General features: G+C 68.8%; 37 protein-coding genes and 4 pseudogenes (1 of these 41 running past the window's edge). 21 read left to right on the forward strand and 20 right to left on the reverse strand.

Going from position 1 to position 57671, the window contains the following annotated elements:
- A partial coding sequence (locus D187_RS22640; protein WP_043431276.1) for a CHAT domain-containing protein occupies positions 1 to 2069 on the forward strand: 2069 nt, incomplete at its 5' end.
- Positions 2070 to 2164: 95 nt separating this feature from the next.
- Entirely contained in the window at positions 2165 to 3229 is a 1065-nt protein-coding gene (locus D187_RS22645; protein ID WP_002625821.1) for an ADYC domain-containing protein, read from the forward strand.
- A 22-nt stretch (positions 3230 to 3251) separates the two neighbouring features.
- Here D187_RS22645 and D187_RS22650 read toward each other — a convergent pair whose 3' ends face one another.
- Positions 3252 to 4187, reverse strand: a complete 936-nt coding sequence (locus D187_RS22650) for a sigma-70 family RNA polymerase sigma factor (protein ID WP_002625820.1) — start codon at positions 4185 to 4187, stop codon at positions 3252 to 3254.
- 90 nt (positions 4188 to 4277) lie between these two features.
- Between D187_RS22650 and D187_RS22655 the strand changes: the two genes are divergently transcribed.
- The 7 genes and pseudogenes from D187_RS22655 (at position 4278) to D187_RS58830 (ending at position 16309) form a co-directional block, all read left to right on the forward strand.
- On the forward strand, positions 4278 to 8204 hold the full coding sequence (locus D187_RS22655; protein WP_002625818.1) for a bifunctional serine/threonine-protein kinase/formylglycine-generating enzyme family protein: 3927 nt from the start codon (positions 4278 to 4280) through the stop codon (positions 8202 to 8204).
- Between the two features lie 112 nt (positions 8205 to 8316).
- Entirely contained in the window at positions 8317 to 8874 is a 558-nt protein-coding gene (locus D187_RS22660) for a hypothetical protein (RefSeq protein ID WP_155893517.1), read from the forward strand.
- A gap of 35 nt (positions 8875 to 8909) precedes the next feature.
- Positions 8910 to 9650 (forward strand): hypothetical protein, encoded by a 741-nt coding sequence (locus D187_RS22665; RefSeq protein ID WP_002625814.1) that lies wholly within the window; start codon positions 8910 to 8912, stop codon positions 9648 to 9650.
- 153 nt (positions 9651 to 9803) lie between these two features.
- Positions 9804 to 10195: pseudogene (locus D187_RS52540) on the forward strand (transposase); the annotation flags it as partial.
- A gap of 306 nt (positions 10196 to 10501) precedes the next feature.
- Positions 10502 to 11733, forward strand: a pseudogene (locus tag D187_RS52545) (IS701 family transposase).
- Positions 11734 to 12021: 288 nt separating this feature from the next.
- Positions 12022 to 13512, forward strand: coding sequence for a DUF6531 domain-containing protein (locus D187_RS52550; protein ID WP_211241559.1), 1491 nt, complete (start codon positions 12022 to 12024; stop codon positions 13510 to 13512).
- Positions 13513 to 13531: 19 nt separating this feature from the next.
- Entirely contained in the window at positions 13532 to 16309 is a 2778-nt protein-coding gene (locus D187_RS58830) for an RHS repeat-associated core domain-containing protein (RefSeq protein WP_043431232.1), read from the forward strand.
- A 127-nt stretch (positions 16310 to 16436) separates the two neighbouring features.
- Here D187_RS58830 and D187_RS22685 read toward each other — a convergent pair.
- From D187_RS22685 to D187_RS22705, 5 genes and pseudogenes are all read right to left on the reverse strand, one after another.
- Positions 16437 to 16643, reverse strand: a pseudogene (locus D187_RS22685) (IS66 family transposase); the annotation flags it as partial.
- Positions 16644 to 16928: 285 nt separating this feature from the next.
- Complete coding sequence (locus tag D187_RS22690) at positions 16929 to 18080, reverse strand: alkaline phosphatase PhoX (RefSeq protein ID WP_002625804.1); 1152 nt, start codon at positions 18078 to 18080, stop codon at positions 16929 to 16931.
- Entirely contained in the window at positions 18077 to 18835 is a 759-nt protein-coding gene (locus D187_RS22695; protein ID WP_155893519.1) for a PDZ domain-containing protein, read from the reverse strand. The genes D187_RS22690 and D187_RS22695 overlap by 4 nt, the downstream gene beginning before the upstream one ends.
- Before the next feature lie 27 nt (positions 18836 to 18862).
- A complete protein-coding gene (locus tag D187_RS22700) occupies positions 18863 to 19678 on the reverse strand; it encodes an SGNH/GDSL hydrolase family protein (protein WP_002625802.1) in 816 nt (271 codons plus the stop codon).
- Between the two features lie 391 nt (positions 19679 to 20069).
- On the reverse strand, positions 20070 to 21086 hold the full coding sequence (locus D187_RS22705) for a pyridoxamine 5'-phosphate oxidase family protein (protein ID WP_002625800.1): 1017 nt from the start codon (positions 21084 to 21086) through the stop codon (positions 20070 to 20072).
- A gap of 91 nt (positions 21087 to 21177) precedes the next feature.
- Between D187_RS22705 and D187_RS22710 the strand changes: the two genes are divergently transcribed.
- The 4 genes from D187_RS22710 (at position 21178) to D187_RS22725 (ending at position 25297) form a co-directional block, all read left to right on the forward strand.
- The gene (locus D187_RS22710) at positions 21178 to 21993 is read left to right on the forward strand and encodes an AraC family transcriptional regulator (protein WP_002625799.1); all 816 of its coding nucleotides are present in this window, start codon (positions 21178 to 21180) and stop codon (positions 21991 to 21993) included.
- 251 nt (positions 21994 to 22244) lie between these two features.
- On the forward strand, positions 22245 to 22952 hold the full coding sequence (locus D187_RS22715) for a polysaccharide lyase family 20 protein (protein ID WP_245591800.1): 708 nt from the start codon (positions 22245 to 22247) through the stop codon (positions 22950 to 22952).
- A gap of 44 nt (positions 22953 to 22996) precedes the next feature.
- Entirely contained in the window at positions 22997 to 24016 is a 1020-nt protein-coding gene (locus D187_RS22720) for a fascin domain-containing protein (protein WP_002625797.1), read from the forward strand.
- A 117-nt stretch (positions 24017 to 24133) separates the two neighbouring features.
- Complete coding sequence (locus tag D187_RS22725) at positions 24134 to 25297, forward strand: polysaccharide lyase family 7 protein (protein WP_002625796.1); 1164 nt, start codon at positions 24134 to 24136, stop codon at positions 25295 to 25297.
- 242 nt (positions 25298 to 25539) lie between these two features.
- On the opposite strand, the pseudogene D187_RS57150 reads toward D187_RS22725, so the two are convergent.
- The 5 genes and pseudogenes from D187_RS57150 to zwf form a co-directional block, all read right to left on the reverse strand.
- A pseudogene (locus D187_RS57150) lies at positions 25540 to 25647 on the reverse strand (hypothetical protein); the annotation flags it as partial.
- Between the two features lie 26 nt (positions 25648 to 25673).
- Positions 25674 to 26462 carry a hypothetical protein gene (locus tag D187_RS57155; protein ID WP_051256481.1) on the reverse strand — a complete coding sequence of 263 codons (789 nt, stop codon included), beginning with the start codon at positions 26460 to 26462 and terminating at the stop codon, positions 25674 to 25676.
- A complete protein-coding gene (locus tag D187_RS55390; protein WP_155893520.1) occupies positions 26459 to 27145 on the reverse strand; it encodes a hypothetical protein in 687 nt (228 codons plus the stop codon). The genes D187_RS57155 and D187_RS55390 overlap by 4 nt, the downstream gene beginning before the upstream one ends.
- A gap of 47 nt (positions 27146 to 27192) precedes the next feature.
- A complete protein-coding gene (gene gnd, locus D187_RS22740; RefSeq protein ID WP_002625792.1) occupies positions 27193 to 29322 on the reverse strand; it encodes an NADP-dependent phosphogluconate dehydrogenase in 2130 nt (709 codons plus the stop codon).
- Positions 29319 to 30863: a glucose-6-phosphate dehydrogenase gene (gene zwf, locus D187_RS22745; protein ID WP_002625791.1), complete on the reverse strand. Its 1545-nt coding sequence runs from the start codon at positions 30861 to 30863 to the stop codon at positions 29319 to 29321. The genes gnd and zwf overlap by 4 nt, the downstream gene beginning before the upstream one ends.
- Positions 30864 to 31041: 178 nt before the next feature.
- Here zwf and D187_RS22750 point away from each other — a divergent pair, with 178 nt between their 5' ends.
- Positions 31042 to 31644, forward strand: a complete 603-nt coding sequence (locus D187_RS22750; protein ID WP_002625790.1) for a GNAT family N-acetyltransferase — start codon at positions 31042 to 31044, stop codon at positions 31642 to 31644.
- Between the two features lie 21 nt (positions 31645 to 31665).
- On the opposite strand, the gene D187_RS22755 is transcribed toward D187_RS22750, so the two are convergent.
- Positions 31666 to 33297, reverse strand: coding sequence for a carboxylesterase/lipase family protein (locus D187_RS22755; RefSeq protein WP_002625789.1), 1632 nt, complete (start codon positions 33295 to 33297; stop codon positions 31666 to 31668).
- Between the two features lie 117 nt (positions 33298 to 33414).
- On the opposite strand from D187_RS22755, the gene D187_RS22760 reads away from it, so the two are divergent.
- Complete coding sequence (locus D187_RS22760) at positions 33415 to 34182, forward strand: hypothetical protein (protein WP_002625788.1); 768 nt, start codon at positions 33415 to 33417, stop codon at positions 34180 to 34182.
- A 12-nt stretch (positions 34183 to 34194) separates the two neighbouring features.
- Here D187_RS22760 and D187_RS22765 read toward each other — a convergent pair whose 3' ends face one another.
- From D187_RS22765 to D187_RS22775, 3 genes are all read right to left on the reverse strand, one after another.
- Entirely contained in the window at positions 34195 to 35226 is a 1032-nt protein-coding gene (locus D187_RS22765) for an alpha/beta hydrolase family protein (protein ID WP_002625787.1), read from the reverse strand.
- A 69-nt stretch (positions 35227 to 35295) separates the two neighbouring features.
- A complete protein-coding gene (locus D187_RS22770; RefSeq protein WP_002625786.1) occupies positions 35296 to 37230 on the reverse strand; it encodes a discoidin domain-containing protein in 1935 nt (644 codons plus the stop codon).
- A 66-nt stretch (positions 37231 to 37296) separates the two neighbouring features.
- Positions 37297 to 37980 carry a YqiA/YcfP family alpha/beta fold hydrolase gene (locus tag D187_RS22775; protein ID WP_002625785.1) on the reverse strand — a complete coding sequence of 228 codons (684 nt, stop codon included), beginning with the start codon at positions 37978 to 37980 and terminating at the stop codon, positions 37297 to 37299.
- A 49-nt stretch (positions 37981 to 38029) separates the two neighbouring features.
- On the opposite strand from D187_RS22775, the gene D187_RS22780 reads away from it, so the two are divergent.
- Together D187_RS22780 and D187_RS22785 are read left to right on the forward strand one after the other, a co-directional pair.
- Positions 38030 to 38824 (forward strand): SDR family oxidoreductase, encoded by a 795-nt coding sequence (locus tag D187_RS22780; protein WP_020918211.1) that lies wholly within the window; start codon positions 38030 to 38032, stop codon positions 38822 to 38824.
- Positions 38825 to 38875: 51 nt separating this feature from the next.
- Complete coding sequence (locus D187_RS22785; protein WP_002625783.1) at positions 38876 to 39667, forward strand: PhzF family phenazine biosynthesis protein; 792 nt, start codon at positions 38876 to 38878, stop codon at positions 39665 to 39667.
- A gap of 10 nt (positions 39668 to 39677) precedes the next feature.
- Here the strand turns inward: D187_RS22785 and D187_RS22790 are convergent, their stop codons facing one another.
- Entirely contained in the window at positions 39678 to 40436 is a 759-nt protein-coding gene (locus tag D187_RS22790; protein WP_002625782.1) for a lysophospholipid acyltransferase family protein, read from the reverse strand.
- A 255-nt stretch (positions 40437 to 40691) separates the two neighbouring features.
- Between D187_RS22790 and D187_RS22795 the strand changes: the two genes are divergently transcribed.
- The 4 genes from D187_RS22795 (at position 40692) to D187_RS22810 (ending at position 50494) form a co-directional block, all read left to right on the forward strand.
- Entirely contained in the window at positions 40692 to 41942 is a 1251-nt protein-coding gene (locus D187_RS22795) for an exonuclease SbcCD subunit D C-terminal domain-containing protein (protein WP_002625781.1), read from the forward strand.
- The gene (locus D187_RS22800; protein WP_002625780.1) at positions 41939 to 45724 is read left to right on the forward strand and encodes an AAA family ATPase; all 3786 of its coding nucleotides are present in this window, start codon (positions 41939 to 41941) and stop codon (positions 45722 to 45724) included. The genes D187_RS22795 and D187_RS22800 overlap by 4 nt, the downstream gene beginning before the upstream one ends.
- Positions 45725 to 45985: 261 nt before the next feature.
- Positions 45986 to 49312: an adventurous gliding motility lipoprotein CglD gene (cglD, locus tag D187_RS22805; protein WP_002625779.1), complete on the forward strand. Its 3327-nt coding sequence runs from the start codon at positions 45986 to 45988 to the stop codon at positions 49310 to 49312.
- A 207-nt stretch (positions 49313 to 49519) separates the two neighbouring features.
- Positions 49520 to 50494 (forward strand): lytic polysaccharide monooxygenase, encoded by a 975-nt coding sequence (locus D187_RS22810; RefSeq protein ID WP_043431286.1) that lies wholly within the window; start codon positions 49520 to 49522, stop codon positions 50492 to 50494.
- Between the two features lie 6 nt (positions 50495 to 50500).
- Here the strand turns inward: D187_RS22810 and D187_RS22815 are convergent, their stop codons facing one another.
- The 4 genes from D187_RS22815 to D187_RS22830 all read right to left on the reverse strand — a co-directional run.
- Complete coding sequence (locus D187_RS22815) at positions 50501 to 51817, reverse strand: sensor histidine kinase (RefSeq protein ID WP_002625777.1); 1317 nt, start codon at positions 51815 to 51817, stop codon at positions 50501 to 50503.
- Positions 51818 to 51822: 5 nt separating this feature from the next.
- Positions 51823 to 55170, reverse strand: a complete 3348-nt coding sequence (locus D187_RS22820) for an ATP-binding protein (protein WP_002625776.1) — start codon at positions 55168 to 55170, stop codon at positions 51823 to 51825.
- 91 nt (positions 55171 to 55261) lie between these two features.
- Complete coding sequence (locus tag D187_RS22825) at positions 55262 to 57019, reverse strand: M14 family metallopeptidase (RefSeq protein WP_002625775.1); 1758 nt, start codon at positions 57017 to 57019, stop codon at positions 55262 to 55264.
- A gap of 35 nt (positions 57020 to 57054) precedes the next feature.
- A protein-coding gene (locus D187_RS22830; protein ID WP_002625774.1) for an MBL fold metallo-hydrolase crosses the window boundary here: on the reverse strand, positions 57055 to 57671 show its 3' portion. It continues 334 nt past the right edge of the window; only the last 617 of its 951 coding nucleotides appear in the window; its start codon lies beyond the right edge, outside the window; it ends in the stop codon at positions 57055 to 57057.

Here is a 57671-nt window from a genome sequence, read left to right on the forward strand (position 1 = left end):
GTTGTACGCGCGAGCCGAGCCAGGGATTGTACGTGCGGGCCGAGCCGCTCCTTCAGCGCGCCCTCACCCTCGGGGAAGCGGCGCTCGGCAAGAACCACCCCGACGTCGCCGGGGTGCTCAGCAACCTCGCCCTGCTTGCCTTGGCCCAGGGCGCGTCCGGCCGGGCCGGAGAACTCTGGGAGCGCGCCCTCGCCATCCACGAAGTGACGCTGGGCAGGAACCATCCCGATAACGTTCGGACGCTCAACAGCCTCGCCTTGATGCGCCAGGCCCAGCGGCGCCTCGGCGAAGCCGTGCCGCTCTTCACGCGCGCGTTCACCATCACCGAGCGTCGCCTGCGCCAGGAGGCGCTCGACTTCTCCGAGTCGCGCCTGGCCACCTTCCTCCAGCACCTGCGCGACCAGGACGAGTTGCTCTACGCGCTGCTGCGTGCCCATCCGGGAGATGCCGACATCCGACGCCTGGCCCTCGGCGGCGCGCTCCTGCTCAAGGGCCGCTCCGTCGAGGAGACCGCGGCCAGATCCCGCATCATCTATCGGAGCCTGAGCGCCCGGGAGCGCGACACCTTCGAGCAGCTGCGCGGCCTGCGCACCCAGCTCGCCACGCTGTCCCTCCAAGGCCCCGGCTCGCCTCCTTCCGCCGACTATCCCCAGCGCCTGCGGGCGCTCACCGAGCTGGGCGATGCCCTCGAAGCCGACCTGGCGAAACGCTCGGCGCCCCTGCGCGCCCTGACCGCGCTGCCGTCTCCCGCGGAGATCGTCGACCGCGTCGCCGCGGCCCTCCCCAAGGACAGTGCCCTCGTCGAGTTCATCGCCTACGCGGACCGCCCCTTGCTGCTCGAGCCCGGCATGCCCCTGTCAGAGGTCCCCAGCCAGCTTCGCTATCTGGCGCTGGTGCTCCTGCCCGATGCGGAGATCCGTGTCGTGGATCTCGGCCCCGCCGAGCCGATCGACCGTGCCGCCTCGCGCCTGCGCAGCGCCCTGGCCAACCGCGACGCCTCCTTCCAGGCCATGGCCCAGGAGCTCTACCGGCTCGCCTTCCGGCCTCTGCTGCCGCTGCTGGGCGGCACCCGCCGCCTGTTCCTCTCTCCCGACGGGCAGCTCGGTCTGGTGCCCTTCGCCGCCCTTCACGACGGCCGTGGCTTCCTCGTGGACACCTTCGACTTCACCTATCTCACCTCGGGCAAGGATCTGCTGCCCCGCACCGAGGGCGTGGCGACCTCACGCGCGGTGACCGTCTTCGCGGATCCGGACTTCAGCGTGCCCCCTCTGGCTCGTCCCACCCCCGCTGGGAGCGGGCCCGTGCTGGTCGAGCGCTCCACCACCGTCGAGCACTTCTTCTCCACGGCGCGCGCGGACCTGGGGGAAAGCGCCTGGGTGCCACTGCCCGGCACCCGCCGGGAGGCCGAGGGCATTCAACGCCTGCTTCCCCAGGCCCAGCTCTTCCTCGGGGCCGAGGCCTCCAAGCAGCGGCTGCTCAACGTGTCTCCTCCCGGCATCCTCCACCTGGCCACCCACGGCTTCTTCCTCGATGACGCGCCCGCTCCCGAGGGCTCCCGAGGCGTGGGCCACTTCGGCGCGATGGGAGACAAACCCCTCGCGCCGCGCCCCGCGGATCCGCTGCTGCGCTCCGGGCTCGTCCTGGCTGGCGCGCGAGCGGCGCCCGAGGACTCCAGCACGGCCAACGCGCTGGTGACGGCCCTGGAGCTGGCCGGCCTGGACCTGTGGGGCACGCAGCTCGTCGTGCTGTCCGCCTGCGACACCGGGCGCGGAGACGTCAAGCTCGGCCAGGGCGTCTACGGGCTGCGCCGGGCCTTCGTCGCGGCGGGAGCGGAGACGGTCGTCATGAGCCTGTGGAAGGTGAACGACGAGACGACACGGGTGCTGATGGAGGCCTACTACCGCCACCTGCTCGCCGGGCAGGGCCGGGCCGCCGCGCTGCGAGAGGCCATGCGCTCGCTGCGAGCCACCCGTGCCCATCCGCACTACTGGGCGCCCTTCATCGCCGTGGGCCGGGACGCTCCGCTGCGCGGACTGGGGCCCACCGCGCCGGAGCCACCGGAGAAATAGCCCGCGGATTCCGTGCATGATTGCCCAGGTCACCGGCTCCTTTCGTTGCGGGCGAGGGATTCACGCCCACCCCAACGAAATCGAAGGAGAGAGCCATGACCGCGATGAAAAGGTATCTGCTTGCCTGGGTGTGTCTTCAGCTGCCCATGATGGTGCACGCCGGGCAGCCCACGCCCACGAGCGCGGCCGCCCCGCTGTCCGATGCCGAGCGCTACGCACGGCGGTGCCAATCCCAGTCGCCCCACCGCACCGTCAAGCCCCAGGGCACGATGCTGTGGGGAACCCGGCGGGACTGGGACGTCGAGAAGGTCACGGACGAGCGCACCGGTGTGCTCGTCTCGGCGGACCTCGCCCCCTTGCGGCAGGCGGATGCCCAGGTGAAGTCCCTGTCGCTCGAGGGTGGCCGTCTGGTGGCCGCGGGCAAGGGCGTGGTCGGCACCGTGCTCCAGGGCACGGCGAGCGATGGCAAGCCGGTAGAGGTGGCCATCTGCGGCGCCGAGCCCTCCCCCGAGGATCCCGCGATGGTCTGGTACCGCATCGAAGCCTGGAACGCGCTGGCCCAGGAGTGGGAGAACCCCTGCGTCGCCCTGGCGAACGTGCCCGACCCCCGGGCGCTCGCGGTGAGCGGCACCTGGAACGCGAACGGCGCCCACCAGAAGGCCCGGGGCAAGCTCACCTTCGCCTGTGAGAACGGCGCCATCAGCAAGTGCATCCAGTGGGGCTACAAGCCCTGGGCCAGCCGCGACGGGCAATCGATGGCCGACCTCCACCAGGCCTGCACGCGCATGGCCCGCGCCGACTACTGCGGCAACGGCCGCAGCCACACGCACGAGAACACCACCATCGACATGTACGATCGGCTCGGCGTGATCGCTCGGACGACCGAGTCCTCGGCGCAGTGGGATCTCTCGCGGGCCTCCTTCGAGGCGGCCTGGGCGCCCGACGGGGCCACCTGCCTGTCCCGGACCCGCGACGGCCGCGCGCTGGAGACGGTCCTCAAGGAGTGCCCCAACCGCTTCCGCGCGGGCACGGCGCTCGACCTGGGCAAGGGAGATCGCTGCACGCTGCGGCGCACGGACGTGAACCCCGAGTCAGCGCTGCTGCGCAACCAGTCCTATGAAGCCTCGAAGGGCACCTCCGCCCAGGGCGAGGGCCCGTAGGACACCTCGTGGCGCCCCCACGTCAGTCTGGCTTGGGCGCCGGGGGCACCCCGTGCGCCTCACCCAGGAGCTGGCTGATGCTCAGCTCGAGCTTGCTGTCGAGCATGGCCAGGAAGCTCTGGAAGTCGCGGGGGGAGAGCCCCAGCCGCTCCTGCAGGCGATGGCGCGTCTCCTCGTAGATGCTCTGCCGTGCACTCTTCAACCAGCGGGAGACCGTCGATTGATTGACGCGAAAGAGCTCGGCCAGCTCGTACATCGAGAGTTGATCGACGAAGTAGAGGCGGAGCAGGTAGCGCTCGTCGGCCGAGAGCGCGCGGAAGGCTTCGTTCACGGCCTGGCGGAAATCGGCGTGGTAGCGCCGCTTCATGAGATCCAGCTCCGCATCGAGTCCTGGCGCCGGAATCATCTTTTCAATGTCGTCCATGTCCTCATCGGACGAAGGCTTCTCGGCGCCCTGCAGCTTGATGGCGAAGCGCGTGGCGGCGACATGCACCCAGCTCATCAGCGCCCCTCTCCCCGCGTACTCGGCGAGCTTCGGGGGTCCTTCGGGCGTGGTCACCAGGAGCTTCACGCGCGTGAGCTGGCAGACGTCGTCGAGCAGCGCCTCGGACAGCTTGGGACCCCTGAGCAGCTTCGGCAGCTTCGCGAGGTAGTTGCGCTCGAGCAGCTCGATGGCGGCGGGGAGCCCTCGCACGCAGGCGCACGCGAGGTAGAGCTCCGCCAGGGACAACTGCGCGAGAATCGGCTCGAGGGGACTGTCCGGCTGCTCCTTGGGCAGCCGCTCGGCGATGTGGGTCACGAACGATTCGGAGGGGAGTTCCACCGCCGGCCACCGCGCGCGGGAGGTCTCCCAGGCGTGGACGAGCAGGCCTTCGAGAGCGGTGGTATCCACGGAGGGAACGATGCGCACCTTCGCGTGCGCGAGAAACGTCGCGGCCAGCCCATGCACCTGTGCCATTCCCAGTTTTGTATCATGTGCTTCGCCGGGGTGGCAATGCGTGCCATTGATTGCCATCTGTTCCGTGAATAGCCTGAGTTCATCGATTCCATGCGCCAGTCCACTTCCAACGACCACGTGACGAACGCCGTCAATTGCCTGACGGATGATGTCCTGGTGGATCTCCTCGATGGCAGGTTGCTGGACGAGGCGCTGGCCCGGGCCCACCGGCATGCCGCGGGGTGTGACGCCTGCCGGCTCCTCCTCGCCTCGGTCTCGCGGGGGGGGTTGGGAACGGGGAGCGATGTACCGGAATCTTCCGCTCCGCCCGGCATTGGCGTGGAGGAGCCGGGCCTGTCCTGGACACCGCCCGGGGTGTTCGACGAGTTCCGCCTCGAGCGTGTGCTCGGCAAGGGAGGCATGGGCATCGTCTACCTGGCGCACGACACCTCACTGGACCGGCGTGTGGCGGTGAAGTTCATCGCCTCGAGCCAGCCCGAGCCCTGGGTTCGTGCATACTTCGAGACCGAGGCTCGAGCGATCGCCCGGCTGCAGCACCCGAACGTCGTCAATGTGTTCCGCGTCGGCGAGGTCAACGGGCACCCGTACATCGTCTCCGAGTACGTCGTCGGACAGAGCCTCGCGCAGCTGCCGCTCCCCGTGCCGTGGCGCCGGGTCCTGGCGCTCGGCGTCGGCCTTGCCCGGGGGCTCGCGGCGGCGCACCGGCAGGGAGTGCTGCACCGCGACATCAAGCCTTCCAACGTCCTGCTCACCGGGGAGGGCGAGGTGAAGCTGCTCGACTTCGGCCTGGCCGAGAGTTTCGAGCCGGGCGCGGCCGCCCCCTCTTCCAGCATGAACCAGCTCGCCGGCACGCGGCCCTACATGGCGCCCGAGCTGTTGAAGCGTGCTCCGGCGACTCCCCGAAGTGACCTCTATGCCCTGGGCGTCGTGCTCCACGAGCTGTGCACGGGTGAGCTGCCCCCGCGGGTTGGAAGCGGAGCGGAGGTCGATCCGGACTTCGTGGCGATCATCGCGCGGTGCCTCGCGCACGAACCCCTCGAACGCTTCGCCTCGGCCGAGGCGCTGTGCGAGGCCCTCGAGCGCCTCGAGTGGCTCAGCGCCCCCGCGCCCCTGGCCGCCAGCAATCCCTATCGGGGACTGGCGCCCTTCGAGGCCGAGCACCGGGCGCTCTTCTTCGGACGCGATGCCGACATCCACGCCGTGCTCGAGCGCCTGCGCCACCGGCCGCTCGTCCTCGTCGCCGGGGACTCCGGCGCTGGCAAGTCCTCGCTGTGCCGCGCCGGCGTGCTGCCCCGGATGGAGGCGGCGCCGCGGGACGGAATCCGTGAGCTGACCACGGTGACACTGTGGCCCGGCCACCGCCCGCTCGAGGCCCTGGCCGCCGCGCTCGCGCCCGTCCTGGGCCAGGGGGAGGAGGAGCTCTTCACCATGCTCGAGCAGACGCCGGCCTGGCTCGGGCGGGCCCTGCGCGAGGCCCACCAGGACGGGCGGGGCCTGGTCCTCTTCGTGGACCAGCTCGAGGAGCTCATCACCCTGTCGGATCCGGTGCAGGCGGCGCACTTCGCCCGCCGCCTCGGCGAACTGGCCCTGCCTTCCTCGGGCGTGCGCGTGCTCCTGGCGGTGCGCGGTGACTTCCTGACGCGCCTGTGTGCGCTGCCCGGCCTGGGCGAAGAGGCCGAGCGGGCGCTCTACGTCCTGCGTCCCATGTCTCCCGAGGGGGTGCGCGAGGCCATCGTCGGGCCCGCGCGCGGCCAGGGCGTGGCCTTCGAATCCGCCGAGCTCGTCCAGACGCTCGTCGAGTCCACGGCGTACGGTGCGGGCAGCCTGCCCCTGCTCCAGTTCGCGCTCGCCGAGTTGTGGGAGCGGCGCAACCCGGCGGGAGGCCGCATCACGCGGGCGGCGCTCGAGGAGATGGGGGGAGTGGCCGGAGCGCTGTCGCGGCACGCGGACGGGGTGCTCGCGCGCCTGAGTCCCACCGAGCACGAGGCGGCGCGCAGCCTGCTCCTGCGGCTCGTGACGGGGGAGGGCACGCGCGTCGAGCGTACCGAGGCGGAGCTCGTCGAGGACTCGGAGGGGGCCTCCCGCGCCGCCCTTCGCGCGCTCATCGAGGGCCGCCTCCTGCATGCGCGCACCGCGGGGGGCCAACCACGCTGCGAGATCGCCCACGACTCGCTCATCGACAGCTGGGGCACGCTGCGAGGCTGGCTCGACGACGACATCGGCCATCGCGCGGTGCGCAAGCGGCTCGAGGCGGCGAGCGTCGAGTGGGAGCGCCTGCTGCGCGCCAGGGAGGCCCTCTGGGGGCAGCGTCAGCTCGACGAGGCGAGTCCGCTCGCGCCCTCCACCCTGGGCCCCCGCGAGCGGGCTTTCCTCCTCGCCTCCCATCGCGCCGTGACGCTCCAGCGTTGGAGACGCTGGCTCGCCGCGCTCGTCATCGCCCTGGCCTTCGCCGCCGTGTGGGGGGTGCCTCGCCTGCGGGATGCGCGCTTCGTCGCCGCCCTGGTGGACACGGCGCGGGAGCAACTCGTCACGGGCCGTGCCCTCGCCCAGAAGGCCAGCACGCGCAGAGAGGAGGCGATGGCGTTGTTCGACGGCCGGCCCTCCCTGGCCAACGGTCCCAAGGCCCTGCGGGGCCCCGATGAGCTCAGGAAGGCCGCCGAGAAGCGATGGGACGAGGCGCTCGCCTTGCGCGATCAGGCCCAGGCGGCCTATGCCCGCGCGAGCCAGTTCCTCGACCAGGCCCTGGATCGGGATCGCGCCCATGAGGAAACGCGCCGGCTCATCGCGGAGATGACCTATGAACGCGTCCTGCTCGCGGAGCGCTTCCACCAGCAGCGCGAGCGCGACGAATGGGCCCAGCACCTCATGCGATGGGGGGTGACCGGCACCTCGAATGAGGGCTCGGAGTGGCGCCAACGGCTCCTGGCCCCGGCCGAGCTCGAGCTCGTGACGGAGCCTCCCGGCGCACGCGTGAAGCTCGAGCGCTACACCGACGTGCAGGGCACGGGGCACCTCGAGCCCGTCGTGGCGGAAGACGACCTGGGCCCCACCCCCTTGTCCCGCCTCGAGCTGCCCGCGGGTTCCTACCTCCTCCACGTCACGCATCCGGGCCGGGTGCCGGTGAGAGTGCCCCTGCTCCTCACGCGCGGCGCCCACGAGAAGGTTCGCCTCGTGCTCCCCACCTCGGTGCCCGCCGGCCATGTCTACATCCCGCCGGGCTGCTTCCTGCTGGGCAGCGCCGAGCCGGAGGAGGTGCGGACCTTCATGCTCAGCTCGCCGCTTCACCGGCTCTGCCTCCAGGAGGGCTATCTCATCGGTCAGCGGGAGGTGACGTTCGGCGATTGGCTGGCCTACCTCGACTCGCTGCCCGCGGATGCGCCCGCGAGACGGATCCTCGAGCAGCCACGCTTCAGCCCCACCGGGGCCATCACGCTGCGGCGGCAACCCGGCACCGGGTGGATCTTCTCCTTCTACCGTTCGAGCGAGGACGTCTTCTCGGCGAAGGAGGGGGAGACGTTCCACTACCCGGGGCGGACGCGGCGCGACACCGCGGACTGGCGCCGGTTTCCCCTGTCCGGCGTCTCCTCCGAGGACCTGGCGTCCTACTTCTACTGGCTCGACCGCTCGGGGCGTCTGCCCGGAGCACGCCTGTGCACCCAGAACGAGTGGGAGTACGCCGCCCGTGGCGCGGATGGCCGCCGCTACCCGCATGGCGACCAGCTCCAGCCCGACGACGCCAACATCGACACGACCTATGACCGGCAGCCCACGGCCTTCGGGCCCGACATGGTCGGCTCCCACCCGGCCTCGGTGAGCCCCTTCGGACTGGAGGACATGGCCGGCAACGCCTTCGAGCTCACGCGCTCGGTGACCCCGGAGTTCGGGCGCGTCGTCCTCCGGGGCGGCGCCTGGTACTACGACGACTTCGGCGCGCACATCGCGAACATCTCCGTGGGAGATCCGACGGCACGCGACGCGGCGATCGGCGTGCGCGTCTGTGCGTCATTCTCTCCGTGACACGGGGAGGCGGAAATCCCCCGGAAAACAACCCGCGGAATTCCGTGCATGATTTTCCCGCTCGCCGGCTCATCCCCCATGCAGGTCATCCACTTCAATGGGGGGAAACCACATGAACCCGGCATCTCTGTCTGTCGCACCCCTCCTCGGACCGGGGAGGGTGGGTCCCCTGGCGACGCTCGTGCTCCTCACCGGGCTCGTCGTGGGCATGCCCGGCGAGGCGCGGGCCCAGGCGCCGGACGAGCCGCGGGCGGTCGGTGAGTTCTTGCTCATCAGCAAGGACGGAGAGCGCATCAAGGGTCACGGCGGCGCCCTGACGTCGACCCGGTTCACCGGCATCTCGGCGGACGGACAGACGCTCGACTTCCTCCCGGACGACATCGGGACCCTCTATCGCCATGAGGGTTCGTACGCGGGGCCTGGGGCGATGTACGGCGCTGGCTTCGGGCTGCTGCTCACCGGCACCGTCCTCCTGAGATACGGCATCGAGAGTCCCGCCTTCTTCCGCGATGAGTCCGCCGCGGGCGTTTCCCTGGGATTGCTGGGCGGGAGCGCGCTGCTGGGAGCGCTCGTCGGGCTCGCGATCGGGGCGGGGCAGAGCCGTTGGAGCGTCGAGCCCCTCGTTGCCCCGGGCCAGCAGGTCTCCCTGAACCTGTCGCATTCCCTGTAGCCACCCACCTCGTCACACCCTGGAGATACAGCCCCATGAACATGTCTATCCTGTGCAGGATGGGCGCCGCGGTCCTCCTCATGAGCCTGGTCGGATGCGCTCCCGCGCGCATGTCGCTCAAGCCCTCGTTCTGGAAGGAGACCCAACTCAAGGTCGGTGTCGCGACCCTTCCGCCCCAGAAGTTCGCGGCCTACCGCGCCGGCAGCCAGGGACTGATGGACATGGCCATCAACTCCGCCATGGCCGGTAGCCTGGAGGCGCATCTCCAGAGCATGGATGCCAGCAAGTTCGCGGCCGTGGCCGACCAGTATGTGGAGAGGCTCACCGAGCGAGGCCTCAACGCCCGGAAGCTCGACAAGCCGGTGAATCCCAACCTGTTGCAGTCCTTCAGCGCGCCGGGGTCCGGTGAGTTCGCGGAGAAGGACATGCGGCCGCTGGCCGAGAAGGAGGACATCGACATGCTCATCCTGCTCTCGCTCCAGCAGTGTGGGACCATCCGGAAGTACTACGGCTTCATCCCCCTGGGGGCCCCGGAGGCCGTCTGCGTGAGCAAGGGGGAGATGATCAACCTGAAGACGAACGAGATCGCGTGGCGTGCCTACCCGGAGATGAGCGAGGCCATGCTGCCGGTCGAGGGCGAGTGGGATCAGGCCCCGGACTACCGGAACGTCACGCGGGCCGTTGACCGGGCCATGAGCCAGGCCCAGCTCTTCCTGCTCAAGGAGTTCTTCGGCTCGGCCCGGGGCGGGACCGCCGTCAGCCAGTCTCGGCGGTAGTGTGTGAAGCCGCGGTGCGCTCGCGAGAGCACGAGGGGGGGAGCTCTGGAGTTGCCGCGGCTGAAATGGACCCGGACGAGCAATTCGTGGCTCGTCCGGGTCCAGGGTTTTTGTCCGGATTGGAGCCAGCGCACGCGAACCTGCGCACCGCGCCCCCTGCCTCCGTCTACTCTGCCCCGAGTGCTTGGCGTGGATGACTGGGCCTGGCGCAAAGGACGCACCTACGGCTCCCTCCTGGTTGATTTGGAGACTCACCGCGTCGTCGACTTGTTTCCCGACCGGTCCGCGCCCACTCTGACTTCCTGGCTCCGTCGTCATCCTGGCGTTGACGTGGTGATGAGAGACCGCTCGACAGAGTATACGCGCGCAGTGGCGGAGGGGGTGCCCCATGCCCAACAAGTCGCGGACCGCTGGCACTTGCTGCTCAATGGGAGGCAGATGGTGGAACGCTGGTTGGCCGGGGCGCATGCTCGTCTACGTGCATTGCCGCCAGTCGCGGGGTCCACGACCGCGCCAGGCGCCGTCACGCCAGTTTTCCGCGCTCTCTAATACTACAGTTGGGCTTTCTGGAGCGGACAGAGAACGACCCGTCAGCCCTGACCTGACTGCCGCTGCGATGACCTCCCTTCCGCCCTCGTTCGTGGGCCGCTGCGGCCTCCCTTCAGTCTCGAGGTAACGCAGCCCCAGGGCAAAGCAACTGCGGAAGTGGGGTGAAGGGCCCCACCTGTCTGGTGGGGAGCCAGGAGAGGAAGCGAAACGCGGGAGAGGGTGACGCCAGAAGTGGCGTGGTTACAACCCATGGGAGAAGTCACTTTCCCCTGGGGGCCGCCATGTCGAGCAGCGCGAGCGTCTTGAGCAACAAGGAAGAAACAGTTCTCGTCGGGAAATGGGAAGAAGAGTGGCGTCGTGTGCGGGAGTGGGTCCAGCCTCACTTCGCGCGTCCGGAGACACGCGCCACGGCGGAGGCCCTGCTGCAAGGGCTGCTGGCACGAGTGGAGCGCAAGAACTCCTGGGGCCTGAGTGAGGAGGCGGGCCGGCAGACGCCCTACGCCTTTCAACATCTGCTCAATGGAGCGCAGTGGGACGAAGAGGCCCTGCGGGACGACGTGTTGACGTATGCCCGGCGGCGACTGGGCGAGGGGGGAGTATTGGCCGTGGATGAGACGGGCTTCTTGAAGAAGGGGGACAAGTCCGCGGGAGTGGCGCGGCAGTACAGCGGCACGGTGGGCCGGGTGGAGAATTGCCAGGTAGGTGTCTTCCTGGCCTACGTCACCGACCAGGGGCACACCCTGGTGGACCGCGAGCTTATGTGCCTGAGCACTGGTTCGAGGAGCCGGAGCGCTGTCGCCAGGCGGGAATCCCCCCGGAGGTGGGATTCCAAACCAAGCCAGACCTGGCGCGAGTCATGCTTGAGCGGGCGTTGGGCGCGGGGCTCCGTCCGGCGTGGGTAGTGGGAGATGAAGTGTATGGCCGGGATGGAGAGTTGCGACGCTTTCTGGAGAGCCAGTCGCAGCGGTATGTGCTGGCGGTGGCCTCCAATACCTACGCCTGGCGCGGAGAGGCCCACGTGCGCGCGGGCGAGGTGCTGGAGGAAGTGAAGAGGCCAGAATGGACGAGGATGTCGGCGGGAGCGGGAGCCAAAGGACCGAGGTTGTATGAGTGGGCGCGTGTCCAGCTCAATTCGCCAGCGAGGGGACAGGCGAGATGGTTTCTGTTTCGCAGAAGCCTGACGGAGGAGACGGAGGTAGCGCACTACCTGGTGCATGCACCAGCCACGACGTCGCTGGAGGCCATGGTGGAAGCGGCGGGAAAGCGCTGGCCGATAGAGGAATGCTTCGAGTCGGCGAAGGGAGAGATAGGACTGGACGACTATGAAGTGAGGAAGTGGCGAGGGTGGTATCGCCACATGACGCTGTGCATGGTCGCACATGCATTCCTGGCCGCCGCGCGAGCGGAGGCCAATGCGCTCGAGGAGGAGAAACAAGGCCCAAAACGCCTGGGCCCGCCGCACCGGAGAAGTCGCAGGGGAGCGTTTCGACGGCGGCGAGGCCTCTTCTCATCCGCTTCAGCCTTCAGGAAGTGAGACGACTGTTGTGGAAACTCGCTCGGTGGGTGGTGCAACCCGCGGTGGACTTCGTCCTGTGGTGGAGCCGCTGGCGGCGCCACCATCAGGCCGTTGCCAAACTCTGCCATTACCGCCGCAGGGCCCCCAGAACCAACAACGTCCAACTGTAGTACTAGAGAAGAGATGCTTCTGGTGTTGAGTTTTCAACGTTTACTGCAAGGATGCGCACGCCGCCAACCGCTCTACTGTAGGGTTTTGTCCTTTGCGCTCTCGGGGTGAGAGCTTTGCCGCAAGGAGAACGGACGCGTGCGTTATCTACCTTTGGCCATTGCAGTCAGCATGGTCCCTTGGGTCTCTCAGGCTTGCACTCTAAAATTCACCTCTCCAGGTGATGGTGCAACGGTCAGAAGTGCGGCAATTACTGTCTATGGTGTTGGCGGTGCCGATGCCACTGAAGGTGACTTCGGAACAGTCACTGCCACTCTGAATGGGGCATCTTTTTTCAACTACTCCGGATCATTTACCGCCGCCGTATCATTCCTTCAGAGTCGAGGGGTAGGGGTGACGCTTCGCCCCGGGCAGAACTTCCTGTTTGTGAGCGGAAGCGTAGGCGGCTGCTCTGCCACCGATACGATGACCATCACTTATGATCCCGAGGTGACCCAAGCCAAGAACAAAGGGGCGCCTCCTCCGGAGTCATGCCATGGCAATCCAATCAACACGGCGATCGGGAACAAATACCAAATTGAAAGCGACTACCAGAGCACTACGTCCCCGGGGCTGAGGTTTGAGCGCAGCTACAACAGTTTTGATGGGTTCTGGAGACACAACTATTCGGCCAGGCTGGTGCTTGCCGCTAGCTCCATACGGCTCATCCACGCAGATGGACGTGAAGTGGAATTTGCTCGCGCCGGTAGCACCGCCATCCCCGCGGTCGATGAGCTTGGCAGCTTGACTGAAAGCTCAGGCACTTGGACTTATAAGTCCCCTGATCAAGAGACTCTTCAGTTTGACTCTCAAGGGCGAATTATTTCGCTCCAGAACTTCGCGGGGCGAAGCCTGACATTCACCTATGCCGACCGGACTGTCACGGTCGCCAGTGATACGGAGCAGGCCCTCTCGTTCACTCAGGACGATAGATATCAACCGCTTACCCTTTCTGCTCCCGGTGTATCGGTTCAGTACAATTATGATGTGCAGAAAAGACTGATCTCACTATCAAAGTCCTATGGTTCAACAATCGTGAGCCGGAGCTTTCTGTACGAGAACATGACCTACCCGCGCTTCCTGACCGGCATCGTCGACGAGAAGGGGGTTCGCTTTGCATCATGGAGTTACGACAGTGCAGGCAGGGCTACTTCAAGCTCTCATGGTGACGGGGTTGAGAACATCACCGTTGACTACAACGCTGATGGCTCTTCCACGGTCACCAATGAGTTCGGCAAGAAGACGACCTATCGCTATCAAGTGATCCAGGGCGTCAAGAAAGTCGTGGCGATTGAAGGTGAGCCTTCGGCGAACTGCCCTGCAAGCAACTCGACCTATACCTATAACACCCGAGGCTTGTTGGTCAGCAAAACCAATAACAAGGGCCACGTCACCACCTACAACTACAATGAGCGAGGCCTCGAGATATCGCGTATCGACGCCTTCGGCACGCCGCAGGCACGGACGATCACTACCACTTGGCACCCTACCTTGTTCCTGCCAGCAACGATTGCCGAGCCCAACAGAACCACCACCTACACCTACGACGACAAAGGACGCCCACTCAGCCAGAGCGTAAGCCAGCGCTGAGCTGCAAAAGGACTTGAACATGGACTTTAGGAACTACCGTCTGAGCGTGCTTGCGCTCGCCCTGGCCGGCACCCTCAGTGCTACCAGCCTGCAGGCTGCGCCACGCAACTGGAGCTACACCTACACTGCCACCGGGCAGATCAAGACCGCGGATGGCCCGCGCACGGATGTGCAGGACATCACCCGTTACGCCTACGACGCCCAGGGCCACCTGACCACCGTCACCAACGCCCTTGGCCACGTGACCCAGCTGTCGAACTTCGACACCTACGGCAACCCGCTGACCATCGTCGACCCTAATGGGGTGACCAGCACGCTCACCTATACCCCGCAGGGCTGGCTGGCCTCGGTCGGCGTTGGTGGCAGCACCACCAGCTTTGAGTACGACGCCATCGGCCAGACCACGAAGGTCACCCGCGGCGATGGCAGCTGGCTGGCCTACACCTGGGACGATGCCCGGCGCCTGACCAAGGTCACCAACAACCTCGGCGAGCAGGTGGAGTTCGACCTCGATGCCATGGGCAACCGCACCGCCCAGCGCATCAAGGACGCCTCCAACAACCTCACTCAGCAGCAACAGTGGGTGTACGACGAGCTCGGCCGCCTGTTGCGCTCGGTCGGGGCTGGCGGGCAGACCCACAGCCAGCAGTACGACCTCAACGACAACCCCACAACCAACACCAACCCGCGCCAGTTCAGCCACACCCAGGCTTATGACGCGCTGGATCGCCTCGTATCCAGCACCGACCCGCTCAACGGGGTCACTGCGCTGGGTTACGACGCCCAGGACAACCTGCGCCAAGTCGTCGACCCGCGCGGCGTCACTACCCGCTATGAGTACGACGGCCTCGGCAACCTTACCAAGTTGATCAGCCCCGACACCGGCACCACCACCTACCTGCACGATGCTGCCGGCAACGTGATCCAGAAGACTGATGCCCGCGGCGTGGTCACCACCTACAGCTACGACGCCCTCAACCGAATCACCAGCCGCCGGTACCCGGCCACGCCCACGCTCAACGTCCAGTACCACTACGACATGACTGCTGATGGCAACAAGGGCATCGGTCGGCTGACCGCCGTGAAGGACGCCAGCGGCGTGTTCGGCTACAAGTACGACGAGCGCGGCAACTTGGTGAAGCAGATCCGCTCGGTGAAGGTGCTGGGGGCGGACCAGTATGACACGCTCGGCTACGTCTATGACGCGGCCAACCGTCTGACCCGCATCGACTACCCGGCCGGCTTCAGAATCCACTACAACCGCAACGCCGCCGGCCAGGTGAACCGAGTCGGTTTCGCCGTCGGCAACGCCGCGCCCACCGCCCTGGTCAGCAACATCAGCTACGCACCTTTCGGACCGCTGAAGAGTCTGACCTGGAACAACGGCGTCGCCCTGACTCGTACCTATGACCAGAACTACCAGTTCACCGCCCAGCAGGTCGGTAACTGGCAGAGCACCTACGCCCACGACGCCAACGGCAACATCACTGGGTACAGCCACAGCCTCTTCGGCAGCCTCGACTATCAGTACGACCCCCTCGATCGCCTGACTCAGGAAAAGGACGCCGGCAGCAAGAATGCCTACGCCTACGACGCCACCGGCAACCGCACCTCGCGCACCACCTACAGCATCACCGATGGCACCGAGACCCAGACCGCCAAGCAGACGCTGCAGTACGCCGCCGACAGCAACCGCCTCAGCCAGCGCAGTACCAGCTACGCGGTGGAAGTAGATGCCGCCGGTAACTACATCCGCTATAGCCAGAGCCGACGTCACACCTACGATGATCAAGGTCGACTGTCCAGCGTGCTGAATTCTGCTGGTGAAACGATGGTCTCCTACGTTTATAACGCGTTCGGTCAAAGGGTTTTGAAGGATGTGCAGCAAGGCAGTACGCACTACCCCTACGCCTACTTCTACGGCCCGGATGGCCAAGTCTTGGGCGAGGTGAAGTACAGCAACACTGGCAAGAAAACCACGGCCAGCTATTACGTGTGGCTCGACAACCTGCCTATCGCGCAGATCGATCTGAGCTACGACAACACGGGCAGCACTGTCACCAACACCACCCTGACTTACCTGCACAGCGACCACCTCAACACCCCGCGCTTGGCCACCGACCAAGGCGGCAACTTGGTATGGAGTTGGCAGAGCGATGCTTTTGGTGTGGGGCAGCCTAACAACCACGGCACCAACATCGATGTGATCCTGCGCTTCCCTGGCCAGATAGCCGACGCCCATAGCGCCCTCTACTACAACTACTTCAGGGACTACGATCCGGAGACAGGACGGTATGTAGAAAGTGACCCGCTCGGGCTTGAAGCGGGTCTCAATACCTATGGATATGCTCTGGGGAGTCCATTGATCTATGTCGATCCCTACGGGCTCGACATCACCAATCCTGCAGATTGGCCGCAACTACCGTCAGGTTTCGCTGAGTGCGTAGAAGAGCGTCGCTGGGATTGGGGGCAATTGGGGCCACAAGGAGCTAATGAGAAGACAGTGGTCGGACATGCCGGCACTGCAGGAAACCTTGCCAATAGTGCAGGTAATGCGGCTGCTGGAGCGACCGGGTCAGGTATTAGCTCGGCTTCCCATCAAACGTCATGGCAACACCGTGTTGGCTCCAATATTGGACAGGCAGCGCAGAAAGCCGAGAATGGCCGCCGGTTCGGACCGACCCAGGCTCGTATCAGTGGATACGGAAAAGCGGCTGGACGCTTGGCCATCCTTCCTACTATCTGGGAAGGGTATTGGGACATAGGCTCCATGGTTTATTGCGCGTGCTCGCGTTGATGGTGAGGAGTTGGGGAATGGAAGCACTTGTTTTCTTGCTTGTTGTCGTTCTAGCGATCTGTGGATAGCTATACGGACAACGTAAGGCGAAGCAGGAGGTCAACGAGCGCTGTAACCGTTCACCGACTCAGGCCGCGTTGGAGAGCTGAACCGACGCCTGAGCGGGCAGCAGCGAGGGGGTTGAAAGGCCACGTCGATGTGCTTGGAGGGTGTGGGTCAGGAAGTCCAACACGCCACGCCGTTGCAGCTTGAGCGTGGTGACGGTGGTGAGGATACGCTCCACGAAGCGGCTGCCCTCGGGGCCTTGCGTTCCGAAGGATGTCTTCCTGTACATCTCGAGGCGGTGAATCCCAACCTGCTGCGGCCCTTCACCGCGCCGGGGTCCGGCAAGGGGGAGATGATCAACCTTCGGCGGTAGTGTGTGAAGCCGCGGTGCGCTCGCGAGAGCACGAGGGGGGGAGCTCTGGAGTTGCCGCGGCTGAAATGGACCCGGACGAGCAATTCGTGGCTCGTCCGGGTCCAGGGTTTTTGTGCGGTATTTCCAAGGAACCCTGCGCCGAGGAGTCGGGCCCCGCGCCCCGGTGCCGCCCGAGGGCCGCGCACCGGGGCAGGAGGGCTGTCAGCGGAAGGGACCCGTCACTTCATAGGTGAGGCCCAATCCGTTGTTCCCCCGCTGCGAGCTGAAGTAGAGCCGCTGGCCATCCGGGCTGAAGGCGGGGCCCGTGAGCTCCGAGCCCCCTTGGCCCAGCACCTGAAGGAAGAGCGACACCACGCGCTCCGGGGTGATGAGGCCCAGCTGGAGATCCCCTCCGTCCTCGACCACGTAGAGATCGCCCGACCGGGAGACCACCACGTTGTCCACGCCGCTCAGCGGCGAGTCCGGGTAGAGGTCATCGTCGTAGAGGACCTCCAGGCGCGAGTTGGCCACGGTGTAGGCCCAGACGCGGTTGTCACCCTTGGTGGTGAAGTAGACGGTGCCCGAGTCGTACCAGCACCCCTCGCCTCCGTTGAACGCCGTGGTCAGGAACGCGGTGGGCTGCAGGGCGGCGGGCAGCAGCGCGGAGACCCGCACCCAGCTCACCGGGCCGCCCGTGAGGGGATTCGAGCGGAAGCGGGCCGCCTCCAGGATGCCTCCCGACAGCGAGGGCCAGGAGGAGGGCGTGAAGCGGTAGAAGCGCCCGTTGGTCCGGTCCTCCGTCAGGTAGAGGCGATGGCCATCCGGATCGACCGCGACCGCCTCGTGGGTGAACGTGCCCAGGGCTGGACGGCTCACGCCCTGCGAGGGTTGCAGCGGATCGCACTCGAAGACGCGGCCTCCTTCGAACTCCTCGCAGGACAGCCAGGTGCCCCAGGGCGTGGGGCCGCCCGAGCAGTTCGCCAGGGTGTTGGAGAGGATGCGGTAGGCGTCGACGATGTCTCCGTTCCCGTTGAAGCGAATCGCCGAGGCCCCGCCGGGGATGAACTCGCTGTTGGAGGTGTACACCCAGCCTCCCTCGGGCGTGGCGAAGCAGGCGCCGCCGTCCGGGTTCAAGTGCCAGGGGTAGCTCGTCCCCGGGACGGGATCGCCCGTCCGCGCGATGAGCCGCGAGCTGAAGCCCGCGGGCAGCAGGAGGCCGTTGCCGTCGGGTGTGTCGGACAGGGGCCCGTAGGGGCTGGGACCGGGCTCGGCTGGGGAGGCATAGGCGCGCCGCCAGAAGGCCGGGCCCAGCGCGAGCGCTCCACCCCCGAACATGGACCACCGGAGGAAGTGTCGCCGGTTCACGGAGCTCATGGGCGGTCCACCGTGAACGTGAGGGTCTGGAAGGAGGCCTCGCGGTACATCTGGAGGTTCACCGTGCCGCCGGGTGTGGACAGTCGATCGGCCAGGGCTCCCAGCTGGTCAGGGGAGAGCGGCTCTCCATTCATGCGCAAGAGCAGGTCTCCCTCGTGGAGGCCGAGCCGTGCGAAGACTCCGTTCTCCTGGACGTGGGTGAGCCGGAGGGCGGGCCGCGGAAACACCGTCACGGTCTCCGCCTGGGCGCCCAGGCCGTACTGGCCGCGGAGCTGCGACACCACGCTGCCTTTCACCTTCCAGTGGAGCCGGCCCTCGTGGACGGCGGCCGTGTCGAAGAGGTGGCGGATGACGCGCAAGGACACCTCCCGGCCCACCGGGAGCAGTTGGGAGCCCTTGGGCCCCGTCAGCTGGAGCCCCGCGGAGGTGATGGCCGTCACCCGGAGGTTGCGGCCCAGCAGCTCCCCCACGTGCAGGTTGCGCGTCTCCCAGGTCGACGTGTCCGCCAGCGTCGCGAAGGACTCGGTTCGGACGGGATTGAGCTGGACTCCGAAGAGGCGATAGCGGGCGGTGCGCGCCTCATACGCCGCCGCCGCGGCGCCTGGCTCCGGCGCCAGCAGGCCCGAGAGCTCCGACTCGCTCACCCCCGTGCTCGGCGTCTCCCCGGCGGCGCTCTCCGGAGGAAGCGTTTCGGTGGAGCAGCCAGCGAGCGTTACCACCGCCATTCCCCATAGCAACACAGACAAGCTCTTCATGGTGATTCCCCCCAGGGTTGGATGCCGTTACTCGAAGCACTCCCCGACGGCGCCCGCGCCATTCGGGGTGGTGGCCCAGACCGCGCACGCCAGCTTTCGCTGCGCCGACACGCTGGCGTGGAAGCAGTCGGTGTCGTTGATGTCCGACGCGCGGAAGACGTATGTGCCCACCGAGGTGTTCTGGAAGCCCTCCTCGATGGAGCCCTGCCAGTCCGCCACGAAGTGCACGCCTCGCGGGTTGCGGCCGTCGGCGTTGGCCTCGTAGAGCTCGACCTCGGCGCGGATCGCCGCGTTGTACTCATTGATGCGGGCACCGATCTGCGCTCGCCGGGCGCCGCTCGTCTCCGCGGTGACGATGCGGCAGATGCCCACGGCGGGCCAGATGATGTAGGGGCAATGCAGGCTCTTGGCCTTTCCGGCGGCATAGAGGAAATCCACCCGAGGCACGCTCAGCACGTGCACCGTCGCGCCCGGCGGGAGGCATGCCGCCAGCTGATCCAGCCCCGCGCGCAGTGCGTTCACCCAGGTGTCGAGCGAGTACATGTTCGCGGTGGCATCCGAACTGGAGGATCTCGACCGGTTGCACACGTCGTTGGAGCCCAGGAGCACGGGGACATGCTGGGGCTTCTCCTCCTGCGCGCAGACCCGCGACGCCTGGACCGCGAAGTTGTTGCTCCCGCCCACCATCTCCGCGCCCGAGACGGACTCGGGCTGCTGGGTGAAGGAGGGGACGAGCTCCTGATACCGCATGAAGATGGAATAGACGCTGCCGGAGGTGCCCTGCACCCAGCTCAGCTCCGGGCGATCCGCGGGCCACCCATCCGCGAGTGCGCCTTGGGACATGCTGTCTCCCACGTTGGACTGCTTGGTGGGGAGCTCGGCTCGTGCCACACCTGCCAGGAGCCCCGCGGTTACCGCGCAGAAAATCTGCACTCGACATGCTTTCAAGACATGTTCCTCCGGTGAGTAGAAGCACTGCGGCGTGTTATAGGGATGGTCTGGCGCGCCACATCCGTCCGCGAGGCAGACGCGTTGGCCATCACACGAGGACGAGCGCGGAAATCCACTGGTGGTCTTCCCCTGCGCTGGGAGTCGTGGGAGGTGATGCCTGGTGAGCAGGGGAGGGCGGGGAGGGCCCTCGCGGGTCGGTCTTCCCGCTACCGTCTACCCCGAACTGAAGCGCGGGCTCGCGGGCCAACGCGCCTCGAACAACACGTTCCGGTAGACCGGAGCGTCAGTAGAGGTTGTCTTTGTAATCCTTCTCCATGCCCTTCTGCACGAGGCCCGTGACGCCAGGGATGGAGAGCGCCGCGCTCGCGATCCGGGCGCCGAGGCTCTTGTTGCCGTTGAGCTTGACGTGGGTGAAGAGCACCTTCGCGACGTCGACGCCCTCCGGACGCGCCTGGACCGGCCAGAGCCGGGCGCGCGCGAGCGCGGGGCTCTCGAGCAATTCGAGGGACGGGTCCTCGACGCCGGCGACCAATGTGGGCGTCTTGCCTTGCACCGTGAACCGCGCGCGCGCGGCCTCGTCGGTCGTGAGCCGGGCGCTCCCCGACAGCCGGACGACGTGCGTGGCGCCGGGAATCAGCAGCAGGGCGGCCATGCGCGGCTGGGTGACGATGTTGCGGAAGCTGTCCACCCGGCGGTTGCCCGGACGGTCCGCGAACCAGACCCGGCCCGCCTCGACGCTCGCCATCGAGCCGGCCGGGTCGCCCCGGGGGCTGAGGTCGGCGCGCCCCTGGGCGTCGAGCGTCGCCAGCGCCATGAAACGGCTGGCGGACACGAAGGCCGCGGCGTCCGGGGGGGAGGCCACGCCGGGCGAAGCCGCCCAGAAGTCCGAGCGGAGCAGCGCCTTGGCGCAGTGGCCGTAACACTCCTCGACCGTGACGCGCAGCTCGCCCCCGCTCACCTGTGCCACCCGGCCGTTGACGCGCAGGGTCTCGCCGGTGCTCGGCAGCAGGAACAGCGAGCCGAAACCCACCCCCGGCCGGGCCCCCGTCGCATCGTCGAGCACCGCGAGCGGCAGCCGCAGCTCGTGGGCCGTGCCTCCGGCGAAACCCGGAGCCCCGCCGCCGAGGGTGACCTGGAGGCGGGAGCCCTCCCCGAATCCGGCGAACATCACCGGAGCGGCGGAGAGCCAGCGCAGCGCGCCTTCATCCAGATGATCGATGACCTTGAGATTCACCGCCGCGATCGCCTTGCCAATGCAGGCCTCCAGCGCGGCGAGTGTGGTGATGGTTTGTGTCTCCATGCCCCTCAACCTGACCGGATCGCCGCCTGACCGCATTGCGCAATCTGGTCAACTTGTTTCGAAATCCGGCCATGGGGCAGGATGAGGCTCCATGCGCCTCCAGGCCCCTCTCCCCCCCTCCGCCGACATGGACCCGGACGAGGTCGCCCGCCCGGTCCTGGCGGTTGGCCTGGAGCTGGTGACGGGGGGACTCGAGCTGGACGTCCATACCCACCGCAAGGCCCAGCTCTTCTACATGCGCCGGGGCGAGTTGACGTGCGAGGCGTCCAACGCCCTGTGGCTCGTCCCGCCCCAGTCCGCGCTGTGGATTCCCGGCGGCACGCCCCACCGCCTCAAGGGCCGGGCTCCCCTCGAGGGGCTCTCGCTGTTCGTGGAGCCCGAGGCGATCGCCACTCTGCCCCGGGAATGTTGCGCCGTGTCCGTCAGCCCACTGCTGCGTGAGCTGCTGTCGCGCGCCGAGGAACTGCCCCCGCTGTATCCACTCCACGGCCGCGAGTCCCGGCTGGTCACCGTACTGCTGGACGAACTGGCGGCGGCGCGCGTGGAGGAACTGCGACTGCCCATGCCCACGGATGCGCGGCTGCGGCGGCTCGCCGAGTGGCTCCTCGCCCATCCGGGCGACGGCGCGACCCTCCAGCAGTGCGCGAAGCGTGTGGGCCTGGGCGAGCGGACATTGAACCGTCTGCTCGTCCAGGACACGGGCATGAGCTTTGGCCGGTGGCGCCAGCGGCTGCACATCATCCTCGCCCTGCAATGGCTCACGCGGGGGGCGTCGGTGCAGAGTGTGGCGATCGATCTGGGCTACGAGAGCGCGAGCAGCTTCGTGACGATGTTCCGCAAGGCGCTCGGCACGTCGCCCGCGCGCTACATCACCCGTCGGCTCGAGTTCGCCCGAGCCGATGGGTGAGCGGACCCGCGGGGATGAGCGCTACTCCAGGCCAGACCGTACCTCGAAGGGGTGACCGGATCCTCCCTCGAAATGGGGATTTCGAAGAACCCTGGAAGCCTGTAGCTTACAGGGATTCCCTGGTTGCGACCGGTCATGGCCCCACCGTGACCGGAAGCCAGTCCCGTGTGTGTTCACCCCTTCCCCCGAACTCAATGAATATCAAGAACATCGGCGTTGCTGTCGGTCTTTCTCTGCTCTCGCTTTCCCCAATGGCGGAAGCCGCGGAAATCTTCCACAACACCGGGACCGTCTCTGGCTGGAACTCCATCAACAGGGAGCACAAGGGGTCTGTCACTGAGGTGACGAATGTCACCTACTCGGGCCCCACCGCCATCAAGGTGACGCAGATCTACGATGCCTCGTACAGCGGCCGTTACCACTCGGAGGTCGTGAAGAACAACGTGTACCGTCGCGGCGACACCGGCTTCTACGGCTTCGCGTTCCGGCTGCAGCCGGATTGGCAGTTCCAACCCCAGTCGTTCAACCTCGCGCAGTTCATCGCCGATTTCTCCAATACCGGCTGTGACGACTACATGCCGTCCAGCATGGTGTGGCTCTCGGGCAATCAGCTCTTCACGCGCGTGAAGCAGGGCTCGATCTGCAATCAAAAGACCGTCACGTTCGGTAACCTCGCCACCGTTACCGCCGGGGAGTGGCACAAGGTCGTGATCCAGGCGAAATGGGCGAGCGACGGCACCGGCTTCTACAAGCTCTGGTTTGACGGCAAGAAGGTCCTCGAGCAGTACAACCTGAACACCACGGTTTCCGATGACCGGTACTTCCAGTTCCGTGTCGGCCTCTACGCGAACGGCTGGCACGACAACGGGTACATGCAGGGCAGCCAGGGGACGCGCAGCATCTGGTTCGACGAGATTGGCGCGGGCACGACCTTCGCCGACGCCGACCCTGATCAGTGAGCACCGTGGCAGACTCCAACCTCCGTTCAATCAAGGTGACAATCATGTTCCAGAAGAAGTATTCAAGACCCTCCCTTCGTGCCGCGAGCGCGATTCTGTTCCTCGCGAATGCGTGCGCCCCGACGAGTGACGCGCCTGAAGGGCAAGACGTCGCGACAGAGACGGCTCCGAGCGCGTTGCTCGCCTCCGGCGTGAGTTTCAAGACGGTGCTCGGCGGCCGCTATGTGGGCGCTCAAAACAACGGCGGCGGCGCGGTCATCGCGACGGCGACCACCGCCCAGGATTGGGAGAAGTTCTCGATCGAGGACATCAACGGCGGGTCCCTCGAGAGTGGGGACAAGATCTTCATCATCGCGGGCTCTGGGCAGTATTTCCAGGCCGCCAACGGCGGTGGCTCCACGCTGAACGCCGCCAGCGCGAATCGCCAGGACTGGGAGACGTTCCGCATTGTCAAGAAGAGCGGGACCGGTGTGATCGCCAACGGCGACATCGTCGGCCTGCAGACGGTCACGACTGGCAATTGGGTGTCGGCGGAGAACGGCGGCGGCAGCACGGTGTTCGCGTATGGCGCCGCGCTCGGCTCGTGGGAGCAGTTGACGATCTCTGGCTTGTCTGGAGGCACGACGCCGCCTCCCGCCACGGGCTGTGACGCTCCCGGCCTCGTCTGGAAGACCGGCAACAAGACCAACTTCACGTCGTACCCGGATCCGGGCAGCGAGGAGTGCACCAAGTACAACGGCTGTACGTGGGCAGGGCAGTTCGCGGCGTGCTCGGGGAAGAAGTCGGAGGCGTGGGTGGCGGCGCACAACATCGTCGCGGTGTTCCCCAACATGAACGCGCTCAAGCTCCATGACCTCTGCTTGAAGTCCGGCACGAAGACCATCGTGGTCACCGTGCTCGACACGTGCGCCGACTCGGACTGCTCGGGTTGCTGCACCCAGAACAAGGGGAACGCCGACGCGCTGATCGACCTCGAGAGCTATACCAACGAGCGCTGGGGCGTCCCCGACGGCAGGATCCAATGGGCGGACCTCGGTCCGACGAAGGGGAGCGGCTGCAACTGATTCACACTCGGGTTGAAGTCGTGGGTCGCCGAGCAGCCAGCCCTGGTGCTCGGCGACCCACTCCGAGGTGCACCGCGGCGGCACCGCACATTGGTTTCAAAACCGAAAGAGATAGAAATGTCCAAGAATCCTACCCATCCAAAGGGGGCGGGCCGTGCTGGCGGGCTCTCCACCTTCGTGCTCATGGCCGCGGTTCTCCTGGTGTCGCTGCCCGCGTTCGCACAAACGAAGCTGGTCATCCCGGAGGCCAACATCAGCGCCAGCGCCAGTGACAGCAACCTGCCGATCCATGCGAACGACGGGTCGCTGAGCACGCGGTGGTCGGCCGATGCCACCACGGGCACCCAATGGCTCCAATACAATCTGGGAGGCTGCTACAAGATCGCGTTCGCCAATCTCGCCTGGTACAACGGCGATTCGCGCAAATACAATCTCGCGCTCAAGACGTCGGACAACGGCACCACCTGGTCCACCGTGTTCAGTGGAACCAACAGCGGCACGACGGCGGCACTCAAGCCCTATACCTTCGGCGACAGGCCCGCCAAATATGTGCGGCTGGAAAGCACGGGCAGCGACGTCAACAAATGGGTCAGCCTGTCGGAAATGGAGATCTGGACCCAGGGGACGGGCACCTGCTCCGGGCTCGATCGGACCCGCTCCCCGGGCGAGAACTTCGACCTGTCGGACTACCAACTGCAAACCTTGAACAGCTCGCTTCAAGTGAAGTTCGTCGATCCCATCAACACCTACACCGACAAGTATTTCTATACCGACCCATCGACCGGTGCGATGACCTTCTACGTGCCTTCCGGAGCGGGTTCGACCGCCAACTCCAAGTATCCGCGCTCGGAGCTGCGCGCGGACACCACCTGGCATATGGGTGGCACGCATACGCTGGCCGTGTCGATGAAGGTGCTGCAACAACCGGCCACCGGCCAGATCATCATCGGCCAGATTCATGGCGAACAAACCGGCGGCTCGGAGCTGCTGAAGCTGCGCTGGACCGACGGTGACATCCTGATGGGCGTGAAGAAGAACTTCGGCGACTCCGAGCAGAAGATCCTGATCAAGAGCGGCGTCGCACTCGGGGAGAACATCGACTACGTCATCAAGCTGGTCGATTCCACCGTCACGGTCACCGTCAATGGTACGTCGAAGTCGTTTACCTACAACCGTGCGTCATGGAGCGACGTCGATCTGTATTTCAAGCTCGGTGCCTACTCACAGGACGCCTCTTCGAACGGCACGTATGCCAAGGTCGCGGTGACGGCGCTGGACTGAGCCGAAAAGAAGAGGCCCCTCCACGAGTCCTCGCACCGCGCACTGCCTCTCCTCCTCACCCAGTCCTTCTCAGCGAGGGTGGCAAAGAACTGGAGCAGCACGAGCTGGAGAGACACGAGGAGGGAAGGAGAAGGGAGGAAAGCGGACCGAGAAATCCCCCCGACTCCACCGAGCGGCCGCCTCTCGACAAGGCCACGCCCCGGAGTTCCCCGTGACGAGGAGAATCTGGCTCAGGGAGGGCCTCAGCTCCAGTCGGAGTGGATGAAGCCGGCGTCGGGCCGGTCGCGGCGCTGGTAGGTGTGGGCGCCGAAGGCGTCGCGCTGGGCCTGGATGAGGTTCTGCGGCAGCTCCGGTGCTATACGCCAACCGGCCTGTTTCACGTCCCATGCTCCCGCTCCCACTTCTCGAGCCTCTCGACGATGGAGATGGGATGGATGGCGCGGTGGTGGATGTTCTCGTGGAAGACAGCGAGATGGTACTCCCCGGCAATCAAGATGAAGGCATGTGTCGGTGGCCCGAGCTGCTTCGTCAGCCAGTCCTCTGCTTCCTCATGAGAGACAAAGGAGGCCACAGTGGCAGGAGGCCCCTCCTCCATCAATTGCCGGATGAGCATCTCCAAGGTGAACTGTGGTCGGAGCCCCCGGCGGTTCAGCTCGCGGAAGTAGTAGAACTGATAGTATTCACCCGCGACCAACACCTGTCCTTGAGCCGGCGGCTCGGGCTGATTGTCGAGCCAGGCCTCCGCCTCCTCGCGCGTCCTGAAAGATGCCACGACGTGCGGCGGCCTGGCGGCGAGAGCATCGCGGCGAAACGCCTCGAACGCCGTGTGCTGGCCGGTCGAGGCGATGAAATTGAGTGCGTCGATGAGGACTGACGCCAGCTCCTTCTCCTCAGGTGAGTGGAGTTCCCCTCGGAGCCGAGCCATGAGCCCCGCCGCTTCACCCAGGAGCGTCTTGCTGGATGCCCCTCCCCCGGAGGACGAGGGGGAGGAGTCGGGGCTCCGGCGATAATCCTCGAAGCGGTAGTCCTGACCAAGCTCGGAGATGAACAACAAGGCATCTCTCGCCACCAGGAGCAGTTCTCTCTCCTCGGGAGAAGTCTGCTCCGTCAGATACCTTCCGAGGAGCCGTGGAGCCTCGAAGCTGAGCATCTCCCCTATCTTCATCGTGGACTCTCGGCGAAGAGCAAGACGGGAGCGAGCAGCACGAGGCCTCCACTACAGGCGGCAACATAGAAAGCCACCCCCGCGATGACGACAACAGCTCCGAGCGCAAGCTCATCCTGGTGGCGTTCGAGCCAATTGACCGCGGTGTCGATGGCCTCGAACTTCACAGGCTCACGGCCCGCTTCTCCCAGGCAGTTGGCGAGCTGCTTCATGCAAGCGGTCCTGCAGTAGCCCCATTTCCCAGTCCGCCAGGGACCGTACTGCTTGGTATCGTATATGTATTTGTCGACCTGATGGATTCTCGTGCTGGCCTGGCACTCCGGAATACAAATATCATACTGACGTTCGCATTCCGCCGCATCGAGTGAGACCTGGACGATGCGACTCTCGTCGGCCCGGACGCTCGCCACGTTCCGGTACTCAGTCAGGTCGAAGTACTTGGCGGGTTTCCAGGCATGGGTCGCCTGCCCGTCTGCTGTATTCTCGATGACCAGCACGTACCTGGGCAGGTCCTGCGGTCCGGATGGGCCCGCGACCATCGGTCGGGTGGCGCTACATGAGCCAAGGAGAAGACATAAGCTCAACGCCATGAGCTTTCGGACCATCGTTCTGATGCTCATATAGAAGTAACCGTGGAGGCGGCGGGAATCGAACCCTCCGCCGACGACGACGGGCCAGGCCACGCCCCGGAACTCCCCACGACGAGGAGCCTCCGAGGCACGGCGAAGCATCAGCTCCAGTCGGAGTGGATGAATCCGGCGTCGGGCCGGTCGCGGCGCTGGTAGGTGTGGGCGCCGAAGGCGTCGCGCTGGGCCTGGGTGAGGTTCTGCGGCAGCTCCGGGCTGCGGTAGCTGTCGAAGTAGGCGAGGCTCGCGCCGAGCACCGGCACGGGGATGCCCAGCCGCGTGGCCACTCCCACGGTGCGCCGCCACGCGGGTGCCATCTTCCCGAGCACCGGCGCCAGCCCGTCGGCCACCATCAGGTTCTTCAGCTCCGGCGTCTTCTCGAAGGCCTCGCGCAGGGGCGTGAGCAGCCGCGCGCGGATGATGCAGCCGGCCCGCCAGATGCGCGCCATCTCCGCGAGCGACACGTTCCACTTGTACTCCTGGCTCGCCGCCTGGATGAGGCGCAGGCCCTGCGCGTACGTGGCCACCCGCGCCGCGTACAGCGCGTCATGCGCCCACGCCGCCAGGTTCGCTTTCTCCTCCGCGCTGAGCGCCTCGCCCTGGGGCGCGGCCAGCACGCGGCCCGCCGCCACGCGCTCTTCCTTCAGCGAGGACAGATTGCGCGCGTCGAGCGCTCCGGCGATGGACGGCACGGACACGCCCAGGTCGAGCGCCACCTGCACCGTCCACTTGCCCGTGCCCTTCTGGCCCGCCTTGTCCAGCACCTGCTCCACCAGCGGCTTGCCCGTCTCCGCGTCCTGCTTGCGCAGCACCCGGATGGTCGTCTCCAGGAGGAAGGACTCGGCGATGCCCTGGTTCCACTGCTCGAAGAGCCCCGCGATCGCGTCCGCCGACAGCCCGAGCCCGCGGCGGAGCAGGTCATACGTCTCCGCGAGCAGCTGCATGTCCGCGTACTCGATGCCGTTGTGCACCATCTTCACGAAGTGGCCCGCTCCATCCGGGCCCACGTGGGTGACGCACACGCCCTCCTCGCTCCGGGCGGCGATGGCCTCGAGCACCGGACGCACCAGCGCGTACGCCTCGGCCGGGCCGCCCGGCATGAGGGAGGGCCCATGGCGCGCGCCCTCCTCGCCGCCGGACACGCCCACGCCGAGGAAGTGCAGCCCCTTCTGCTTCCACGCCGCCTCGCGCCGCCGGGTGTCCTGGAACCAGGAGTTGCCGCCGTCCAGGACGATGTCCCCCGGCGCGAGCAGCGGCGCCAGGCGCTCCATCACCGAGTCCACCGGCGCTCCGGCCGTCACCATCATCAGGATGCGGCGGGGGCGCTCCAGCGCGCCCACGAAGTCCTCCAGCGCGGCGTGGCCCTGGAGGCTCGGCGGCGCGCCCTTGTGGCGCAGGTCCTCGAAGCGCTTGGGCTCGATGTCCCACACGGCGACGCGGAAGCCCCGGTCCGCCACGTTGAGCGCGAGGCTCTGTCCCATCACCCCCATGCCCACCACGCCGAACTGCGCGAGGGGCTGTGTCGTCGTGCTCATGTGCTTGGCTCCGGTGTTCGTCGAGGGCTCGGGCGGCTGTCCCGCCGCGGCCTCATCCATCATCCACTGCGTCTGCTTCACCCGCGCCGCCGGCAGGTCCTCGCCCGCGCGGAAGCGGCGGACGATGTCCTGCTTGCCCGCGCCACTCACCAGCCCCAGCACCTTCCGGGCGGACTGGAGCACGGGCAGCGTCAGCGTCATGCGCCACGGGGGCGGCTTGGGGCCCACCACCGCGAGCACCCGCCGCTCCTTCTCCTCGAGCGCGGCGTGGCCGGGGAAGAGCGAGGCCGTGTGGCCATCCTCGCCCATGCCCAGCACCACCACGTCCAGCACCTCGGGCAGGAGCTTCTCGTAGTCGCGTGCCGCCTGCTCGCGGTCCTCGCGCTCGCCCGGCATCCGGAACACCTGATGGGGCTGGATGCCCAGGGGCTCGAGCAGCGTCTGCTTCGCCAGCAGGTAGTTGCTGTCCGGGCTGTCCGGCGGCACGAAGCGCTCGTCCACGAAGTAGAAGTCCACCAGCGCCCAGGGCACGTCCTGCTTCGCCAGCTCCCGGTACACCTGCCCCGTCGTGCTTCCACCGGACAGGGCGAGGCTGGCGCGCTGGCCTCCCGCGACGGCCTCGAGCAGGGCGCGGGAAATCCATTCCGCGCCCCGCCGGCCCAGCTCGTTCTTCTCCACCACCAGGGGCGTGGAGCTCATCCCTTCAGCTCCATCCAGCGCCGGCCATCCCGCGACAGCAAGTCCTTCGCGGCGTCCGGGCCCACGCCGCCGGGCGCGTAGGTGTGCATGGGGCCGCCCTTGCCCCCTTCCAGCGCCTCGATGATGGGGGTGACCCAGGCCCACGCCTGCTCCACGCTGTCCTGGCGGGCGAAGAGGGTGGTGTTGCCCCGCATGCAGTCGAGCATCAGCCGCTCGTAGGCCTCCGGCACCGGCTTGTCGAAGCTCTGGGCGTAGTCGAAGTCCATGGTGACGCCCGCGATGTTGATGTCCTCGCCGGGCACCTTGGACTCGAAGCTCAGCGCGATGCCCTCGCGCGGCTGGATGCGCAGCGTGAGCACGTTGGGCTGCAGCCGCTGGCAGGTGTCGCTCGTGTTGAAGAGGCAGTGCGGCACGGACTTGAAGTGGATGGACACCTGCGTCACGCGCTTGCTCAGGCTCTTGCCCGCGCGCACGTAGAAGGGCACGCCCTGCCAGCGCCACGTGTCGATATAGGCCTTGAGCGCCACGTAGGTGGGCACCTTGGAGTCCTTCGACACGCCCTCCTCGTCGAGGTAGCCCTGGTACTGCCCCTGCACCACCGAGCGGGAGATTTCACTGCCCTCGATGGAGCGCAGCGCGCGGAACACCTTGTTCTTCTCGTCGCGGATGTCCTCCGCGCCGAAGGAGATGGGCGGCTCCATGGCGCACAGGGCCAGCACCTGCAGCAGGTGGTTCTGCACCATGTCGCGGATGACGCCCGTCTCGTCGTAGAAGCCGCCGCGCCCCTCCACGCCCACCTTCTCCGCCGCGGTGATCTCCACGTGGTCGATGTGCTGGCGGTTCCACAAGGGCTCGAAGATGGCGTTGGCGAAGCGGAAGACGAGGATGTTCTGCACCGTCTCCTTGCCCAGGTAGTGGTCGATGCGGAAGATTTGCCTCTCCTCCAGCACCGAGGCCAGCTCGCGGTTGAGCGCCTTGGCGCTCGCCAGATCCCTGCCGAAGGGCTTCTCCACGATGATGCGGCGCCAGGGCTTCTTCACCTCGGCGTCCTCGCGGTAGAGCAGCCCGGACTGCGCCAGACCGTTGAGGATGGTGGAGAACGTGGAGGCGGGGGTGGCCAGGTAGTAGAGCTGATTGCCCTGGGTCCCGAGGCGCCTGGCCGTGTCGTCCAGGTGTGAGCGCAGACGGACGAAGGACTCGGGGTCGTCGTAGGCACCCGACATCATCTCCAGCTTGGAGGAGAGCTTCTCCCAGGTGGCCTCGTCCAGGGGCTGGGTGCGGGCGTACTTCTGCAGGCCCTCCTTCACCTGGGCGCGCAGCTTCTCCACGTTGTGCTTGGAGCGGCTGAAGGCGACGACGGCGAACTGCTCGGGCAGCGAGCCCTGACGTGCCAGTTCGAAGAGCGCGGGGAAGAGCTTGCGCTGGGCCAGGTCTCCCGTGGCGCCGAAGAGCACGATGATGCAGGGGTCGGGTTTCCCCGCGCGCAGCAGGGGATCTCCTTCGCGGGGATGGGTCTCGATGTGCAGGCCCTTGTCGTCCATGTCGCCCTCCGGATGCCGGATGTAGGGGTGATAAAGCGATGTGCTCGTGAATCCGTGAGGCGGCCATATATCGGGGAGCGCGCTGACCGCCAGCCGCATGTGAATGTCCACTGTGGTATGGGGGGCGGGCCAACCGTTCGCCGGATGACGTGTGGATGCACCCTGGAGGAGCCCGCCCATGTATCTGCGTCCCTACCACCCGAACGATCGCGATGCCGTGTATGACATCTGTGTGCGCACGGGCGCGTCCGGCCAGGATGCCCGGGGCCACTACCGCAGCGACGATCTGCTCCCCGACGTCTATGCCGGCGCCTACCTCGAACTCGAGCCGCACCTCGCGTTCGTGCTGGACGACGGCGGGCGCGCGGTCGGGTACGTGCTCGGCACCGCCGACACGCCGTCCTTCGTGAAGGCCTGGCGCGCCCGGTGGCTGCCCCGCGTGGCCGGCCGCCATCCCCCTCCGGTCGAGCCGCCACTCACCGCGGATGATCGGCTCATCTCCACGCTGCACCACCCCGAGCGGATGCTCCTGCCCGAGCTGGCCCCCCACCCGGCGCACCTGCACGTCGACCTGCTTCCGCATGCGCAGGGGGCCGGGCACGGCCGACGTCTCGTGGAGACCTTCCTCGCCGCCGCCGCCGCCGCGGGCGCCCCCTCCCTGCATCTGGGCACGGGCAACGACAACACCCGGGCGGTGCGTTTCTACGAGCGTCTGGGCTTCCAGCGGCTCACCGTGGCGGGGGTCGAGGGCACCACGTTCTTCTGGCGCCCCACCCGGTGACGCGTGCTCGCGCCGAGTCGCTCAGAGCCCGAGCGAGTCCAGCATGTCGCAGCGCTGGGCGTTCAGGTTCGAGCCGTGTCCGAGCTCCGTGTTGATCTCGAGGTACTTCTCCTCCTCTCGCGTGTACGCGGGCCACTGCACCGCGCCCTCGGTGTTCGGGTTTCCCCCGGTGGCGAAGCGGGTCCAGTAGCCGATGAGCTTCGTGGACAGCTCCCGCTCGGAATCGGAGTCCAGGGCGAAGCGGCCCCGGCTCAGGCCGAAGACGAAGGGCAGCTCGGCGGAGTGGTACGCGCCCAGCTTCAGGAACCGGCCGAAGATGCTGCCGAAGGCCTTCTTGGGCTCGTAGGTGAAGAAATAGGCATGCACGGGCTGCCCCTGCTCCACCAGCGTGCGCGCGAGCTGGCGGGTGGGGCACACGAACATCGCGTCCCCGAGCAGACGGCTGAAGGCCGCCTTGGGCGAGGTGAAGTCCTTCGCCGGATAGGCGCGCAGCAGGGGCTCGGCCTTGCCCGGCACGCGCACGTTCACCGCGGCCTCGTACTGCTCGGGCGTGTCGATCTTCGCCTGGAGGGTGAAGATCGTGCCCTCGTCCCGGTTGGAGCCGAGCAGCAAGGGCACCCGCGCGTACTTGCCCTCCGCGAGGAGCTGGCGCGGCGCCGCGGGGATGACGTTCCCATCCACCACCGGTCCGAAGCCCACCCGCGGCTTGAGCAGGTCGAGCGCGGCCCCACTCGCGGCGAGCAGTTGCTCGGGCGTCCGGGTGCGCAGGCACGCGGCGATGTCTCCCTCCGTGCAGCCCACCTCGCGGGCGAAGCGCACCCCGCGCTCCTCGGCGCTGTCCTCCTGCTCGGGCGTGCCCGGATCCTTCAGCGGCGTGTTCGTCAGGTAGCAGGTGCCGCTCTCGGCGATGACGCGGTGGAAGAGGCCCTGTGCCGCGGGCGAGACCATCTGCAGGCACGCGGAGATGGCACCCGCGGACTCGCCGAAGAGCGTGACGTTGGTGGGATCCCCCCCGAAGGCGGAGACATGATCACGCACCCACTCGAGCGCGAGCCGCTGGTCCATGAGGCCGTAGTTGCCCGAGGACTCCGCGGGCGCTCCGGCGCCGAGCGCGGGGTGGGCGAGGAAGCCCAGCGCGCCCAGCCGGTAGTTCATGCTCACCACCACCACGCCCGCGTGGGCCAGTGCCGAGCCGTCGTACAGCTCATCCCGGGACGAGCCGAGGGTGAAGGCGCCCCCGTGGATGTAGACCATCACCGGCGCGGGCTTCTGGGGCTCGAGCGCGGGCGTCCACACGTTGAGGGTGAGGCAGTCCTCGCTGGTGCCCTCGATGGGCTTGCCGTTGCGCATGTCCGCCTGGGGGCAGGGGGAGCCGAAGCGCGAGGCATCGCGCGGGGTGCTCCACGCGGCGGCGGGCTCGGGGGCGCGCCAGCGGCGCTCGCCCGTGGGGGGCTGGGCGAACGGGATGCCGAGGAAGGCGGCGCCGCCATCCGCATAGGCCAGGCCCTGGACGGGTCCCCGGCCGGTCTCGACCACGGGCGCGGGCCCCTCGGCCAGGGCGGGCCCGTTCGAGTGGGCACAGTGGGTGAGCAACAACAGGCAACTGGAGAGGAGGATCCGGGAGCACGAGCGCATGGGGGAGATCTGGAGCACACTCACCCGTCTCCGCCCACGGTCATCTTTCGTGTGTCGTTCACTCCCACCCCTCGCCGCGGGATGCATCCGGGAAGGTCATCGAATACAAGGGGCGTTGACCCGTCTGGGAGTCATATGAACCGGTTTCTTGGCCCCGCGTCCCTTGCCGTGTCCCTGCTGGCCCTCACCGTGGCCGTCTGGAGTCCTCGAGGGGGGGACGAGGCGCCCGCTGCCCCGCCCCCTGCTTCTCCGGCGCCCGCGTCCGCTCCTCAAACGGTGAAGGACCTGGAACTCCGGGTGAAGATGCTGGAGGAGAACGCGCTGAGCCTGTCGCGGCGGTTGATGCTGCTGGAGCAGCGGCCGGCGGTCGCGGGGGCGGAGGGGGGCGGCGCCGCTCCGGCGGGGCTGGCCACGGAGGTGGAGCAGCTCCGCTCGGAAGTGCGCTCCATGGTGGCGGGCGAGGCGCTGCAGTCCGAGGGGGGACGCGAGTACCTCAAGGGAGTGATGCGCTCGGTGCAGGACGAGATGCGCACCGAGCAGCGCGCGCAGCGGCAGGAGCGGATGGTGCAGAACATGGCGCAGGCGCAGGCGCAGCAGGCCGAGCGCGTGCGCCGCTTCGCCACCGAGGCGCGGTTGAGCTCCACCCAGGAGCGCGATGTCCTGCGCCACCTGGAGAACGAGTCCACCCGGCGCCAGGAGCTCTTCCAGGCGATGCAGAGCGGCTCGGAGCCGCAGAACACGCGTCAGGAGCTGCGGCAGTTGCGCGAGCAGACGGACACGCAGATCAAGTCCCTGCTCGATGAGTCCCAGCAGGCCCAGTACGACCAGATGCGCCGCGAGGAGCGGCGGGGCGGACGTGAGCGCGGGGACGGGCAGGGACGGGCGGCGGGAGACGGGCGCTGAGGGAGCCCGGGCTCACGGGGGCGCTGGCGACGGCTCGTCCTCGGGAGGGAGTTGAAGGGCCTCGACGCGCGAGAAGGCCTCGAGGATGGCGCGCACGATGGCGCCGCGGCCGGTGACGAAGGCGCTCAGGTGCCCCCCGGACAGGTAGCGCAGCTCGGCTCCCCGCCAGTGTTGGAGCAGGCGCAGGGTGGAGGCGGCGGGGACGAAGCCATCCTGGCGCGCGGCCATGAAGATGGCCCGTTTGGGGTGGGGCAGGGGTGGCAGCGTGGTGGTGCCCGCGGCGGAGAGCAGCTCGTGGAGCCGCTGGCGCGCGGCCTCGGTGCTTCCCAGGGGCCGGCCCAGGGTCTCCCAGTCGGGGAGGGCGGACAGCACGCCCTCGGTGAAGACAGGGGCCGCGGTGTGGGCGGCGGCCAGGGGGATGACGGCCACGGGCAGGGGGAACAGGGCGGCGGCGTAGGCGGCGATGCTGCCCCCCATGCTGTAGCCGCAGATGCCCACCTTGGGGTGTCCCCGCGCGAGCAGCCACCCGAGCAGCGCCGTCGCCTCCACCGCCGTGGCGCGGAACATGAGCAGCAGGTCCGCCACGGTGCGCACCGCGGGGCCCTTCTGGGACGGAGGCCGGCGCGAGCCGTAGTAGGGATTCTCCAGCAGCAGCGCGCCCACGCCCGAGCGGGCCAGCTTCCCGGCGATGAAGCGGCGCAGGCCGAAGCCCTCGTCTCCCGAGGACGCGAGGAAGACGCACACCGCGGGCAGCGGGCCGGCTCCCTGGGGCAGCAGCAACTGGAAGCGAGCCTCCTGGCAGGCGGCGGGCAGCGAGCCCACGGCCGCGGGGCTGGGAAAGCGTCCCTCCTGGACGAGCAGGTGCCCCTCGCGCCGCGGCGGGCTCATCCGCACGTCGGACAACTCCGGGAAGGCGAAGCCCTGGGGCCCCCGGGTGAGCTTCTCCAGGAGGGCGGACGAGCCCCATCCGTCCTCGAAGAAGCGCGGCTGGCGCGCCACCACCCATCTCGCGCCGAGCGCGTCCAGCCAGTGCATGCGATTCATCCATCCATCCTCGCCGCGTCCGGACGGCCTGCCAACCGGCAAGCCTCCGGACGCGGGCGGGGAGCGCCGTCACGGCTGATCGTGAACGAACTGGTGCTCGGGCTCGGGCTGGTCCGCCACGGACTCCGCGGTGTCGGCGGGAGGCACCGGCCCCTGCTTGAGGAACGCGGGCTGCCGGTAGGGACTGTCCACCGGGCCCGGCGGCGTGTCCGACGCTGGCGTCGCGCTGAGCAGGGCGGACTTCACGCTGGAGCTCACCGTCTTGGTCAGCGTGAGGCTGTCGCGCACGGTGTTGCTGGAGGTGATGAACTTCGCCGTCAGCGTGCCGCCGTCCACCGTCACGTCGAGGAAGCCCACGTTGGTGTCGTCGCGGAAGGCGGACCAGCTCGGCTGCGAGGTCTCGAAGGGGCGCATGGTGGCGCCGCCGCTGCCCACCACGAGGTAGGGAATGCCCTTCGTGCCCGAGGCCGCCACCGCCTCGCCCTTCATCGGCTTGGAGCGCTCGTAGTTGTGATCATGCCCGGTGAGGACCAGGTCCACCCCGTACTGCTCGAAGGTGGCGGCGAACGCCTTGCGCATGGAGGTGCTCGAGCCGTGATCGCCGCTCGACCAGGGCGGATGGTGGAAGAAGACGATCTTCCAGGGCCGCGTGGTGGCGGCCAGATCCTTGGCCACCCAGTCCTGCTGAATGGCCTTGGTGCACTCGGTGGTGGGGTAGCTCAGGCAGTTGGAGTCGAGCGAGACGAAGTGCACCGGACCCCAGTCGAACGAGTAGTAGCGCTCGGTGCGCGCGGAGTTGTTGGCCGGCAGGTAGAAGTTGTCCAGGTAGGGCTGGGCGTTGTTGGTGATGTATTCGTGGTTGCCCGGCGTGGGGAACAGGGGCGTCTGCCGCAGCAGGGCCGCCATGGGGGTGAACATGTTGCTCTGGAACTCCGCGTCCGTCCCGGAGGAGTACGCATTGTCGCCGAGCGTGAGGAGGAACTCGCCCGCGCGCGAGGGCGTGAGCACCTGGAGCACCTTGCGCTGCAGCGAGCCGCCCGTGCCGAAGTCCCCCATGGCGGTGAAGTGCACGCGCTTGACGTCCGCACCCGTGGCGGTCTGGAAGGTGCGCGCGCCCGTGACCGAGCCACACGCCTCGACCACGTAGCTGTACGTGCGGCCCGGAGTCAGTCCGTCCAGCTTCACCGCGTGGCGGTAGCCCGTGACCGTGGCCGAGGCCGAGCGCGACAGGTACGCGCCCTCACCGAAGCGCACGAAGGGCGTGCAGGAGGTGCTGGTGCGGAAGGCCACGAGCGCGCTGGTGGTGCCCACGCTCTGCAGGTACGGCTGGCGGGGCAGCGCCGGGCCCGAGTCCGTGGTGGGCGCGGGCGTGGGCGCGGGCGTCGTCGTCCCTCCGGCACACGCGCGTGTCTCGGCGATGGAGGCCCAGTCATTGACGGTGTTGCCGTTGACGGTGACGCGCACGTAGCGCGCCTGGCGCGCGCTGGGGAAGGCGTACGTCTGGGCCTCGTTCGTCAGGGCGCTGTCCCCGGCGTACGCCTGGGTGAAGGTGGTGCCATCCGTGGAGGTGGCGAGCGTGAAGTGGTTCTGGCGCGTGCTGCCCTGGTGCCAGGCGATGGCGGCGCCCGAGAGCGATTGCGCGCTGCCCAGGTCGAGCGTGAGCCAGGCCCCCTTGCCCGGCCCGCTCCAACGCGTGGCCAGGTTGTCGTCCTGGGTATTGGCGGCCACGCTGCCCGCGCCGTCATCACCACTCGCGGACGTGCCCTGGGTGGTCATCGCCTGGCAATTGCTGGCGGAGAAGCCCGGTGCGGAGGGGCTGCCGGTGATCGCTCCAGGCGGAAGGGATTCGCTCTTCTCGGAACCCACGTCCTCGCGAGGCGCCGCGGGGGCGGGCTCCGTGACGGAAGGCTCCTTCACCGCTGGGGGAGAAGACTGCTCACAGGCCGTGACCAGCAGCACGCCCAGCAGACAGGCGGACGAAATCAACGGATTGGCTTTATGCATCGTGGGTGCACAAAGAGATGACGCACCCGCGTCATTCCAATCCCTGTCGAGGTCTCCGATGCCTGTCTACCGGGCGGCCGGGCTGGCGAGGAAGGGGCGGAGGAAGTCATCCACTTCCGAGGCGATGCGCTCGAGCGAGGCCACCAGCTCATGGCCGTCGTCCACCTCGACGAGCCGCACGTGGCGCCGGCCCTGGGCCCACTCGCGTGAGTAGGAAATCTCGGTGGTGGTGTCCTGCCGGCCGTGGATGAGGAGCGTGGGCACGCGCACGTCGGGGACTCCGTCCGAGCGGGCCTCCAGCGCGTCGAGTTCATCCAGGAGGCCGGCGTGCACCCGCGTCTGCCGCTTCTCCGCGTAGTCCTGGATCTCCAACCAGCCCGTCTCGCGCCACCGGCGCAGGCCCGGCTCGCCCACCGTGCGCCGCATCTGCCGCGCGATGCGCAGGGCGGGCGCGAGCAGGACGAGCGCGCACACCCGCGCGTCCTCCTGCGCCACGTGGCACGCGGTCAGCCCCCCCATGCTGGAGCCGAAGAGGATGGCCCGATCCCGCTCTCCCCCCAGGGCCTCGCGCACCGTGCTCACCATCGCGCCGAAGCTCAGGTGCTCGAGCGAGGGCTGGCGCAGGTTCAGCCGCTCCAGGTGGATGCCCTGGCGGGCGTAGTGCGCGGCGAGCCTCACGCCCTTGGTGGACTCGGGCCCCGAGGCGAAGCCGTGCAGGTAGAGCCACTTGGGTCCTTGGGGAACAGTCATAGGGGGGCGCACTCTACTCCCTGGGGGGGAAGGTGCTATGCCCGCTCGTATGACGACTGCTCCCGTGGCGCTCATCACTGGTGGCTCGCGAGGCGTGGGCCGCGCGCTGTCCCTGCGGCTCGCGAAGGCGGGCTATGACATCGTGTCCACCTACCGGCGCGACACCGAGGCCGCTTCCCTGCTCGCCCGTGACGTCGAGGCGCTCGGCCGACGCTGCCGCACCGTCGTCGCGGATCAGCTCGAGCCCGCCAGCCTCCATGCCGCCTTCGATCTGGTGCAGCAGGAGTTCGGCGCGCTGGACGTCTTCGTGGCCAATGCCGCCTCCACCGCCTTCATGCCGCTCATGCAGATGAAGCTCCACCAGATGGACAAGACCTTCAACGTCACGGTGAAGAGCTTCCTGCTGGGCGCCCAGCGCTCCGTGCCGCTGATGGAGGGGCGCAAGGGCCGCATCGTCGCGGTGTCCGGCATGGACTCGCGCATGCCGCTGCCCTTCCATGGCTTCCTGGGCGCGATGAAGGGCTCCATGGAAATCCTGGTGAAGTACCTCGCCGCGGAGCTGGCCCCGAACGCCATCCGCGTCAACGCCGTCAATCCGGGCTACATCGACACCGACTCCAGCCGCTTCTACATGGGCGATGCCTGGGCCACGCTCGAGGCCAAGGTGCGCGACACCGTGCCCGTGGGCCGCGTGGCCGATGGGGACGAGATCGCCAAGGCCATCGAGTGGTTGTGCTCCGAGGGCTCCTCGTACGTGAACGGCCAGACGCTGGTGGTGGATGGCGGCCTGGAGATCAACTACGCCATGCAGTTCGCCAGTGCCCTCACCTCGTCCTCCAAGTGAACCCCCCCGGCTTCGCATGGCCTCCGGGGTAGGGTAGATAGGGGGCCACGAATGCCCACTCGTCTGCGCCTCTATCAGGTCGACGCCTTCTCCCCCCAGGTCTTCGGCGGCAACCCCGCCGCCGTGTGTCCGCTGGACGCCTGGCTGCCGGATGAGGTGCTCCAGGCAATCGCCGCGGAGAACAATCTCTCCGAGACGGCCTTCGTGCTGCGCGACGAGGTGCGCGGCTGGCAGATCCGCTGGTTCACCCCCACCCAGGAGGTGGACCTGTGCGGCCATGCCACGCTGGCCGCGGCCTACATCCTCTTCACGCGCCTGGCGCCGGGCCTGGAGAAGGCCGAGTTCCACTCGCGCTCGGGTTCGCTGGTGGTGACGCAGCAGGAGGGCGAGTGGATGGAGATGGACTTCCCCTCCTGGGTGCCCGAGCCGTGCGCGATGCCGGAGGGGCTCGCCGAGGCCCTGGGCGCCGAGCCGCGCGAGACCCTGGTCACGCGCGACCTGTTGGCCGTCTTCGACACCGAGGAGCAGGTGCGCGCGCTCGCGCCGGACATGGCGAAGCTCGCCGCGCTGGAGTACTTCGCGGTGGTGGCGACGGCGCGGGGCTCGGAGGCGGACTTCGTCTCGCGCTTCTTCGCGCCGCGCGTGGGCGTGCCGGAGGATCCGGTGACGGGCTCGGCGCACTGCTCGCTGGTGCCCTACTGGGCGCGTGTGTTGGGCAAGCGCCAGTTGCTCGCCCACCAGCTCTCCGCGCGCGGCGGCGTGCTCCAGTGCGAGGATCGCGGCGAGCGCGTGGGCATTGGCGGCCAGGCGGTGCTCTACCTCGAGGGCCACATCACGCTGTGAGCCCCTGGGCTCAGGCCACCCGCTGCTCGGGCGACTCGCCCTGCTTCGCGGCAGTCAGGCCCAGTGCTTCGATGTGCATGTCGCGCACGCGTCCGGCGAGCTCCACCGGATCCTCCCCGAGCGCCTGCACCGGTACCGGCGGCAGCACGCGCACCCGCACCCGGGCACTCGCACCCATCAACGGCCCATCCCCCGCGATGACGTCCGTCGTGCCCTCGATGACCACCGGCACCACGGGCACCTGCTCCGCGATGGCCAGTTGGAAGGCTCCGCGCTTGAAGGGCAGGGGCTCGCGCGTGCGTGCGTAGGTGCCCTCCGGGTAGATGAACACCGCCACCCCCCGCCGCAGCCACCCGCGGCAGTCCTCCAGCATCCGCTCCATCGCCTGGGGATGGCCCCGCTTCACCGGGACGTACTCCATCCACTGCATCAGCCACCCGACGCACGGCGTGCGGAAGACCGCCTCCTTGGCGATGAACTTGAACGGGTGGTTGAGCCCCATGGACGCGAGGATGTCCGACGCGGACTGGTGGTTGGCCACGAGCACCGAGGGCCCCGGGGGCAGGTGCTCGCGGCCCTCGATGCGCACCCGCCAGCCAGGCCACGACAGGTAGAGCACGTGGCACCAGCCACACACGAAGGCGTGCAGCGCGTTGCGGTTCCGGTCGAACGGCCAGGTGACGAGCCAGATCAACGCTCCGATCGCCGTACAGAGCGGGGCGGTGCTCAGGAAGACGAGCCAGAACCACAGGGTGGCCAGGTACCTCATTCTCGGTGTCTCGCGGTCCGCGGGGGGCACAGCGGCCCCCCGGGAGCGGGAGGCGGCGCGTCATGATGCCCGCCCGGACGCCGGACCGCACGCCCGAAGCCGCCTGCCCGCCTGCTCCGCGCGGGAGAGAACGGGGGGTGGGGATTCCGTATTTGGCTCCACGCCCGCCAACGGGCACACTGGCGCTGCCTGAACGTGCGAGCAGGCAAGGGCTCTCCCGTCCCGCTCGCATCGCTCCTGGAGGGGTACGCACGGATGCGCCTGCTGCACACGTCGGACTGGCACCTGGGACACTCACTGTACGACACCTCGCGCGAGGCCGAGCACGCGGCCTTCCTCGCGTGGTTGCTCGACACCCTGGCGGCGCGCGAGGTGGACGCGCTGCTCGTGGCCGGTGACATCTTCGACACCTCCAACCCCAGCGCCGAGGCCCAGGCCGCCTGGTACGAGTTCGTCGCCCAGGCCCGCCAGCGCTGCCCGAAGCTGGACGTCGTCGTCATCGGCGGCAACCACGACTCGGCCGCTCGGCTGGATGCGCCGGATCCCCTGCTCACCGCGCTCGGCGTGCGCGTGGTGGGCGGCCTCACGCGCTCGCGGGATGACCGGGGCCTGGAGCGGCTGCTGGTGCCGGTGCACGACGCCCGGGGACAGGTGGGCGCGTGGGTGGCGGCGGTGCCCTACCTGCGGCCCGCGGATCTCCCCTTCCTCCCGGACGAGGCCGGCGACCGGCTCATCGAGGGCGTGCGCGCGGTGTACGCCGAGGTGCTCGACGGCGCGCGGGCGCGGCGCCAGCCCGGACAGGCACTCGTGGCCATGGGCCATTGCTACATGGTGGGCACCGAGCTGAGCGAGCTGAGCGAGCGCCGGATCCTCGGCGGCAACCAGCACGCGCTCCCGGTGGACCTCTTCCCCGAGGACGTGGCTTACGCGGCGCTCGGGCACCTGCACAAGGCCCAGCGCGTGGGCGGACGCGAGGGGGTGCGCTACAGCGGCTCGCCCCTGCCCCTGTCACTGTCCGAGGCGAGCTACGTGCACCAGGTGCTGCTCGTGGAACTCGAGGGTGAGCACCTCGCCTCCGTGGAGTCCGTGCGCGTGCCCCGTCAGGCGGAGATCCTCCGGGTGCCCGAGCGCGGCGCGCCCGCGATGGACCTGACCGCCGTGGTGAAGGCGCTCCAGGCCCTGCCCCCCGCCGAGGCCGGAATGGTGGAGTGGAAGCGCCCCTATCTGGAGGTGTGCGTGGAACTGCCCAGGCCCGAGCCCGCCCTGCGCCGGCAGGTGGAGGCCGCGCTGGAGGGCAAGGCCGCGCGGTTGGTGAAGATCACCCCCCAGTACACCGGCACGGGGCAGGCGCTCGCGGAGTCGCGGCCCGGGCCCTCGCTCAAGGACCGCACGCCCGAGGACGTGTTCCTCGCCCGCTACGCCCAGGACTACTCCGAGCCCCCCGCTCCCGCGCTGCTCGAGGCCTTCCACGAGCTGCTCACCCAGGTGCAGGAGGACGCGTCATGAAGATCCTGGTCATCCGGGGCCGCAACCTCACGAGCCTCGCGGGCGACTTCGCCCTGGAACTGGACAAGCCGCCGCTGGATCGCATGGGGCTGTTCGCCATCACCGGCGCCACCGGCGCGGGCAAGAGCACCCTGCTGGACGCCATGTGCCTGGCCCTCTTCGACTGCACGCCCCGGCTGGAGCAGGGCGGTGGCGTGCTCGTGGGGCGCGCCGGCGAGGATGAGAAGGCGCGGGTCAAGGACAACGACGCGCGGAGCGTGTTGCGGCGTGGCGCGGCCGAGGGCTTCGCCGAGGTGGAGTTCCTCGGACGCGATGGGAAGCGCTACGTGGCCAACTGGTCCGTGCGCCGCGCCCACAACCGCCTGGATGGCCGCATCATGGAGCCCGTGATGAGCCTCACCGAGGTGGCCTCCGCACAGCGCTTCGGCGCCAAGAAGGGCGAGGTGCTCAAGGCCATCGAGGAGAAGCTCGGCCTGTCCTTCGAGCAGTTCCGGCGCTCGGCGCTGCTGGCCCAGGGCGAGTTCGCCGCCTTCCTGCGCGCCAAGGAGAAGGACCGCGCGGAGTTGCTCGAGCGCATGACGGGCACGGAGGTGTACAGCCGCATGTCGCTCGCCGCGCACCAGCGCCACCGGCAGATGCAGGAGGCGCTGGAGAAGTTGCAGCGGGGCGTGGAGGCCATCTCCTTGATGAGCGAGGAGACGCGCCGGCAGGAGGAGGAGGGACTGGCGCGCGAGGAGGAGGCGCTGGGAGAGGCCCAGGCGGTGCAATCCCGCGCGGAGCACGCGGTGCGTTGGTACCGGACGCGGGCGGACCTGGTCGCCCGGGAGTGCGAGGCGGAAGCGGAGCGGGAGCGCGCGCGGCGGGCCCTCGAGGACGCGGAGCCCCGGCGGCTCGAATGGGAGCGGGTTCGCGCGGCGGAGGACCTGCGCGCTCCGGTCTCGGCGCTGGACGAGGCCACGACGGCCCTGACGGCGAGGGACGCGGAGCTGACCGCGCGGCGCTCCGAGGAGGCGGCGGCGCGCGAGGGGGAGCGCGGGGCCGAGGCGGCCCGGCTCGAGGCGGAGTCCCGGCGGGACGCGGCGGTGAAGGCGGAGGAGGCCGCGCGGCCGGAGCTGGAAGCGGCGGAGGCGCTGGATGGGGAAATCCAACGCGCCGAGGAGCAGGCGCGGGACGCGGCGCGCGCGCGGGACGAGGCGCTCGCGAGCGAGCAGCGGGCCCGGGCCGAGCTGTCGGTGCTGAGCGAGCAGGAAGCCTCCGCGCGCAAGCGGCTCGAGGACATCCAGGCGTGGCGGGACAAGCGCGGGCCCGTGGAGCCCGTGGCCCGGGAGTGGTCCCGGTGGGAGACGGAGCTCCAGCGCTATCATCACCAGGCACGCCAGGAGGCCGCGGCCCAGGCGCTGCTCACGCGCACGCGCGCCGAGGCCGAGCCGCTTCGTCTCGAGGCGGAGCGCCGGGACGTGGCGCGGCGCGAGTCGTCCGAGGCGCTGCGGGTGGCCGGGGAGGAGGCCGCGCGGGCGGAGTCCGCGCTCGGCGCGGAGGCCGACGCGGCGCGGAGGCAGCGGCGCGAGGAGCTGGGCGCCCGGCAGGAGGTGTTGAAGGAGCTGGAGCTCGCGCGGAAGGAAGCGGGGGATGCGGCCCAGGCACTGCGCGAGGCCACCCGGGAGGTGGACGAGGCCCGGAAGGAGCAGGCCACCGCGACCGCCGAGGCGGAGGCCGCGAAGGCGCGGCGCACCGGGCTCGACCCGGCGCTGAAGGAGGCACGGCGCGCGTTCGACCGGACGCGGGACGCGCTGGAGCTCAGCGCGCGTCGGGCGGACCTGCGCGAGGGCGAGCCCTGTCCCCTGTGTGGTGCGAAGGAGCACCCCTACGCTCGCGAGGAAGGACCCCTGGCGGGACTTCTCGAGGAGGGGCGCGGTCGGGTGACGTCGTTGGAGAACGAGCTCCAGGAGGTGACGCGGACCGAATCCGCCGCCCTCGCCCGGGCCCAGGGCGCGGCGCAGCGCGCGGCGCGGGCCGAGGAGCGTGGGGAGGCCGCGGCGCGGCGGAGCACCTCGCCCCGCGAGCGCTGGAGCCTCTTGCGCGCGAAGCTCACGGGAGCGCTTCCCGCCGAGTCCGTGGAGGCCCCGGAGGCCGAGGCCTGGCTGGCGGAGGCACTCGCCGAGGTACGCGTCCACTCCGAGAGGTTGAAGGCCGAGGAGGAGCTCGCCGAGGCCCAGGCCCGGAAGGCGAAGGAGGCCCGGGCCCGGAGGGAGGCCGCGCGCACGGGGGCGGAGGCGGCGGAGATGCTCTGGCGCCAGGCGGACGAGGCGTGGCGCAAGAATGTCGAGGCCGAGGCCCTGCACCTGCGGGACGTGGAGCAGGCGGCGCGTGGCCGCGAGGAGCTGCTGGCCGCGCTGTCGGCCGCCTTCACGGGCTGGCCCCGTTGGGAGAAGGAGCTGTCCACCGACGCGGCGGCCTTCCAGGCGCGCTGCGTGAAGGCCGTGAAGGAGTGGAACGCGAAGGAGGAGGAGCTGCGCCAGGCGGAGGCCGAGGCGCGGAGCGCGGCGGAGAAGCGGGGCCCGGTGCACGCCACGGTGGAGCTGCTGCACGCGCAGAGCACGGCCCGTGCCCAGAGCGCGACCGAGCGGGAAGAGGCCCTCGCGCGCGTGCGTGCCTCACGGGGCGCGCTGTTCGCGGGACGTGCCACCGCCGAGGTGCGCGCGACCCTTCGTCAGGAGCGGGAAGCGCTCCTCCAGGCGCTCGAGTCCCGGCGCGAGGACGCCGCGCGGGCGGCACGGGCCGTGGCGGTGGCGCTCGCCCGGACCGAGGCCGCGCTCGCGGCGCGGGACACGGCGCGCGCCGCCCGGGACAGGGCCGAGGCCACCCTGGGCACGCGCCTCGCCGAGCGCGGCCTGTCCCTGGAGACCGCGCGGGGCCTGCTCTCGCGGGGCGCCGCCTGGTGCGCGGACGAGGAGCGGGCGCTGGGCCAGCTGCGGCAGGCCCACGACAAGTCCCTCCTGCTCGTCGAGGAGCGCCAGCGCCAGCGCCTCGAGCACGAGTCCTCCGCGCGGCCCCCCCTCTCCGAGGAGGAGGCCGCGTCCGCGCTCGAGCGGGCCGTCGCGGACACCCAGGCCCGTGTGGGTGCCGCCGCCCGCCTGCGGGCCCGGCTCGAGCAGGACGATGACGCCCGCCGCCGCCACGGCGAGCAGGCCCGGCTGCTGGAGGAGGAGCAGCGCAAGAGCGGCGTGTGGCGCACGCTCAGTGAACTCATCGGCTCGCATGACGGCAAGAAGTTCAAGGTGTTCGCCCAGAGCCTCACCCTGGATGCGCTCCTGCACCACGCCAACGCACATCTGGAGCAACTGGCGCCTCGCTACCACCTCATGCGTGTGCCTGGGTACGACCTGGACCTCCAGGTGGTGGATCGTGACATGGGCGACGAGGTGCGCGCCGTCTCCAGCCTCTCCGGCGGAGAGAGCTTCCTCGTTTCGCTCGCGCTCGCGCTCGGCCTCGCCTCGCTCTCCTCGGAGACGACCCAGGTGGAGACGCTCTTCATCGACGAGGGCTTCGGCACGCTGGACCCCGAGACGCTGGAAGTGGCCCTGGCCACGCTCGATGCGCTCCAGGCCACGGGCAGGCAGGTGGGCATCATCTCCCACGTGTCGGGACTCGCCGAGCGCATCGGTGTGCAGGTACGCGTGGTGAAGCAGGGCGCGGGTCGCAGCCGCCTCCAGGTCGTGGGCGAAGCGGGCCTGCCAGGTGCCCGGGCGTCCGCGTCCCGGCGCTCGCTGGCGATGGGATAGAATGGTAGTGGATGGACCCCCCCCACTCCGGATTGTCCGGGGTGAGACTCAGATCGGGACGATGGAAAAATTCTTCGACCCTTCTGCACTCTTCATGAGTGAACGCCTCCGTCGCATTTGCACACCTGGCGGCGGAGTTTCGTACTCTTCTGTTTCCGTGCGGGCCGGCGTATGGAACAGGAGGGTAGGTTACACAATCACCCACTAGGCAACAGACAACCCCATTCCCAAATTCGCCCCCCCTTCCCCGTGAGGCTGTTCATGAGAGCCCCTAAACGTTTACTCGCGGCCGCCCTGGTCGCATTCCTCGCTGGTTGTCCTCAGCCGCCAACCACGGAGCCCGATCCGGATCCCACTGGTGACGGCGGCACCTCCGACGGTGGCCCCAACCCGTCCGACGACGGCGGCACCGACGGCGGCCCCGAGCAGCCGATAGAAGATCCCTTCGAGAAGCCCCCCGGTCCCCGCAATCCGACCAACAAGGAGATCGACACCGACTGTGACGGTCTGTCGGACGCGGAGGAGTGGGGCAACATCTACGCGGGCGACAAGCGCACCAACCCGGACCTGTGGGACACGGACGGCGACGGCCTGCGCGATGGTGTGGAGGCCGCTCGCACCACCACCCTCAACACGCTCCCGCTGTGCACCTCGCTCTTCATCGCGGACCTGGATCCCTCGAGCCGCACCAACCCGACCAATCCGGACACGGACGGCGACGGCATCCTGGACGGCGTGGAGGACCGCAACCGCAACGGCCGGCTGGACCCGGGCGAGACGGATCCCGCCAACCGGGACTCGGATGGTGACGGTCTGTCGGACAGCGAGGAGGACACCAACAAGAACGGCATCGTGGAGGCGGGCGAGACGGATCCCCGCAAGCGCGACACGGACGGCGACGGCCTGTCGGACACCACCGAGCTCAAGACGAGCAAGACGGATCCGCTCAACGCCGACATGGACGGCGACACCTGCATGGACGGGCAGGAGGACCGCAACGGCAACGGCCTGGTGGATCCGGGCGAGACGAACCCGAAGAAGGCTGGCGACTGCGGCGGGGCCACGGGCGTGGACACGGACGGCGACGGCATCTCGGACGATGTCGAGACCGCCAATGGCACCAACCCGAACAATCCGGACATGGATGGTGACGGGCTGCGCGATGGTCAGGAGGACCGCAACCGCAATGGCCGGGTGGACCTGGGCGAGACGGATCCCCGCTCGAAGGACTCGGACTGCGACGGCCTGTTGGATGGACCCAACCAGGGCTCCTTCCTGGGCGAGGACCTGAACGCCAGCGGCGGGCGCGACTCGGGCGAGACGGACCCCACCAACCGCGACACGGACGGTGACGGTCTGACGGACGGCATGGAGCGTGGTGTGGCCACCGACGCGGCGCCCATCAAGACCTGCGGCTATGTCGGCGACGCGGACCCGGGCAGCAAGACGAACCCCACCAACGCGGACAGCGACGGCGATGGCATCGCCGACGGCGCCGAGGACTCCAACCAGAACGGCCGCGTGGATCCGGGCGAGCTCAACCCGAGCAATGGCTCGGACGGCACCGGCACGTCTCCCGCGGGCCAGGCGTGCTCCGCGCAGAACCTGCGTCAGGTGACCTTCAAGGAGGACAACGGCAGTGACATCCGTCTGGCGCTCCGCCCCACCTTCGGAGAGGTGAAGACGATCTCCCTGGGCGGCGCCACCAAGGGCTACATCGGCTACGACAACACCAACAAGGTGGCCTTCATCGCCTACAAGCGCGGCCAGGCGGGCACCTCCACCACGGCGGAGGGCGACGAGCTGTTCGTGCGTGGCCAGTTGAATCCGACCGTGACGGATACCTACCAGTCGTTCACCGCCTGGGACGGTCATCCCGCCATGCAGGCCAAGTACGAGCAGTCGTCAGTGACCAGCTCCCTGGGGGCCTATACCAACACGGTGGCCAACTCCCTCGTTGGCGCGGGCGCGGGGACGCTCTCGGGCGGCACGGACGTCTCGGGTCCGTTCAAGATCCAGGCGCAGTACGTGCACCGCTCCAACTCGAGCGTGCTCGTGGTGCTGGCCATCACCCCCACGGCGCGCTACGTGGAGCCGGGGCTGTTCGTCATGAGCGACACCGCGGGTGGCACGGCGCTGGCCCAGTTCGGTGACGCGGACGCGGTGCAGTGCGAGACCTTCAACTCGGCCGGCAGTGGCCCCACGGACTTCGTGTTCGTGGTGGACAACAGCGGCTCGATGGGCTCGTCCCAGGCGGCGCTGGGTGAGGCCGCCAATGCCGTGGCGGCGCGACTGGGCAACTCGCAGCTCGACTGGCGTATCGCCCTGGTGACCACCTCGTACTACGACGGCTCCTACAGTAGCGACAAGGACCTGTTCCGTGGTTTCACCCGGGACATCAACCAGTTCAAGGCCTGGTTGCAGCAGAACGCTCCGTGCCCGAACTCCGCGGAGGGGTGCTGGATTGGCACCGGCGGCAACGTCAACGAGTTGCACCTGAACCCGGCGCGCAAGGCGATCAACTACATGACCGCCGCGAGCACGCCCGTCGCCAAGCAGTATCGTCCCGGCGCCCGCGTGGTGGTCATCATCCTCACGGACGTGCGCGATGCGTCCACGGACAATGCCGCTCCCGGCTCCGGCAACACGCTCGACGAGTACATCAACTACTTCAAGGGCGGTAATCCCACGGGCAAGGCCATCCAGATGCACGGTATCATCTGCGATCCCGCCGAGAGCACCGCCCGGTGCAGCAGCCAGGAGGACCCCCTCAACCCGATCCACAAGGACGCCATCCAGGCGCTGGGCGGCATCGTGGGCAGCATCCGCACCACGGCGCGCATCCCGGCGACCATCAATGCCATCATGGACAGCGTGATCGGCTCCGCGGGCTACAAGACGCTCAAGCCGCCCATCGGGCCCTCCATGCGCGTGGCGCTGGCGAAGGTGCGTGACGCCTCGAAGTGCAACCCGAGCGATCTGCCGCGCAGCCGCACGGATGGCTTCGACGTGGACGGTCTCAGCCAGACCCTGTCCTTCTACGGTGCGTGCCGTCCGCCCGAGACGGGCACCACCCAGGGCGCCATCTCCTACCGCTACTGGAGCGACCTGACGACCAACGCGAACGGCAACCAGCCGCCCTGCTACAACGACACGGGGTACTACGACCCCACCCAGGCGGACTTCTGCAAGGGCAAGCTCGTGTGCAACCGGCAGTCGAACCGGTGCGAGTGCCCCGCGGATTGCGGTGGTGGCGGCGCGCCCGGCCAGGTGTGCAACACCAACCGGGACGTGTGCAGCTGGTCCTGCGGCACGGACTGCGCGGGCGCCTGCGGCAGCTTCGAGACGTGCAACCCGTCCACGTGCGCGTGCGCCTGCGTGCAGTCCGCCACCTGCTCGCCGGGCTTCAAGTTCGACGCGACGGCCTGTGGTTGTGTCTGTGACACGGGAGCGCTCAACTGCGGCTCGAACTACCAGGCCGATGCCAACGCTTGCGCCTGCATCTGCAAGGACAACTGCGGTGGCGCCTGCGGTGCCGGAACGAAGTGCAACACCAGCACCTGCGGCTGTGATCCGATTCTGAACTGAATCACGTCCCCGGCGGGCCCCCGAGGCCCGCTGGGGATGAGCCCACCGGGGCCGGGCGCCGCTGATCCGTCAGCGGCGCCCGGCCCCGGTCCTTTTTCCGGGTCCCACGATGACCCGAATAATCACGCGATGAACTCCTTACCCGTACTCCGCGCGCTCGCGGTGAATCCCGGGTCCGTCCCCCTGCCGGAACAGGAGTTCGTCTTCATGCTCAAGTCCATGCTGGCGCCGTCCCTCGCCCTGGTGTCCGCGCTGTCCGCCGGGCAATCCCTCGCACACGGCTCCATCGAGATTCCCATCAGCCGCGTGTACAACTGTTACAAGGAAGGCCCGGAGACGCCCCAGTCCGCCGCCTGCAAGGCCGCCATCGCCTACGGCGGCACCCAGGCCTTCTATGATTGGAATGGCGTCCGGCAGGGCAACGCCAATGGCCAGCACCGCGCCCTCATCCCGGATGGGAAGCTGTGCAGCGCGGCCAACGAATCCCACAAGGGGTTGGATCTCGCGCGGTCGGACTGGCCGGCCAAGCGGATTGCCCCCAATGCCCAGGGCCGCTTCGATTTCGTCTACCACGCGACGGCGCCCCATGCCGCCCGCAGCTTCCAGTTCTTCGTCACGAAGCAGGGCTACAATCCCACGCAGCCGCTCAAGTGGTCGGACCTGGAGGCGACGCCCTTCTGCACCGTGGGGACCACGCCCCTGCAGAACAACCGCTACACGTTGAACTGCCCCTTCCCCACGGGGAGGACGGGGAGGCACGTCATCTACAACATCTGGCAGCGCTCCGACAGCCCGGAGGCCTTCTACGCCTGCGTGGACGTGGAGATCGGCACCACGCTCGCGGCCTCCGAGTGGAAGGAAGCCGAGCCGGTGCGGGCCCGTGAGGACCTGCGCGCGGGCAGCACGGTGACGCTCCGGGTCTTCGACGCGGCCGGGCGGGACGTGGAGCGCCACGAGCTGCGCCTGACGGAGGAGGTGAGTCCGGCGGCCCACTGGCTCGTGCGTCTGGCCCGCCGGGTGAACCAGGACTCCCGTCATGTCCGCATGGGCGCGCTCGACGCCCAGGGCGACATCACCCCCGTCGAGGCGCTCCAGGGCAACAGCGTCTATGTCCGGGACGCGGGCTACCGCTTCCAGCTCGACATCGACAAGCCCGCGGCGCCGCTGCCCTCGCGTCCGTGAGCGCGCCTAGCCGCTGAGCGTGCCCGCCGCCTGGTCGTGGGCGGGCCATTCGATGCGCAGGCGGGCGCCGCCCTCTTCCCGGTTCTCCGCGGTGAGCGTCGCGCCGCAGTGCTCCAGCAGCTCGCGGGAGATGACGAGCCCCAGGCCCGTGCCCTTCTCCGGGCCCTTGGTGGTGAAGAAGGTCTCGAAGAGGCGCGGCAGCACCTCGGGAGGAAAGCCCGGGCCGTTGTCCTCGACGAAGAGCACCACGCGCTGCCCGCGCGCCTCGCCACGCACCAGAATCTGTCCCGGCTCCCGGCCGGACTCCTCGATGGCGTCGCCCGCGTTGACGAGCAGGTTGAGCAGCACCTGGACGAGCCGCCGGGGTGTGGCGAGCACGGGAGGCAGTCCGGGGGGCAGCTCGACCTTCACGTGCACCCTGTGCTTGAGCCGCACCGCCGCCAGCCGCACCGCGTCCGCCACCACGTCCGTCAGGGCGCAGGCGGTGGATTCCTCCGTGTCCCGGCGCGAGAAGCCCTTGAGGTCCAGGACGATCTGCTGGACGCGCTCCACGCCCGAGCGCGTCTCGGCGAGCACCTGCTCCAACTCCACGTGGGCCTCGGAGGACAGGCGCTGGGCGCGCAGCTCCTCCTGGAGGAAGCGCAGGTTGGCGTGGACGAAGGCCAGGGGGTTGTTGATTTCGTGCATCACGCCGGCGGTCAGCCGCCCCACGGTGGCGAGCCGCTCGGACAGGGCTTGCGCCGCCAGCGTCCCGGCGAGCTTCTCCGCGGCCTCGCGGCGGGTACGCTCCAGACGGGCCTCGTTGCGCGCCTCGAGCGCCCGGCGGAACTGGGTGGAGCCCGCCACGCCGAAGAAGCTGGTCATCGCGACCAGGGAGGCCCAGGCGATGGCCTGGGCCGGGGGGTGCCCGGTGAGCACCACCAGCGTGCCAATGCCCAGCATGCAGACGACGCCGCTGACGATGGCCGCGCCCGCCTCCTCCGGATAGACGATGGCCACCAGCAGGGGCAGGCACATCACCATGTGGACATACGGACTGTCCACGTCCCCGGTGCAGGCGACGACGGCCAGGTAGAAGACCGAGCCGATCGCGCTGTTGGCCAGGAAGAACAGGCGCCGGCTCCACCCGGAGAGCCGGGTCACCAGGAACGCGCTGAGCACCAGCTCTCCGGCCCACAGCACGCGCACGCCGAGCGCCTCGAGGTTGACGTGCGAGAAGATGAGCACGTCCAGAACGGATAGCAGCGGGAGCACCGCCGCGAACAAGAGGGTCGTCTTGTCCGGCCCCGTTCGCGTGGCCTCGCCGTGTGGACTCACTGTCATGAGAACTAGGAGGTCTCCAGGAGGGGCCGCTCGCGACCGGGCGAGCCCCGTACGTCCTTTTGCCGGCGCCACTCCACCTGGATCGTCCGGTGGGTGGGAATGGACAGGAAGAAGCGCCGCAGCTCCTCCTCGCGCAGCTTGTCGGCCTGGGCCTGGAGCCGCTGGTGGGCGGCTTCCAGCAGGTGGGGGGCGCGCGCGTCCTGGTGGGCCCGGAGCACCCGGAAGCAGGTGAGCCAGATCCAGAAGGGCTCCTCCACGCCCCGGTGCATGCCTTCCAGGTGGGGCAGGAGCTGCTCGACGAGCTCGAGCGCCTCGTGGAGCTCCCCGCCCATCAGCGCCACGGCGGCCAGCCCCGTCATGGCCTCGTGCTCCAGGTGGGGCATGCGGATGCACGCCCGGATGTCGCGCGAGCGCTGGTAGGCCTCGCGTGCCTCGGACAGGCGCTCCAGGGCGCCCAGGGCGAGGCCCCGGCTCATCCACGCGTAGCCCTGGTAGCGCAGGCTGCCAATGTCCTCGCCGATGCGCAGGCCCTGCTCGCTCAGCTCGAGCGCGCCGGCGGGATCGCCCAGGTGGTAGTGGATCCGCGCGAGGTTGGTGTAGTCCATGGCCTCCCAGAACCGGTAGCCGATGACCCGGCTGAACTGGAGCGTCTGCTCGAAGCCGGCCCGGGCCGCGGCGAAGTCTCCCAGGCTCTTGCGCACGTAGGCGAGGTAGCGCCGCGCCGAGCACTCCAACCAGCGGTCCCCCATGGACTGGCAGAAGGGGATGACGCGCTGGATGGGCGGGATGCTCGCCGACAGCTCACCCCCCTCGTGCATGACGGCGCTGAGGTTGAGCAGGCTCTCCACCTCCAGTTGGGGCAGCCGCGCCGACTCGGCGAGCGAGAGGCTGCGCTCCAGGTGCTCGCGGGCGCTGGTGAAGTCGCCCCGGAGGTGGCGCAGCATCCGTCCCCAGTACAGATGGGCGAGGGCCTCGCTGGCCATGTCCCCCTGCTGCTGGGCGAGCCAGATGGCCCGCTGCACCGCCTGCTCCCCCATCGCGAACTCGCCGACCTCCACGGCATACAGCGCCCGGCGCAGGGCCGCCTCGGTCCTCCGCCGATCGTCGTCGAGCCGCTCGGCCCACGCCTCCATGTGGTCCAGGTCCACGCGTTGCTCGCGCCGCTCGCCCTGGATGGCGTGGACGCGCTCACTCGCCGCCACGATGGCGTAGCGCTCGGTGACATTGTCCTCGGAGCTCAGGGCGAGCGCCCGCTGGAGGAAGGCGCGCGCCTCGGCGTGGGCGAACAGGGACAGGGCCTCCTCCGCGGCGCGCCGCAGGAACGTGGCCGCGCGCTCGCCCTGGCCAGAGGACTCCAGGTGATCCGCGAGCAGTCCCAGGTGCTCGCGCGAGCGCTCGCCTCCGCGTGCCTGCAACCACTCGGCGATCCACCCGTGGAAGGCGCGCCGCTCGCGCTTGAGCACGGTGTCATAGGCCACCTCGCGCACGATGGCGTGCTTGAAGGTGTACTCGTGCGCCCCGGCGAAGGCGGAGCTGGACTGCTCGAAGATGAGCTCGCGCTCCTGGAGCGCCGCCAGCGTGTCATGCAGGGACACGCCATCGGGCAGGGCGCCGCCCATCGTCAGCAGGGGCTCGTCCCAGAAGACGCGGCCCACCACCGAGGCGCGCTGGAGCACCTCGCGCTCGTGCGCGGGCAGGCTGTCCAGCCGCGCCTGGAGCACGCCACTGAGCGTGGGGGGCACCTTGAGCGAGGTGAGCCGGTGGGGCTCGACGCGCCAGTGCTCCTTGCCGGCGAGGATGACGCCCTCCTCCAGGAGCATCTGGATGAGCTCCTCCAGGTAGAAGGGATTGCCCTCGGCGCGCGTGACGACGAGCTCCTCGAGCGCCGGGGGAATGGACTCCACCTTGCGCAGCAGCTCCGCCACCAGCCGGTGGCTGTCGTCCGGGGACAGGGGCCGCAGCTCCAGCCGGACATGGGCGGGGGCGTGGGCCCAGCCGGGACGCCGCTCGAAGAACTCGGGCCGCGCGGTGCACACCACGAGCAGCTGCTCGGGCGCGAGCGTCTCGTGCAGGCGCTCGAGCAAGTCCAACGCGCTGTCGTCCGCCCAGTGGATGTCCTCCAGGAAGAGCACCATGGGCTCGCGCCGCAGGAGGGCGCGGAAGTACTCGCCGAGCGACTCCAGGCCCCGGGCCCGCAGGCTCTGCTCGTCCATGGGCGTGCCCTTGAGGTGGGGGCTGTTGCTGAAGTCGAAGCCGATGAGCGAGCCGGCGAGGTGAGCGCGGATGCGGCTCGACTCCCCGGGGCCGAACGCCTCGTGGAAGCTGTCCTCCAGCCGGGTGCGCACCACGCTGGGCGGGTCGCTCTCCTGCACCTGGAGGTGGAAGGAGAACAGGTCGCGCAAGAGGGCGTTGGGGTGCCGGCGCATTTCCGGACTGGCGCGTCCCCGGAGACAGCGGGGGGACGTGTCCAGCGACTCGAGCCACGTCTCGAACTCGCCGAGCAGCCGCGACTTGCCGATGCCCGCCTCGCCCGTGAGCGTCACCCGGTGGCTGCCGTTGCCCGCGAGCACCGCCTGGAGCGCCGCGCGCAGCTGGCGCGTCTCGTGCTCGCGTCCCACCAGCCGGGCCCAGACCCCATCCAGACCCCGGCCCCGCCGCAGGAAGGCCCGGGGCTTGGCCTCCGTCACCCGGTACACCTGCAGGGGCTCCTGTTTGCCCTTGAGCCGCAGGGGCGCCAGGGGCTCGGCCGCGAAGGCCCCGCTCACGTGGCGCCAGGTGTTGTGCGAGATGAGGATTCCGTCCACGGGCGCGGCCTGCTCCAGGCGGCTCGCGGTGTTGACGGTGTCGCCCATCACCGTGAGCTCCCCGCGCGTGCCCACCACGCCCAGCAGCACCGGCCCCGTGTGGATGCCGATGCGCATGTGCAGCCCTTCCGGCGGCGCCGCGGGGAAGGCGGCCAGCTGCGCCTGGATGTCCAGGGCCGCGTGGAGCGCCTGCTCGGCGTCGTCCTCGCTCGCGCCCTCCGTTCCCCAGAGCGCCATGACGGCATCCCCGATGTGCTTGTCGATGCGCCCGCCGTGCCGGAGGATGGCCCCGTCCACGCGCTCCCACAGCTGGTTCATCAGCTCGCTGACGTCCTCGGGATCCATCCGCTCGCTCAGCGCGGTGAAGCCACACAGGTCGCCGAAGAGCACGGTGACGTGCCGGCGCTCGAAGGGGACGTGCGAGGCGAGGGCGGCGATCCGGACGCGCAAGGCGGCCAGCGCGGCCTCGGTGGCCTCGTGGCCGAGTACCGTGCGCTGGGCTTCCAACACCGCCATGGCCTGCTCGAGCAGGTCGCGTTCGTTGCTCATCGTCCTCCGGTGGGGAGCCGGGCCGGGGCCCTGGCCATTCAACCAATCAGGGCGGGTGACGTCGAGTGGGAGAAGAAAATTACGCTCTTTCTCACCGTCCGGCTTTCAGGCCCGTGGGCGCGGAGTCCGTGCGGAAGATGGGGTAGAGGTTGAGTCGCGAGTCCCAGGCGGGGTGCCGCTCGGCGAAGAAGCGCAGGCGGGCGCGTGCATCCCCGGCGAAGGCCTTGTCCTTCAGGCGCTCCTCCCACGCGGCCTTCACGGCGGGGTCCTTCGCCAGCACCTCCCGGGCGAAGGGCTCCACCACGTAGTCCTCGATGTACTCCTTCTGCTCGAAGTGGTTGTTGAAGAAGCCCCAGGCCAGGAGCGAGTCCGGCCCGAGAGGCTCGAACAGGTGGGCGAGCAGGGGAGCGCTCTTCTGCGCGGCGGGCACGTAGAGGGTGCCGGCCGGCAGCGGCCAGGACTCCTTGGTCCACTGGCCCTTCACGGACAGGGGCTGCCGGCCCTCGTAGGAGCCGGGGCGGAAGGAGGCCTCGGTGGCGCGGAACACCTCCACCCCGGTGGGGGGCAGGGCCTGGCCGAGCCGCTGGAAGCGCAGGCCGTGGACGGTGAGCTTGCGGGCCACCCACTCCGCGTGGGCCGGGGGCACGAGGTAGCCGCCCGCGGGCAGGGTGGTGGTGAGGGCGGGGCGGAGCTCCTCGAAGTAGGGAATCGTCCACACCTGGGGCTTCGTGGGATCGTAGCGGATCCACGGCCGCTGGCTGAGGTCGGAGGGCGAGCGCTCATAGGCATAGCCGCGGAAGTCGATGGGGCGGCTCTTGTCCGTGGTCTCCCAGGCGAGCACCACCTCGCGCGCCTTGCCGGCCTCGGCCTCGGCGTCCACCGCCGCGCGGGCCTTCATGAGCGCCTGGCCGTCCCGGGCGACGAGGCGCAAGAGCCCCTCCAGCACGTGGCGCGTGGTGGCCACGCGGTGCGCGTAGGGCTTCCACGAGTGGGTCTCCACCAGCACGCCGTAGCGCCGGTTCACCATCCAGTAGGCGTTGCTGAAGCGCGGCGGTGCCACGCCGTAGCTCACGCCCGAGCGGGGATCATCCTCCTGGCGGAACGAGGGATAGAAGGGCAGGGGCAGGTGGCCCTGGGCCTCCAGGGCGGTGAAGAGCTCCTGGCGCAGCTTCTCGCCGGGGGCCCTTAGCGGCTCGGGGCCCGTCTTCCGCGGCTCCAACTGCACGCTCACGTCGTGCTCGAACTGGGCGCCGTCGGTGACGTGCAGGTCGATGGAGACGAGGGGATCCCACGTGTGCAGCAGGGTGAGCAGGGCGCCCATCTCCGGGGCGTCCGCCTTGACGTAGTCGCGGTTGAGGTTGAAGCCCTGCGCGGTGACGCGCCAGCCCATCTCCTCGGGGCCCACCTGGTTGGGGCGGTTGTTGAGGCCGAAGCGCTCGTGGCCATCCACGTTGAAGACGGGCACGAAGACGGCCGTCACGCCCTGGAGCACCCCTGGCAGCGCCTTGCCGTCGAGCACGTCGCGCAGGAGCCAGAAGCCCGCGTCCTTGCCATCGATTTCCCCGGCGTGGATGCCGCCCTGGAAGAAGACGACGGGGCGGCCCTTCTTCGCCGCCGCGGCGGGGGTGAGGGTGCCATCCGCGCTCGCGGTGAGCACCAGCAGGGGGCGGCCCTCGGGAGTGGTGCCGAAGGAGTCGCAGCGCACCTTGCCGGGGTAGCGCTTGGGGAAGGCGCGGCAGAGCGTCTCCACCTCGGCGTAGCGGCCGGTGCGGAGCCACCCGCTCTGCTCGGCGACGGTGGTGAGAGGCGTCTGGTGGAGCGTCAGGGCGAGGAGGGCGGACAGGAGCATGTCGGCCGCCTGTTGAGCACACCCCCCGAGCCCGCTCAACCCTGTCGTGGAGCGCCCGGCGCAACGGTGAGGCTCTCGCCCACGGCGAGCACGTGCAGGGGCTCCACCGGGAGCGCGCGCCGCTTCCACTCGGCGTCCAGCCGCTGGGGAGGCTCGTCGAGGGGCTCGTCGGTGAGCTTGAAGGTTCCCCAGTGCATGGCGAGGAAGCGCCGGGCGCCGAGGTCCTCGTAGGCCTGGACCGCCTGCTCGGGGTTCATGTGCTGCTTCTCCATGAACCACTCCGGGTCATAAGCGCCGATGGGCAGCAGGGCGGCGTCGATGCCGGGAAAGCGCCGGCCGATCTCCCGGAAGCCCTCGAAGTAGGCGGTGTCGCCCGAGTGGTAGACGCGGGTGTGGGTGCCCTCCACCACGAAGCCGCCCCAGAGCGTCTCGTTGACGTCCGCGAGGCCGCGGCGGCTCCAGTGCTGGGCGGGGACGAAGTGCACGGTGACGGCCCCCACGCGTGTGGAGCCCCACCAGTCCAGCTCGGTGACGGACAGGCCGGTGCGCTGGAAGTAGCGCGTCAGGCCGAGTCCCCCGATGACGGGCGCGCCCACCTGGCGCACGGTGGGCAGGTCCAGGTGATCATAGTGGTTGTGGGACACCAGCGTGG

The sequence above is a fragment of the Cystobacter fuscus DSM 2262 genome (assembly GCF_000335475.2).
GTDB lineage: Bacteria > Myxococcota > Myxococcia > Myxococcales > Myxococcaceae > Cystobacter > Cystobacter fuscus.

What these genes read in the sequence shown, in the direction of transcription:
- D187_RS22765 (WP_002625787.1), bottom strand. Translation starts at nt 35,226, where the DNA reads ATGAATCGCATGCACTGGCTGGACGCGCTCGGCGCGAGATGGGTGGTG.
- gnd (WP_002625792.1), bottom strand. Translation starts at nt 29,322, where the DNA reads ATGAGCTCCACGCCCCTGGTGGTGGAGAAGAACGAGCTGGGCCGGCGG.
- D187_RS22710 (WP_002625799.1), top strand. Translation starts at nt 21,178, where the DNA reads ATGCGCCTCCAGGCCCCTCTCCCCCCCTCCGCCGACATGGACCCGGAC.
- D187_RS22655 (WP_002625818.1), top strand. Translation starts at nt 4,278, where the DNA reads ATGCGCCAGTCCACTTCCAACGACCACGTGACGAACGCCGTCAATTGC.
- D187_RS22795 (WP_002625781.1), top strand. Translation starts at nt 40,692, where the DNA reads ATGCGCCTGCTGCACACGTCGGACTGGCACCTGGGACACTCACTGTAC.
- D187_RS22750 (WP_002625790.1), top strand. Translation starts at nt 31,042, where the DNA reads ATGTATCTGCGTCCCTACCACCCGAACGATCGCGATGCCGTGTATGAC.
- D187_RS22775 (WP_002625785.1), bottom strand. Translation starts at nt 37,980, where the DNA reads ATGACTGTTCCCCAAGGACCCAAGTGGCTCTACCTGCACGGCTTCGCC.
- D187_RS22800 (WP_002625780.1), top strand. Translation starts at nt 41,939, where the DNA reads ATGAAGATCCTGGTCATCCGGGGCCGCAACCTCACGAGCCTCGCGGGC.
- D187_RS22690 (WP_002625804.1), bottom strand. Translation starts at nt 18,080, where the DNA reads ATGAGCTCCGTGAACCGGCGACACTTCCTCCGGTGGTCCATGTTCGGG.
- D187_RS22665 (WP_002625814.1), top strand. Translation starts at nt 8,910, where the DNA reads ATGAACATGTCTATCCTGTGCAGGATGGGCGCCGCGGTCCTCCTCATG.
- D187_RS22790 (WP_002625782.1), bottom strand. Translation starts at nt 40,436, where the DNA reads ATGAGGTACCTGGCCACCCTGTGGTTCTGGCTCGTCTTCCTGAGCACC.
- cglD (WP_002625779.1), top strand. Translation starts at nt 45,986, where the DNA reads ATGAGAGCCCCTAAACGTTTACTCGCGGCCGCCCTGGTCGCATTCCTC.
- D187_RS22770 (WP_002625786.1), bottom strand. Translation starts at nt 37,230, where the DNA reads ATGCATAAAGCCAATCCGTTGATTTCGTCCGCCTGTCTGCTGGGCGTG.
- D187_RS22705 (WP_002625800.1), bottom strand. Translation starts at nt 21,086, where the DNA reads ATGGAGACACAAACCATCACCACACTCGCCGCGCTGGAGGCCTGCATT.
- D187_RS22695 (WP_155893519.1), bottom strand. Translation starts at nt 18,835, where the DNA reads ATGAAGAGCTTGTCTGTGTTGCTATGGGGAATGGCGGTGGTAACGCTC.
- D187_RS57155 (WP_051256481.1), bottom strand. Translation starts at nt 26,462, where the DNA reads ATGAAGATAGGGGAGATGCTCAGCTTCGAGGCTCCACGGCTCCTCGGA.
- D187_RS22700 (WP_002625802.1), bottom strand. Translation starts at nt 19,678, where the DNA reads ATGTCCCAAGGCGCACTCGCGGATGGGTGGCCCGCGGATCGCCCGGAG.
- D187_RS22810 (WP_043431286.1), top strand. Translation starts at nt 49,520, where the DNA reads ATGCTCAAGTCCATGCTGGCGCCGTCCCTCGCCCTGGTGTCCGCGCTG.
- D187_RS22785 (WP_002625783.1), top strand. Translation starts at nt 38,876, where the DNA reads ATGCCCACTCGTCTGCGCCTCTATCAGGTCGACGCCTTCTCCCCCCAG.
- D187_RS22725 (WP_002625796.1), top strand. Translation starts at nt 24,134, where the DNA reads ATGTCCAAGAATCCTACCCATCCAAAGGGGGCGGGCCGTGCTGGCGGG.
- D187_RS22760 (WP_002625788.1), top strand. Translation starts at nt 33,415, where the DNA reads ATGAACCGGTTTCTTGGCCCCGCGTCCCTTGCCGTGTCCCTGCTGGCC.
- D187_RS22780 (WP_020918211.1), top strand. Translation starts at nt 38,030, where the DNA reads ATGACGACTGCTCCCGTGGCGCTCATCACTGGTGGCTCGCGAGGCGTG.
- zwf (WP_002625791.1), bottom strand. Translation starts at nt 30,863, where the DNA reads ATGGACGACAAGGGCCTGCACATCGAGACCCATCCCCGCGAAGGAGAT.
- D187_RS22715 (WP_245591800.1), top strand. Translation starts at nt 22,245, where the DNA reads ATGGCGGAAGCCGCGGAAATCTTCCACAACACCGGGACCGTCTCTGGC.
- D187_RS22720 (WP_002625797.1), top strand. Translation starts at nt 22,997, where the DNA reads ATGTTCCAGAAGAAGTATTCAAGACCCTCCCTTCGTGCCGCGAGCGCG.
- D187_RS22660 (WP_155893517.1), top strand. Translation starts at nt 8,317, where the DNA reads ATGAACCCGGCATCTCTGTCTGTCGCACCCCTCCTCGGACCGGGGAGG.
- D187_RS22825 (WP_002625775.1), bottom strand. Translation starts at nt 57,019, where the DNA reads ATGCTCCTGTCCGCCCTCCTCGCCCTGACGCTCCACCAGACGCCTCTC.
- D187_RS22650 (WP_002625820.1), bottom strand. Translation starts at nt 4,187, where the DNA reads ATGGCACAGGTGCATGGGCTGGCCGCGACGTTTCTCGCGCACGCGAAG.
- D187_RS22815 (WP_002625777.1), bottom strand. Translation starts at nt 51,817, where the DNA reads ATGACAGTGAGTCCACACGGCGAGGCCACGCGAACGGGGCCGGACAAG.
- D187_RS58830 (WP_043431232.1), top strand. Translation starts at nt 13,532, where the DNA reads ATGGACTTTAGGAACTACCGTCTGAGCGTGCTTGCGCTCGCCCTGGCC.
- D187_RS22820 (WP_002625776.1), bottom strand. Translation starts at nt 55,170, where the DNA reads ATGAGCAACGAACGCGACCTGCTCGAGCAGGCCATGGCGGTGTTGGAA.
- D187_RS22645 (WP_002625821.1), top strand. Translation starts at nt 2,165, where the DNA reads ATGACCGCGATGAAAAGGTATCTGCTTGCCTGGGTGTGTCTTCAGCTG.